Origin of the sequence: Promicromonospora sp. CA-289599, assembly GCF_050936155.1 — a bacterium.
In the GTDB taxonomy this organism is placed as follows: domain Bacteria; phylum Actinomycetota; class Actinomycetes; order Actinomycetales; family Cellulomonadaceae; genus Promicromonospora.
In genome coordinates, this window is the sequence record NZ_JBNJNI010000001.1 from 574,113 (window position 1) to 631,235 (window position 57,123).

48 protein-coding genes and 2 pseudogenes (2 of these 50 running past the window's edge) are annotated in these 57,123 nt (G+C 71.5%); 11 read left to right on the plus strand and 39 right to left on the minus strand.

Annotated features, from left to right (window positions below):
- The 4 genes from ACQEVI_RS02400 to ACQEVI_RS02415 form a co-directional block, all read right to left on the minus strand.
- On the minus strand, nt 1-1,440 hold the 5' portion of the coding sequence (locus ACQEVI_RS02400) for a sugar ABC transporter ATP-binding protein (RefSeq protein ID WP_432894275.1). Its footprint begins 108 nt before the window's first position; 1,440 of the gene's 1,548 nt are visible here — the first part of the coding sequence; it begins with the start codon at nt 1,438-1,440; the stop codon falls past the left edge of the window.
- A gap of 170 nt (nt 1,441-1,610) precedes the next feature.
- A complete protein-coding gene (locus ACQEVI_RS02405) occupies nt 1,611-2,600 on the minus strand; it encodes an aldo/keto reductase (protein WP_432894277.1) in 990 nt (329 codons plus the stop codon).
- Nucleotides 2,601-2,627: 27 nt separating this feature from the next.
- The gene (locus tag ACQEVI_RS02410; RefSeq protein ID WP_432894279.1) at nt 2,628-3,494 is read right to left on the minus strand and encodes an SDR family NAD(P)-dependent oxidoreductase; all 867 of its coding nucleotides are present in this window, start codon (nt 3,492-3,494) and stop codon (nt 2,628-2,630) included.
- A 106-nt stretch (nt 3,495-3,600) separates the two neighbouring features.
- A complete protein-coding gene (locus ACQEVI_RS02415; RefSeq protein ID WP_432894281.1) occupies nt 3,601-4,635 on the minus strand; it encodes a TerC/Alx family metal homeostasis membrane protein in 1,035 nt (344 codons plus the stop codon).
- 107 nt (nt 4,636-4,742) lie between these two features.
- On the opposite strand from ACQEVI_RS02415, the gene ilvD reads away from it, so the two are divergent.
- Complete coding sequence (gene ilvD, locus ACQEVI_RS02420) at nt 4,743-6,452, plus strand: dihydroxy-acid dehydratase (RefSeq protein ID WP_432894283.1); 1,710 nt, start codon at nt 4,743-4,745, stop codon at nt 6,450-6,452.
- Nucleotides 6,453-6,659: 207 nt separating this feature from the next.
- Complete coding sequence (gene putP, locus ACQEVI_RS02425; RefSeq protein WP_432894285.1) at nt 6,660-8,162, plus strand: sodium/proline symporter PutP; 1,503 nt, start codon at nt 6,660-6,662, stop codon at nt 8,160-8,162.
- A 116-nt stretch (nt 8,163-8,278) separates the two neighbouring features.
- Here the strand turns inward: putP and ACQEVI_RS02430 are convergent, their stop codons facing one another.
- Nucleotides 8,279-9,232, minus strand: a complete 954-nt coding sequence (locus ACQEVI_RS02430) for an MBL fold metallo-hydrolase (protein WP_432894287.1) — start codon at nt 9,230-9,232, stop codon at nt 8,279-8,281.
- A gap of 139 nt (nt 9,233-9,371) precedes the next feature.
- Between ACQEVI_RS02430 and ACQEVI_RS02435 the strand changes: the two genes are divergently transcribed.
- Entirely contained in the window at nt 9,372-10,244 is an 873-nt protein-coding gene (locus ACQEVI_RS02435) for a helix-turn-helix transcriptional regulator (protein ID WP_432894289.1), read from the plus strand.
- A gap of 57 nt (nt 10,245-10,301) precedes the next feature.
- On the opposite strand, the gene ACQEVI_RS02440 is transcribed toward ACQEVI_RS02435, so the two are convergent.
- A complete protein-coding gene (locus ACQEVI_RS02440; RefSeq protein ID WP_432894291.1) occupies nt 10,302-11,213 on the minus strand; it encodes an aminoglycoside phosphotransferase family protein in 912 nt (303 codons plus the stop codon).
- 315 nt (nt 11,214-11,528) lie between these two features.
- Between ACQEVI_RS02440 and ACQEVI_RS02445 the strand changes: the two genes are divergently transcribed.
- Both ACQEVI_RS02445 and bglS read left to right on the plus strand, forming a co-directional pair.
- Entirely contained in the window at nt 11,529-12,833 is a 1,305-nt protein-coding gene (locus ACQEVI_RS02445) for a glycoside hydrolase family 6 protein (RefSeq protein WP_432894293.1), read from the plus strand.
- Nucleotides 12,834-12,976: 143 nt separating this feature from the next.
- Nucleotides 12,977-13,708: a beta-glucanase gene (gene bglS / locus ACQEVI_RS02450; protein WP_432894295.1), complete on the plus strand. Its 732-nt coding sequence runs from the start codon at nt 12,977-12,979 to the stop codon at nt 13,706-13,708.
- Between the two features lie 97 nt (nt 13,709-13,805).
- On the opposite strand, the gene ACQEVI_RS02455 is transcribed toward bglS, so the two are convergent.
- The 4 genes from ACQEVI_RS02455 to ACQEVI_RS02470 are packed head-to-tail and all read right to left on the minus strand — an operon-like array spanning nt 13,806 to nt 17,547.
- Nucleotides 13,806-14,861: a LacI family DNA-binding transcriptional regulator gene (locus ACQEVI_RS02455; protein ID WP_432894297.1), complete on the minus strand. Its 1,056-nt coding sequence runs from the start codon at nt 14,859-14,861 to the stop codon at nt 13,806-13,808.
- Between the two features lie 24 nt (nt 14,862-14,885).
- Nucleotides 14,886-16,409 (minus strand): peptide MFS transporter, encoded by a 1,524-nt coding sequence (locus ACQEVI_RS02460; RefSeq protein ID WP_432894299.1) that lies wholly within the window; start codon nt 16,407-16,409, stop codon nt 14,886-14,888.
- Nucleotides 16,410-16,445: 36 nt separating this feature from the next.
- Entirely contained in the window at nt 16,446-17,087 is a 642-nt protein-coding gene (locus tag ACQEVI_RS02465; RefSeq protein ID WP_432894301.1) for a cytochrome b, read from the minus strand.
- 10 nt (nt 17,088-17,097) lie between these two features.
- Nucleotides 17,098-17,547 (minus strand): VOC family protein, encoded by a 450-nt coding sequence (locus ACQEVI_RS02470; RefSeq protein ID WP_432894303.1) that lies wholly within the window; start codon nt 17,545-17,547, stop codon nt 17,098-17,100.
- A 150-nt stretch (nt 17,548-17,697) separates the two neighbouring features.
- Here ACQEVI_RS02470 and ACQEVI_RS02475 point away from each other — a divergent pair.
- The 3 genes and pseudogenes from ACQEVI_RS02475 to ACQEVI_RS02485 all read left to right on the plus strand — a co-directional run bounded on the left by ACQEVI_RS02475 (nt 17,698) and on the right by ACQEVI_RS02485 (nt 21,550).
- Nucleotides 17,698-18,755: pseudogene (locus ACQEVI_RS02475) on the plus strand (helix-turn-helix transcriptional regulator).
- Nucleotides 18,756-18,881: 126 nt separating this feature from the next.
- A complete protein-coding gene (locus ACQEVI_RS02480) occupies nt 18,882-20,597 on the plus strand; it encodes an alpha-amylase family protein (RefSeq protein ID WP_432905766.1) in 1,716 nt (571 codons plus the stop codon).
- Nucleotides 20,594-21,550 (plus strand): TIGR03885 family FMN-dependent LLM class oxidoreductase, encoded by a 957-nt coding sequence (locus ACQEVI_RS02485; protein ID WP_432894305.1) that lies wholly within the window; start codon nt 20,594-20,596, stop codon nt 21,548-21,550. Before ACQEVI_RS02480 ends, ACQEVI_RS02485 begins: the two co-directional genes overlap by 4 nt.
- A gap of 9 nt (nt 21,551-21,559) precedes the next feature.
- On the opposite strand, the gene ACQEVI_RS02490 is transcribed toward ACQEVI_RS02485, so the two are convergent.
- The 3 genes from ACQEVI_RS02490 to ACQEVI_RS02500 all read right to left on the minus strand — a co-directional run bounded on the left by ACQEVI_RS02490 (nt 21,560) and on the right by ACQEVI_RS02500 (nt 26,532).
- Entirely contained in the window at nt 21,560-23,134 is a 1,575-nt protein-coding gene (locus ACQEVI_RS02490; RefSeq protein ID WP_432894307.1) for a multicopper oxidase family protein, read from the minus strand.
- A gap of 62 nt (nt 23,135-23,196) precedes the next feature.
- Nucleotides 23,197-26,073, minus strand: coding sequence for an AAA family ATPase (locus ACQEVI_RS02495; protein ID WP_432894309.1), 2,877 nt, complete (start codon nt 26,071-26,073; stop codon nt 23,197-23,199).
- A 72-nt stretch (nt 26,074-26,145) separates the two neighbouring features.
- Entirely contained in the window at nt 26,146-26,532 is a 387-nt protein-coding gene (locus ACQEVI_RS02500; RefSeq protein WP_432894311.1) for a winged helix-turn-helix transcriptional regulator, read from the minus strand.
- 93 nt (nt 26,533-26,625) lie between these two features.
- Between ACQEVI_RS02500 and ACQEVI_RS02505 the strand changes: the two genes are divergently transcribed.
- Entirely contained in the window at nt 26,626-27,369 is a 744-nt protein-coding gene (locus ACQEVI_RS02505; RefSeq protein ID WP_432894313.1) for an SDR family NAD(P)-dependent oxidoreductase, read from the plus strand.
- A gap of 99 nt (nt 27,370-27,468) precedes the next feature.
- On the opposite strand, the gene ACQEVI_RS02510 is transcribed toward ACQEVI_RS02505, so the two are convergent.
- The 20 genes from ACQEVI_RS02510 to ACQEVI_RS02605 form a co-directional block, all read right to left on the minus strand.
- Nucleotides 27,469-29,328 carry a DUF222 domain-containing protein gene (locus tag ACQEVI_RS02510; RefSeq protein WP_432894315.1) on the minus strand — a complete coding sequence of 620 codons (1,860 nt, stop codon included), beginning with the start codon at nt 29,326-29,328 and terminating at the stop codon, nt 27,469-27,471.
- 237 nt (nt 29,329-29,565) lie between these two features.
- A complete protein-coding gene (locus tag ACQEVI_RS02515; RefSeq protein WP_432894317.1) occupies nt 29,566-30,618 on the minus strand; it encodes a hypothetical protein in 1,053 nt (350 codons plus the stop codon).
- Nucleotides 30,619-30,692: 74 nt separating this feature from the next.
- Nucleotides 30,693-35,162: an FtsK/SpoIIIE domain-containing protein gene (locus tag ACQEVI_RS02520; RefSeq protein WP_432894319.1), complete on the minus strand. Its 4,470-nt coding sequence runs from the start codon at nt 35,160-35,162 to the stop codon at nt 30,693-30,695.
- A 1-nt stretch (nt 35,163) separates the two neighbouring features.
- On the minus strand, nt 35,164-37,002 hold the full coding sequence (locus ACQEVI_RS02525) for a discoidin domain-containing protein (protein WP_432894321.1): 1,839 nt from the start codon (nt 37,000-37,002) through the stop codon (nt 35,164-35,166).
- Nucleotides 37,003-37,012: 10 nt separating this feature from the next.
- Nucleotides 37,013-38,695 carry a LysM peptidoglycan-binding domain-containing protein gene (locus ACQEVI_RS02530; RefSeq protein WP_432894323.1) on the minus strand — a complete coding sequence of 561 codons (1,683 nt, stop codon included), beginning with the start codon at nt 38,693-38,695 and terminating at the stop codon, nt 37,013-37,015.
- 112 nt (nt 38,696-38,807) lie between these two features.
- The gene (locus ACQEVI_RS02535) at nt 38,808-39,509 is read right to left on the minus strand and encodes a hypothetical protein (RefSeq protein WP_432894325.1); all 702 of its coding nucleotides are present in this window, start codon (nt 39,507-39,509) and stop codon (nt 38,808-38,810) included.
- On the minus strand, nt 39,506-40,189 hold the full coding sequence (locus tag ACQEVI_RS02540; RefSeq protein ID WP_432894327.1) for a hypothetical protein: 684 nt from the start codon (nt 40,187-40,189) through the stop codon (nt 39,506-39,508). The genes ACQEVI_RS02535 and ACQEVI_RS02540 overlap by 4 nt, the downstream gene beginning before the upstream one ends.
- On the minus strand, nt 40,189-41,565 hold the full coding sequence (locus ACQEVI_RS02545) for a hypothetical protein (RefSeq protein WP_432894329.1): 1,377 nt from the start codon (nt 41,563-41,565) through the stop codon (nt 40,189-40,191). Before ACQEVI_RS02545 ends, ACQEVI_RS02540 begins: the two co-directional genes overlap by 1 nt.
- 49 nt (nt 41,566-41,614) lie before the next feature.
- Nucleotides 41,615-41,902: a hypothetical protein gene (locus ACQEVI_RS02550; protein WP_432894331.1), complete on the minus strand. Its 288-nt coding sequence runs from the start codon at nt 41,900-41,902 to the stop codon at nt 41,615-41,617.
- Nucleotides 41,903-41,906: 4 nt separating this feature from the next.
- Nucleotides 41,907-42,203: a WXG100 family type VII secretion target gene (locus tag ACQEVI_RS02555; protein WP_116676002.1), complete on the minus strand. Its 297-nt coding sequence runs from the start codon at nt 42,201-42,203 to the stop codon at nt 41,907-41,909.
- A 112-nt stretch (nt 42,204-42,315) separates the two neighbouring features.
- A complete protein-coding gene (locus tag ACQEVI_RS02560) occupies nt 42,316-42,870 on the minus strand; it encodes a hypothetical protein (protein ID WP_432894334.1) in 555 nt (184 codons plus the stop codon).
- Entirely contained in the window at nt 42,867-43,553 is a 687-nt protein-coding gene (locus tag ACQEVI_RS02565; RefSeq protein ID WP_432894336.1) for a hypothetical protein, read from the minus strand. Before ACQEVI_RS02565 ends, ACQEVI_RS02560 begins: the two co-directional genes overlap by 4 nt.
- Nucleotides 43,550-44,257 carry a hypothetical protein gene (locus ACQEVI_RS02570; RefSeq protein ID WP_432894338.1) on the minus strand — a complete coding sequence of 236 codons (708 nt, stop codon included), beginning with the start codon at nt 44,255-44,257 and terminating at the stop codon, nt 43,550-43,552. The genes ACQEVI_RS02565 and ACQEVI_RS02570 overlap by 4 nt, the downstream gene beginning before the upstream one ends.
- Complete coding sequence (locus ACQEVI_RS02575; RefSeq protein WP_432894340.1) at nt 44,257-45,672, minus strand: hypothetical protein; 1,416 nt, start codon at nt 45,670-45,672, stop codon at nt 44,257-44,259. Before ACQEVI_RS02575 ends, ACQEVI_RS02570 begins: the two co-directional genes overlap by 1 nt.
- A gap of 62 nt (nt 45,673-45,734) precedes the next feature.
- Nucleotides 45,735-46,016 (minus strand): hypothetical protein, encoded by a 282-nt coding sequence (locus ACQEVI_RS02580; RefSeq protein WP_432894342.1) that lies wholly within the window; start codon nt 46,014-46,016, stop codon nt 45,735-45,737.
- Nucleotides 46,017-46,021: 5 nt separating this feature from the next.
- Nucleotides 46,022-46,318: a WXG100 family type VII secretion target gene (locus tag ACQEVI_RS02585; protein ID WP_357507476.1), complete on the minus strand. Its 297-nt coding sequence runs from the start codon at nt 46,316-46,318 to the stop codon at nt 46,022-46,024.
- Nucleotides 46,319-46,525: 207 nt separating this feature from the next.
- Nucleotides 46,526-47,797 (minus strand): lipase family protein, encoded by a 1,272-nt coding sequence (locus ACQEVI_RS02590; RefSeq protein ID WP_432894345.1) that lies wholly within the window; start codon nt 47,795-47,797, stop codon nt 46,526-46,528.
- Between the two features lie 125 nt (nt 47,798-47,922).
- The gene (locus ACQEVI_RS02595) at nt 47,923-48,549 is read right to left on the minus strand and encodes a DUF6580 family putative transport protein (protein ID WP_432894347.1); all 627 of its coding nucleotides are present in this window, start codon (nt 48,547-48,549) and stop codon (nt 47,923-47,925) included.
- Nucleotides 48,528-48,938 (minus strand): DUF4430 domain-containing protein, encoded by a 411-nt coding sequence (locus tag ACQEVI_RS02600; protein ID WP_432905769.1) that lies wholly within the window; start codon nt 48,936-48,938, stop codon nt 48,528-48,530. Before ACQEVI_RS02600 ends, ACQEVI_RS02595 begins: the two co-directional genes overlap by 22 nt.
- Before the next feature lie 83 nt (nt 48,939-49,021).
- A complete protein-coding gene (locus ACQEVI_RS02605; RefSeq protein WP_432894349.1) occupies nt 49,022-51,145 on the minus strand; it encodes a DNA gyrase/topoisomerase IV subunit B in 2,124 nt (707 codons plus the stop codon).
- Nucleotides 51,146-51,367: 222 nt separating this feature from the next.
- Between ACQEVI_RS02605 and ACQEVI_RS02610 the strand changes: the two genes are divergently transcribed.
- Nucleotides 51,368-51,574: a DUF7455 domain-containing protein gene (locus tag ACQEVI_RS02610; protein ID WP_020014335.1), complete on the plus strand. Its 207-nt coding sequence runs from the start codon at nt 51,368-51,370 to the stop codon at nt 51,572-51,574.
- Between the two features lie 188 nt (nt 51,575-51,762).
- On the opposite strand, the gene ACQEVI_RS02615 is transcribed toward ACQEVI_RS02610, so the two are convergent.
- The 6 genes and pseudogenes from ACQEVI_RS02615 to ACQEVI_RS02640 form a co-directional block, all read right to left on the minus strand.
- Nucleotides 51,763-52,050 (minus strand): hypothetical protein, encoded by a 288-nt coding sequence (locus ACQEVI_RS02615; protein WP_432906156.1) that lies wholly within the window; start codon nt 52,048-52,050, stop codon nt 51,763-51,765.
- A gap of 29 nt (nt 52,051-52,079) precedes the next feature.
- Nucleotides 52,080-52,244, minus strand: a pseudogene (locus ACQEVI_RS02620) (SpoIID/LytB domain-containing protein); the annotation flags it as partial.
- Nucleotides 52,245-52,366: 122 nt separating this feature from the next.
- A complete protein-coding gene (locus ACQEVI_RS02625) occupies nt 52,367-52,579 on the minus strand; it encodes a hypothetical protein (RefSeq protein ID WP_432894352.1) in 213 nt (70 codons plus the stop codon).
- Between the two features lie 359 nt (nt 52,580-52,938).
- A complete protein-coding gene (locus ACQEVI_RS02630) occupies nt 52,939-54,621 on the minus strand; it encodes an RNA polymerase sigma factor (RefSeq protein ID WP_432894354.1) in 1,683 nt (560 codons plus the stop codon).
- Between the two features lie 369 nt (nt 54,622-54,990).
- On the minus strand, nt 54,991-55,356 hold the full coding sequence (locus ACQEVI_RS02635) for a universal stress protein (RefSeq protein WP_432894356.1): 366 nt from the start codon (nt 55,354-55,356) through the stop codon (nt 54,991-54,993).
- Nucleotides 55,357-55,409: 53 nt separating this feature from the next.
- Nucleotides 55,410-56,801, minus strand: a complete 1,392-nt coding sequence (locus tag ACQEVI_RS02640; RefSeq protein WP_432894358.1) for a DUF4192 domain-containing protein — start codon at nt 56,799-56,801, stop codon at nt 55,410-55,412.
- A 129-nt stretch (nt 56,802-56,930) separates the two neighbouring features.
- Between ACQEVI_RS02640 and ACQEVI_RS02645 the strand changes: the two genes are divergently transcribed.
- Nucleotides 56,931-57,123, plus strand: partial view of a hypothetical protein gene (locus ACQEVI_RS02645; RefSeq protein WP_432894360.1) — the 5' portion only. It continues 410 nt past the right edge of the window; 193 of the gene's 603 nt are visible here — the first part of the coding sequence; it begins with the start codon at nt 56,931-56,933; its stop codon lies off the right edge, out of view.

Here is a 57,123-nt window from a genome sequence, read left to right on the forward strand (position 1 = left end):
CCGGCCCTCGCACATGACGACTACCCGGTCGGCGAGCCGCAGCACCTCGGGCAGCTCGGACGAGATCACGATGATCGACTTGCCCTGCGCGGCCAGGCCCGTGAGCAGGCCGTAGATCTCGTCCTTGGCGCCGACGTCGATCCCGCGCGTCGGCTCGTCGACGATCAGCACGTCGCAGTCCCGCACGAGCCACTTGGCCAGGACCACCTTCTGCTGGTTGCCGCCCGAGAGGTTCCTGGCCGTCTGGAGGACCGACGGCGTCCGGATCGCCAGCCGGTCCACCATCTCGGTCGCCGCCCGGCGCCCGTCGGCGTCGCGCACGAAGCCCGCGCGGGTCATGCGGGGCAGCGAGGACAGCATCACGTTGCGCACCACGTCCTGGTCCAGGAGCAGGCCGTAGCGCTTGCGGTCCTCCGAGAGGTAGCCGATGCCGTGCCGGACCGCGTCCGCGGGGTTGCGCACCGTCACCGGCCTGCCCCGCACCTCGACGACGCCGGTCGACCGGTCCGCCCCGATGATCGCCCGCGCGACCTCGGTGCGGCCGGCGCCCATGAGGCCCGCGAAGCCGAGGATCTCGCCGCGGTGCAGCTCGAAGGACACGTCCTTCAGGAGCTTGCGGGTGCTCAGGCCCCGCACCGCGAGGACCACCTCGCGCTCGGTCGCCCCGGACACGCTGCCGGACGTCGCGGGGTCCGGCCGCACCCCGGTCTCGAGCTGCCGGCCCACCATCGCGGCGATGACCTCGCGGGTCTCGGTGGACGCGGTGGGCAGCGTGTCCACGTAGCGGCCGTCGCGCAGCACGGTGATGCGGTCGGAGATCTCCTTGATCTCGTCCATGCGGTGCGAGACGTAGATGACGCCGGTGCGCGGCGAGACGAAGTCACGGACGATCCGGAACAGCGTCGCCACCTCGGTCTCCGTGAGCGCCGCCGTCGGCTCGTCCATGATCAGCACCCGGGCGTCGAACGAGAGCGCCTTGGCGATCTCGACCATCTGCTGGCCGGCCACGCTCAGGTGCGACACCGGCTGCCGCGGGTCCAGCGGGATGCCGAGACGTTCGAAGAGTGCGACCGCCCGGCGCACGAGCTCGTCGTCCCGGATGACACCTGCCCGCCGGGGTTCCCGGCCGATGAAGATGTTCTGCGCGACCGTCAGGTCGGGCATGAGGTGGAACTCCTGGTGGATCACGCTGATGCCGAGCTCGTTCGCCTGGCGAGGGCCGGCGGGGCTCATCGGCGCTCCGTCGAGCTCCATGGTTCCGGCGTCCGGCCGGTAGATGCCGGAGAGCAGCTTCAGGAGGGTCGACTTGCCGGCGCCGTTCTCCCCGACGAGCGCCAGCACCTCACCGTGCCGCAGGTCGAGGTGGACGTCGTCGAGCGCGAGCACGCCGGGGAAGGACTTGCTGATCCCCGTGGCGCGGAGAAGTGCTGGGTCCGACACGCGATGCTCCTTTGCCTCCGTGTAGTCGCATTCATACCGCAGACATCCGATGCATCTCAAGATCCCCGGCCAGATCTCTCTCAAACGATGCCGCAGAATCGCCGACGGACCCTGATAGATCAGATGACCGACGAATGGTCGGCGAACGGAATGGTCGGCGAACGGAATGGTCAGCGAGCGGGGACCGCCACCTCCGGGAGCAGACCGACGTCGGCCAGCGCCCGCCACAGCTCTGCCGGAACCCGCACCGCGGCCCGCTCCTCGGCCTGCCGTGCCTGCTCGGGCGTCGCGAGCCCGACGACGGTGCTCACGACCGCCGGGTGCGTGCGCACGTAGGCGAGCGCCGCCTGCGGGAGTGTCACGCCGTGCTCGGCGCAGACGGCGGCGATCCGCCGGGCCCGGTCGAGCAGCCCTGCCGCCGCGGGCGCGTAGTCGAACGTGGCGTCCGCCGGCGGGGCGTCGTGCGCGAGGATGCCCGAGTTGTACGGAGCGGCGGCGACCACCGCAACACCCCGCTCGGCCGCCGCGGGCAGGAGGTCGGCCAGTGCGGCCTGCTCCAGGAGCGTGAACCGCCCGGCGCACATGACGACGTCGACGTCGGTCTCACGGACGAACCGCGTGAGCATCGCGGACTGGTTCATCCCGGCGCCGACCGCGCCGACCACACCCTGGTCACGGAGCTCGACGAGCGCGGGCAGTGCCTCGTGCGCCGCCTGCTCCCAGTGCCCGTCGGGGTCGTGCAGGTAGACGACGTCCACCCGGTCCAGGCCGGTGCGCTCCAGGCTGGCCTCGAGCGACCGCAGCACGCCGTCGCGCGAGAAGTCCCAGACGCGGCGGGTCGCGGCGGGCACCTCGAAGATGTCCGGGTCCTTGCGGTGCGCGGTCTCGGGTGACGGGACGAGCAGCCGGCCGACCTTGGTGGACACCACCAGTTCGGTCCGCGGCCGCGTGCGCAGGAAGGCCCCGAGCCGGCGCTCCGACAGGCCGAGCCCGTAGTGCGGCGCGGTGTCGAAGTACCGCATCCCGGCGGCCCAGGCGGCCTCGAAGGTCGCGTGCGCGTCCTCGTCGGTCATCGCCTGGTAGAGGTTGCCCGCCGGGGCGGCGCCGAGGCCGAGGCCGGTGAGCCGGATCCCGGTGTCACGCACCGTCGTCGTCTCCATGATGTCCCGTCGTCCGCTCAACTCAGGTCAGCCCTGCCCGGGCGCACGGGTGCGCAGCGCGTGCGATCCGCCGTCCACGGCGAGCAGCGCGCCCGTCGTCGACGCGGCGAGCGGGCTCGCGAGGTAGCAGACGGCGTGCGCCACCTCGTCGGCGCTGACGAGCCGGCCCGAGGGCTGACGGGCCTCCAGCGCCGCCCGCTCGGCGGCCGGGTCGGCGGCGACGTCGAGCAGCCGGCTCACCCACGGGGTGTCGGCGGTCCCAGGGTTGACGCAGTTGACCCGGATGCCCTCACTGACGTGGTCAGCGGCCATGGCGAGCGTGAGCGACTGGACCGCGCCCTTGGACGCCGAGTACAGCGCCCGGTTCGGCAGGCCGGTCCACGCGGCGATCGAGCAGGTGTTGACGACGGCGGCGTGCGGCGACTCGCGCAGGTACGGCAGCGCGGCGCGCGTCACCCGGACGATCCCGAGCACGTTCACGTCCAGGACCCGCAGCCACTCCGCGTCGTCGTTGTCCGCGACGGTGCCCTGCGCGCCGATCCCCGCGTTGTTCGCGACGACGTCGATGCCGCCCATCGCCTCGGCGGCGGCCACGACGGCGGCGCGTACCGCCGCGTCGTCGGTCACGTCGGCGATCTGCGCGCCGGCGCCCGCGGGGACGCCGTCGGCCACCCGGTCGATGGAGGTCACCGTCGCGCCGCGCGCGAGCATGGCGCGCACGATCGCCGCCCCGATACCCGACGCTCCCCCGGTGACGACGGCGCGGACGCCGGCGAGCTCGCCCGGCGCGACGCCGCCCTGCGCGACACTGCCCTGCGCGGCTCCTGCCGACGACTCTGCCGACGTACCTGCTGCTGCCCCTGCCGATGCCCCTGCTGCGCTCTCGAACGTCATGCGTGACCCTCCTCCGGCTCCGCTCCGGCGACCTCGCGCGGAAACATCAGATGTATAGCACGGCGGTGGTCGAGGCCAACAGCCCGGGTCAGGGGCGACACCCCGATCAGCGCGGCGGCTCCTGGTCGGCCCCAGGCTTCGGCCGGACCTCGAGCCGGATCTTGGTGGCCGTGAGCGAGCCCGCGTGGGCCTTCTCGTCCGGCATGCCGCGCGTCCGGATCAGGCTCGCGACGGTCACCACGGCGAGGACGCCGAGGACCACACCGAGGCTCAGCGGCGTCGGGATCTCCGGGATCGACTCGTCGATGTCGACGTGGCCCCAGTGCAGGATCAGCTTGACGCCGATGAACGCCAGGATGATCGCCAGGCCCGCCGAGAGGTAGACGAGCCGGTCGAGCAGCCCCTTGACGAGGAAGAACAGCGCCCGCAGGCCGAGCAGCGCGAAGGCGTTGGCGGTGAAGACGACGTACGCCTCCTCGGTGACACCGAAGACCGCCGGGATCGAGTCGAGCGCGAACAGCAGGTCGACGCTGCCGATGGCGATCAGCACGATGAACAGCGGGGTCACGACCCGGCGGCCGTCCACCTTGGCGACGAGCCTGCCGCCGATGTAGTCGTCGCTGACCGGCAGGAACCGGCGTGCGCCGCGCACCATCAGGTTGCTCTCGATGTCCGGGTCCTCGTTCCGGTGCCGGAACAGCTGTACCGCCGTGTAGATCAGCAGCAGCCCGAACAGCAGGAACGTGAACGAGAACAGGCTGATGAGCGACGCGCCGAGCGCGATGAAGAGGGCACGCATGATCAGCGCGAGCACTATGCCGAAGACGAGGATCTTGTGCTGGTGCTTGTCGGGCACCGCGAAGGTGCTCATGATGATGACGAAGACGAAGAGGTTGTCGACCGACAGGCTCTTCTCGATGATGTAGCCCGCGAAGTACTCGGTGCCCGCCGTGTTCCCGTACTGCAGGCCGAACCAGACGCCGAACCCGATGGCTACCGCGATGTAGAACACGGACCAGGCGGTAGCCTCCTTGAAGCCGACGTGGTGCGGGCGCGCCGCCGCCAGCACCAGGTCCACCGCCAGCAGCAGGACGATGAAGCCGATGGTCATGCCCCACGTGAGTGGACTGATCTCGAGCACAGGTCTCTCCGTCGGTTGGCGGCACTGACAGTATTGAGTTTCCCCGATACTGAATTTCCCCGATCGAGTATCCCCTTGTCGAGTGTCTTTGTGCCCGAGGAGAGTTCATGAGCAAGACCGAGAGCCCTGTCGACGTCAAGCCCCGTTCCCGCACGGTGACCGACGGCCTGGAGGCGACCGCTTCGCGCGGGATGCTCCGTGCCGTCGGCATGGGCGACGAGGACTGGGTCAAGCCCCAGGTCGGCGTCGCGAGCTCGTGGAACGAGATCACGCCGTGCAACCTCTCGCTCGACCGGCTCGCGAAGGCCACCAAGGAGGGTGTGCACGCCGCCGGTGGCTACCCGCTGGAGTTCGGCACCATCTCGGTCTCCGACGGCATCTCGATGGGCCACGAGGGCATGCACTTCTCGCTCGTGTCCCGTGACGTCATCGCCGACTCGGTGGAGACGGTCATGCAGGCCGAGCGGCTGGACGGCTCGGTGCTGCTGGCCGGCTGCGACAAGTCGCTGCCCGGCATGCTGATGGCCGCCGCGCGCCTCGACCTCTCCAGCGTGTTCCTCTACGCCGGCTCGATCATGCCCGGCTGGGTCAAGCTCGAGGACGGCACCGAGAAGCAGGTCACGATCATCGACGCCTTCGAGGCCGTCGGCGCGTGCTCGCGCGGGCTCATGAGCCAGGGCGACGTCGACCGGATCGAGCGGGCCATCTGCCCCGGCGAGGGCGCGTGCGGCGGCATGTACACCGCCAACACCATGGCGTCGGCGGCCGAGGCGCTCGGCATGTCGCTGCCCGGCTCGGCGGCGCCGCCGTCGGCCGACCGCCGTCGCGACACCTGGGCGCACCGCTCGGGCGAGGCGGTGGTGAACCTGCTGCGCAAGGGCATCACCGCGCGCGACATCATGACGAAGGAGGCGTTCGAGAACGCCATCGCCGTGGTCATGGCGTTCGGCGGGTCCACGAACGCGGTGCTGCACCTGCTCGCCATCGCCTACGAGGCGGAGGTCGAGCTGACCCTCGACGACTTCTCCCGCGTCGCCGACCGCGTGCCGCACCTGGGCGACCTCAAGCCCTTCGGGCAGTACGTGATGAACGACGTCGACCGCATCGGCGGCGTGCCCGTCGTGATGAAGGCACTGCTGGACGCCGGGCTGCTGCACGGCGACGTCATGACGGTCACCGGCCGGACCATGGCCGAGAACCTCGCCGAGATCGCCCCGCCGGACCCGGACGGCAAGATCCTGCGCGCCATGGACGACCCGATCCACAAGACCGGTGGCATCACCATCCTGAACGGCTCGCTCGCGCCGGAGGGTGCCGTCGTGAAGTCCGCCGGCTTCGACTCCGACGTCTTCGAGGGCACCGCGCGCGTGTTCGAGCGCGAGCGCAGCGCCCTTGACGCGCTGGAGGACGGGACCATCCAGGCGGGCGACGTCGTCGTCATCCGCTACGAGGGCCCCAAGGGCGGGCCCGGCATGCGCGAGATGCTCGCCATCACCGGCGCCATCAAGGGTGCGGGCCTGGGCAAGGACGTCCTGCTCATCACGGACGGCCGGTTCTCCGGCGGGACCACCGGCCTGTGCGTCGGCCACATCGCGCCCGAGGCGGTCGACGGCGGGCCCATCGCGTTCGTGCGCGACGGCGACCGCATCCGCCTGGACGTGGCGTCCAAGACGCTCGACCTCCTCGTGGAGCCGGCCGAGCTCGCGGCGCGCGAGGCCGCCGGCTGGGCGCCGCTCCCCCACAAGTACACGCGGGGCGTGCTCGCCAAGTACTCGAAGCTGGTCCAGTCGGCGTCGAAGGGCGCTGTGCTGGCGTAGCCAGGGCCGGCCGGTCACGCTTGTTGCAAACGAGACCTGCATACTGCATCGCACCGTCGGCGTGTCGCGTGCGGTGTGCAGGTCTCGTCGGTGTGCCAGACTGCCGGGCTGAAGATTCACCCGCCCGTTCCGCACCAAAGTTTCCGCACCAAGTTTCCGCAACGAGTTTCCGCAACGAGTTTCCGCAACGAGTACTGGAGCACCTCCATGACCCCCGAGGCCTGGAAGACGATAGCGATCGTCGCGTACCTGGCGCTGATGCTGGGTATCGGCTACGCCGCGTTCCGCCGCACCGACGACAACCTCGACGACTACATGCTCGGCGGCCGACGGCTCAGCCCGGGTGTCGCCGCGCTCAGCGCCGGCGCGTCGGACATGTCCGGCTGGCTCCTGATGGGTCTGCCCGGCGCCATCTACGTGAGCGGGCTCGTCGAGGCCTGGATCGCCATCGGCCTGACGATCGGCGCCTGGCTCAACTGGAAGTTCGTCGCTCCCCGTCTGCGGGCCTACACGGAGACGGCGAAGAACTCGATCACGATCCCGAGCTTCTTCGAGAACCGGCTGCACGACACGTCGCGCTCCCTGCGGGTCGCCTCCGGCGCCATCATCCTCGTGTTCTTCACCTTCTACGTCTCCTCCGGCATGGTGGCCGGCGGCACGTTCTTCGAGGGCTCGTTCGGGCTCGACTACACGACGGGCATCTGGGTGGTGGGCGGCGTGACGCTCGCCTACACGCTGTTCGGCGGCTTCCTGGGCGCGACCTGGACCGACGTCGCGCAGGGCATCCTGATGCTGCTCGCCCTGATCGCGGTGCCCGTCGTGGCCTTCATCGACCTCGGGGGCTGGGGCCCGATCCACGACGGCATCCTCGCCGCGGAGACCAGCGACGCGGCGAACCACCTCTCGCTCCTGGCCGGCGCGACCTTCACCGGCGTGATCTCGGCCGCCGCGTGGGGCCTCGGCTACTTCGGCCAGCCGCACATCATCGTGCGCTTCATGGCCATGCGCTCCCCGCAGGACGCAGTCGCCGGACGCCGCATCGGCATCACCTGGATGATCCTCACCGCCGCCGGCGCGATAGTCACCGGCCTGATCGGCGTCGCCTACGTCAACATCCGCGGCGAGACCCTGGAGAACCCGGAGACGGTGTTCCTGTTCCTGTCGCAGGTGCTGTTCCACCCGGTGATCGCCGGCCTGGTCCTGGCCGCGGTCCTCGCCGCGATCATGTCCACCATCTCGTCGCAGCTCATCGTCTCGTCGTCGGCCCTGGTCGAGGACCTGGTCAAGATCACGGGCCGCGCGATGACCCCGCGCACCGAGGTGATGCTGGGCCGTGCCGGCGTCCTGCTCGTCGCGGTCGTGGCCGGGATCATCGCGTTCGACCGCACCGACACGATCCTGGACCTCGTCGGGTTCGCGTGGGCCGGGTTCGGCGCCGCGTTCGGTCCGACGGTGCTCCTGAGCCTCTACTGGCGCCGCCTCACCAGCTGGGGCGCGCTGTCGGGCATGCTCGTCGGCGCCGTCGTCGCGTTCGTCTGGGGCCGGTCCCCGCTGGCCGACACGCTCTACGAGCTGGTCCCCGGCTTCGTGCTGGGCGGGCTCGTCGCGATAGTCGTGAGCCTGCTCACCCCCGCGCCGTCCGAGGCGGTCCGCGCGGAGTTCGCCGAGGCGACACGCCTCGCGTCGGCGAAGCGGGCCGTCACGTCCTGACCGGCCCCTGATCGACGCCCGACCCACGGCTGACCACGGCTGCCCCAGGTCTGGGCGGCCCACCCGGGCCGGCCGCACCCGTACGGCGAGTCCGCGCACGGGTGCGGCCGGCGGGCTCAGATCGCGGTGAGCCCCGCCCACTCGACGATCCTGAAGCCGTCCCCGGTCTTCTCGACCCGGAACCCGCCGTGTCCGGCGAAGTGAGCGGCGAACAGAAGCAGGCCCCGGGCCGCGGCCTCGGTGAACAGGCGGTCGCGGGTGCGGTCCGACTGCACGGGATCCTCGTCGAAGCAGCTGCTCGTGTGCGCGTCCACGACCTGCGCCGGGCTGTGCAGGGTGTCCCCCACGAAGAGCACCTCGTCGTCCCCCGACGCCAGCCGGAGGATCGAGGCGCCGGGCGTATGCCCCGGTGCGGCCTCCAGTGTCAGGGCGTCGTCGATCCGGTGGCTCCCGCTCCACGCGGTGGCCTGGCCCGCGGCGAGCACCGGCGCGATGCTGTCCGCCCACACGCCGTGCGCACCGGGGCCCATCACCGTCCGGTTGTCGTGCGCCGGGTCCCAGAACGCCAGGTCCTCGGCCGGCATCAGGTACTCGGCGTTCGGGAAGGTCGGGACCCAGGCGCCGTCGACGAGACGGGTGTTCCAGCCCACGTGGTCGGCGTGCAGGTGCGTGTTCACCACGACGTCGACACTCTCCGGGGCGACCCCCGCGGCGGCCAGGTGCTCCAGGTAGGCGGTCTGCAGACGGGACCAGCTCGGCACGTCGGGCCGGTCCTTGTCGTTGCCGACGCAAGCGTCCACCAGGATCGTCCGGCCGCCGCTCCGGAGTATCCAGGTCTGCATCGCCACGCGAGCCGTGCTCTCCATCGTCGTCGCACCGTCCTCCTCCAGGTGGAACGGGCGCAGCTCGCTCTCGTGCCCGTCCCACGCCGCCGGGTCCGTGCCGGGGAAGAACTGGTTCGGGACCATGCCGATGCTGCCGACGCTCTCGACGGCCCGGCTCACCGTGACCTCGCCGAAGGTGAGGTGCTCGCTCGTCGTCGTGGTCTCTGTCGTCGTGATCTCAGTCATCGTGCGCTCCGATCGGCTGCCGCCGACACCCTGCCGGCGTGCTCAACGATCGACGGCGGCTGCCCGCGTCGCCAGACCCGCGCATGCCTATCCCCAGGAGGGTCAGGTACGACATGACCGGGTGCGAGAGACTGACGACATGGCCGCTCCCGGACCCACCGACTCGCTCGGGGCCTTTCTGCGCGCCAGTCGTGCGCGAATCACCCCGGAGGACGCCGGCGTCCCGCGCTACGGGGAACGCCGTCGGGTCGCCGGGCTGCGCCGCGAGGAGCTGTCGCTGCTCGCGGGCGTCAGCTCGTCGTACTACACGCGACTCGAGCAGGGCCAGTCCCGCAACGCCTCACCGCAGGTGCTCGACGCCCTGGCCACAGCTCTCCAGCTCGACGACGCCGAGCGCGCTCACCTCCGGCGGCTCGCCGCCGGCAGAGCCGTACCGCGGACGGCGCCACGGAGCGCCCCGGAGAAGGCAGACCCGGCCCTTGTCGCGCTCCTGGACTCGCTCGGCGCCGTGCCGGCACTCGTGATGGGACGACGCAGCGACGTCCTGGCCTGGAACCCGCTCGGACACGCCCTGCTCGCGGGACACCTGAGCCCAGGCGCACCGTCCGCGCCCGCAACCCGGCCGAACATGGCCTCCCTGGTGTTCCTCGACCCTGATACCCGCGAGCTCTATGCCGACTGGCGCGCGAAGAGCAGAGCAGTGGTCGGCAACCTCCGCCTCACCGTCGGTCAGCATCCCGAGGACCCTGAGCTGGCCACACTGATCGGCACCCTCGCGATGTCCGGTACCGAGTTCGCCGGGTTGTGGGCCGATCATGAGGTCCGGGCCTGCGCGACCGCCGACTACACGCTGCGCCATCCCCTGCTCGGCACCCTCACCGTCACGCAGCAGACCCTGCGGTCGATCGACCAGCCCGACCAGACGCTCGTCACGCACACGACGGTGCCCGGCTCACCCTCGGCCGAGGCGATCACGCTGCTCGCCCAGCTCGTCGGCGACCGGCCGGGCTGACCGCTCGACGCCGTCGAGCCACCGGCCGAACGTGCGCCGCGACGGCCTCCCGCTCGGTCAGGAGGCAGTCGCGTCCGCTATCGCGGTCGCCACTTCCTCGAACCTGCGATCGTTGATCCGGCGGGCGTAGTCGGCGTCCCGGAGCGCCCGGTAGTGCGCGAACAGGTAGGCCCGCTCGGGATGCGCGCCGGTCGCGGCGATCAGGGACTCGAGGCGGTCCCGGATGCCCGGCAGCAGCTGCGGACCCGGCGGGAACTCGTCGAAGCGATTCCTGAGGAGCGGCAGGAGGTCCCACTCGCCCGGGCCGTGCGCCGGCTTGGGGTCGATCGCCTTCCAGGACGTTCCCGACCGGAGCACGTTCTCGTAGTGGAAGTCGCCGTGGAGCAGCACGTGGGGCGCGCTGCGGAAGGCTTGTTCGACGTCGGGCCGGAGCTCGCGGAGGCGCACGCGGTACGTCTCACCCGGCGCCGGGACGTACGACTCCAGCTCCAGCGCGTCGTCGAGGCCCGACCACTCCGAGCCCGACCATTGCGAGCCCGACCACTCCGAGACGTGCAGGAGGCTCAGGAGCTCGGCGGCGACCTCGATCGCGGTGTCCATCGGGGCGGAGGTCAGGCTCGTCCCCGCGTCGAGACGTTCGAGCAGCAGGGCGCCCGCCGCACCGGACGCCTCGATGAGCTTCGCCGCGCCCTGCCCGTCCCAGCGGCGCAGGGCCTCCGCCTCGTTCCTCGTCTCAGCGTCGCGCCGGCTCACCTTCAGCATGGCGCCGGTCCCGTCCGTGCGACGCACCTCCCACACCAGGCCGACGTTGCCGGCGACCGGCGGACCGGCGAGCGTCAGGCCCCATTCCCGCAGGAGCTGCTCGACCAGCTCCGGGAGCCGGTCGAGCCACTCGCGCCCGGCCCGCTGCTCGCGTTCGACGGTCTGGACGGCGAACGGTTCCGGAACGGTGAGGAAGTCCGATGTCACGCCAGCTCCTTGAGCACAGCGGGCCCTTTGCCCGCCCGGCAACCCTAAGCCCGCCACCTTGCCTTTCCGCCGAGAGGTGATGCTCACCACGGGTGCCGTTCGCGGGTGCACGACATGGCCGCAGGCCAGCGCCGCATCCGACGTCGACGGAACTGCGGCGCACGAAACCTTGACACAGCCGCCGGACGCACCTGACCATGGTCCGACTGGGAGCGCTTCCACAATCTTCCAGTCGCTTGTCCACCGCAGCGGAAGCTCACCCGTAGCGAACAGCAACGATGCGTTCGTTCGCAGAGACCCTGGGAGATCCCCCACATGACACGACCGACCTCGCGGCGCCGGCTACTGGCCGCCCTGACCGTATGCGCCCTCGGCGCGGCCCTCCTCGGCGCCGGCCCGGCCCAGGCGAGCAACGACGTCCTGTCCCCCGGGACGCAGATCTACAACGACCCCCACAGCTCCACCAGGGACGCGGCCCGCACCCTGCGCGGGCAGGCCAAGCGCGACGCGCTCCAGCTCAGCCGGGTGCCCAGCTCCACGTGGTTCACGGACGGCACGCCCGCCGAGGTGAAGGCCGAGGTCCGCAAGCTGGTCAAGCACACCGGCCGGAAGGTGCCAGTGCTGGTCGCGTACAACGTCCCGTTCCGCGACTGCGCGCTCTACTCGGCGGGTGGCGCCCTCGGCGTCGCCGAGTACAAGGCCTGGATCGACGGCTTCGCGGCCGGGATCGGACGCGAGGAGGTCGCCGTCATGCTGGAGCCCGACGGGCTCGGCGTCATCCCCTGGTACACCACGCTGGACGGGCAGCTCGAGCGGTGCCAGCCGCCGGAGTACGACCCCGAGACCACCGGCCGGGACGCCGCCGCCGAGCGTTTCGAGATGCTCAACTACGCGGTAGACCGCCTGAAGCAGCAGCCGAACGCCGTCGTGTACCTCGACGGGACGAACACGTCCTGGCTCAACGTTGGCGAGGCCTCCGACCGCCTCGTCAAGGCGGGTGTCCAGCGCGCGGACGGGTTCTTCCTGAACGTGTCCAACTACGAGTTCACCGAGAACAGCACCGCCTACGGCACCTGGATCTCCCAGTGCATCGCCTACGCCACGCAGATCACGCCCGGCGACTACGCCGGCTGCGGCAACCAGTACTGGAGCGGCGGCCCCGCGAACGACTGGACCGGCGTGACCCTGTCCAACCAGGGCATCTGGAGCCCGACGGCGGCCGATCCGGCGCTGAACACCGCGGGCATCGACTCGCGCTACGAGGCCGCGCTCGGCGACGTCGAACCCAGCACGCACTTCGTCATCGACACGTCCCGCAACGGCCGGGGCGCCTGGGCCGCACCTGCCGGCGTCTACCCCGACGCCGAGACGTGGTGCAACCCGCCGGACCGCGGCCTGGGCCTGCGTCCGACGACCGACACCGGCAACGAGCTCGTCGACGCCCTGCTGTGGATCAAGATTCCCGGCGAGTCCGACGGCCAGTGCTTCCGCGGCCTCGGCGGACCCGAGGACCCGGAGCGCGGCATGGTTGACCCGGCCGCGGGCCAGTGGTTCCCCGAGCAGGCACGCGAGCTGATCGAGCTCGCTCAGCCGCCGCTCGGCGGCGGGCCGAGGAGCTAGGCGCGCGTCACGACCGCGCACTACGACCACGCACCATCAACCAACCCATGGAGGCACTCGTGCGATCAATGACGACGCATCACCGCTCCGTACCATTCCGCTCCGGGCCACTCCGCTCCGCGCCAGGCCGCTGGATCGTGGCCATGACCTCGGCCCTGCTGCTCGGCCTCGCCATGTCCCCGGCGCTGGCGCCCCCCGCGCACGCCGTCGGCGGCAGCTTCACCGACAACTTCGACTCGCACAACGGCGGGCGCTGGAACAAGGCCGACGGGTGGAGCAACGGGGGCATGTTCAACGCTGGCTGGCGCGCCGACCACGTCTGGCACTCCGGCGGGGTCATGGGCCTGAACCTGAACAACACCCCGTGCCCGGGCGGCTGCTCGAACAAGCCCTACGCCTCCGGGGAGTACCGCACCAACGAGCTGTACTCCTACGGGCGCTTCGAGACCCGGATGAAGGCGGCCTCCGGCTCGGGGCTCGTCTCCTCGTTCTTCACCTACACCGGGCCGAGCGACGGCCAGCCGTGGGACGAGATCGACGTCGAGATCCTCGGCAAGAACACCTGGCAGATGCAGACGAACTACTTCACCAACGGGGTGGGCGGCCACGAGACGATCATCAACCTCGGCTTCGACGCCGCGGCCGGGTACCACAACTACGCCATCGAGTGGTGGCGCGGGGGCACGATCAACTGGTTCGTCGACGGCCGCCTCGTCCACCAGGAGAACGGCTCGCGCGGCCCGCTGCCCACGCGACCGCAGCGCATCATGATGAACCTGTGGCCGGGGACGGGGGTCGACGGCTGGCTCGGGCCGTTCAACTACACCGGGCAGAAGACCGCAAGCTACGACTGGGTCCGGTACACGCAGTACTGAGCTCGAGCAGGTACTGAGCTCGAGCGGGTACCGACCACGAGAACGCCCGGCGGGAGGGTGACGTCCCAACCCCTCCCGCCGGTGTCTCAGTCGTGACTCACTCCCTACCGGGCGCCCCACCGGGCGCCGAGCCACGCACCACCAGGCGCGTCGGCAGGATCACCGGGGTCGGCGACTCGCCGTCGATCAGGCGCACCAGCATCGTCGCCATCTCCTGGCCGAGACCACGGATCGGCTGGCTGACCGTGGTGAGCGCCGGCTCCGTGCGGCGCGCGATCTCCAGGTCGTCGAAACCGACGACCGCGACGTCCTCGGGGACGCGGCGTCCGGCCTCCTTGAGGGCGCGCAGGGCGCCTGCGGCCATGTTGTCCGACGCCGCGAAGACGCCGTCGAGGTCGGGGTGCGCGTCGAGGAGCCGCGCCATCGCCCTGGCGCCGTCCTCGAAGCTGAAGTCGGCGTGCTCCACCCGGTCGGCCGGCTGGCCTCCTACCGCCATGGCGTCCGCGAACCCCTGGTACCGGGCGACCGCCGCCTGCAGGTCCGTGGGACCGGCGATCGTGACGATGCGCCGGCATCCCGAGCCCAGCAGGTGCTCGGTGGCCGAGCGGGCCCCGCCACGGTTGTCGACGTCGACGTACCAGCGGGCCTCGCCGTGCAGCGGCCGGCCACCGATCACGACCGGCAGCTCGGTCGCCGCCGCGACCCGGTTCAGCGGGTCGTCGCCGCGCAGCGCCATGAGCATCACCCCGTCGGAACGACGGGACCGCAGCAGCCGCTCGAGCCGGGCCTGGCCACGCTCCGAGGACGCCAGCATGAGCGTGAGATCGAGCTCCGACCGGTCCAGCCCCGCGGCCACGCCGACGAGCACCTGCGAGAAGAACGGGTCCCCGAACAGCGCGGGGTCGTCGTTGGAGATCGCGAGGACCACCGACCCGCCGGTGCTCGTCGCCAGGGCACGCGCCGTCGCGTTGGGCACGTAGCCGAGCTCGCTCGCGGCACGGGCGACCGCCTCGCGCTTCGCCGGGCTCACGTTGCGGGCGTTGTTCATCGCACGGGACGCCACGGAACGCGAGACCCCTGCCCGCCGGGCGACCTCCTCGAGCGTGGGCACCTTGGGCGCTCGGCCCGGGCCGGTGGTCATGGGGTCTAGCATGCGTGCCAGCCTAGTGCCCGCCGCTCAGTCCCCCGCCGTGCGCACACCCTCCATCCGGTCGGCCAGGCGCACGTGCCGCGTGACCCACGGGCCGAGCAGCGCGAGCAGGCCGGCGAAGACGAGCGCGACCACACCGATGCCGCCGAAGTACACGGTGTCGGACGCCCCTGCCGTGGCCTGGACGAGCTGCGCGGTGATCGCCTGTCCGGCAGCGGGCGCGAGGAACCACAGGGCCATCGCCTGCCCCTGGTAGGCGCGTGGCGCGAGCAGCGTCGTCGCGGCCAGCCCCACGGGCGACAGGCACAGCTCGCCGAGCGTCTGGATCACGAACACGGACACGAGCACCCAGCCCGGCGTCAGGCCGTCCCCCGCGATCGCCGACGCCGCCGCGAGCACGAGGAACGACGTCGCCGCGAGCGCCAGGCCGATGGCGAACTTGTACGGCGTGGGCGGGCGGTCCTTGGTCCGGACCCAGAGCCAGGCGAACACGGGCGCGAGGATGATGATCGAGGCGGGGTTCACGGACTGGAAGAACTCGGGGCTGACGGTGAGGCCGAGCACCTCGCGCGACGTCCGGTCCGCGGCGAAGGTGGCGAGCGTGGTCGCCGCCTGCTCGAAGATCATGAAGAAGAGCATCGCGGCGACGAACAGCGGGATGTAGGCGAGCAGGCGGGGACGTTCGGCGTCGGTCACGCGGGGCGACCGGTACATGACGACGAAGAACGCGACGGGCGCGAGGAACGCGACGTAGCTGAGGGTGTCGATGAGGGCGTGCACGCCCCACTCCCCCGAGACGATCCGTGCCACGAGGTACACGAGGCCGACGGCGGCCAGGATGATGGCGAACATCCGCGCGACGGCGGGACGCTCCTCGGGCCGTACGGGGTTGGGTACGTCGTCGCCGGCTCCGTGCAGGTTCTTGCGGCCGAGCACGAAGAACACGAGCGCGAACGCCATGCCGAACGCGGCGACGGAGAATCCCGCGTGGTAGCCCCAGACGGCTCGGACGGCGCCGACGACGATCGGCGAGAAGAGCGAGCCGATGTTGATGCCCATGTAGAAGATCTGGAACGCGGCCTCGCGCTTGGGGTCGCCGCGGCGGTAGAGGGAGCCGACCATCGAGGACACGTTCGGCTTGAGCAGGCCGGTGCCGAGCGCGACCAGCACTATGCCGAGGTAGGAGAACCCGGCCGCGGGAATCGCCAGGAAGACGTGCCCCGCGGCGATGATGACGCCGCCGTAGAGCGTGGAGCGCCGCGCGCCGATCACGCGGTCCGCGAGCCAGCCCCCGACCACCGAGAGCAGGTAGACGCCTGTGCCGTAGATCGAGACCACCGCTTCGCCGAGCGTCCGGTCGAGCCCGAGACCGCCGTCGGCGATGGTGTCGGTCAGGTAGTAGACCAGGATCGCGCGCATGCCGTAGTAGCTGAACCGTTCCCACAGCTCGGTGGTGAACAGCGTCATCAGGCCGAGCGGGTGCCCGAAGAACCGGCGGTCGTCCGCGAGCGCGGTAGCGGGAGGTGGTTCGGTCGGGGATCCGGTGCTCATCCCCCGATCGTCATCGGGTTGCGGGCGGCGCGCACGTCAGAGCATGCGGCCGACGACCCGGCGCCGGACGACGACGCCGACGTGCATCGCCAGCGCGGCATAGAAGCACAGGTGCGCGGCGATGTGGAGCGGCACGAGGTCGCTGCTGCCGACCACCAGCGCGATGCCGGTGGCCGGGACCACGAAGAGCATCGCGAGCAGGGTCTGCTCTGCCCGGTGCAGCACCTTGCGGTCGGTCCGGGTGAGGCGTGGGTCCCAGGGCGGCAGCGACGTCGTGCGGCGCCAGACGACGCGCACGACGCCGATCGCGACGATCGCGAGGCCGAGCAGGACGTGCCAGCCGGGCAGCGTCAGGCCGCCGGCCGGGTCCCCGGCCCACAGGTCCCCGGTCCACAGGTCCGCCCAGGCAGTGCCGACGGCGTCCTCCGCACCCTCCTCGCGGACATCTTGTGCCTGCTCGCACCGGTCCTCGCGCTCGTCGAGGCGCTGCTCCTCGGCGTCGGAGGTGTCGCCGCCGCTGCGGTCCTCACCCGGCGGGTCGCAGTCGACGTCGGGCACGTCGGCCTTGTCGTCCATCACGTAACCGACGGCGAGCTGGGCCAGGAGCAGCGCGACGGTCGACCAGTGCAGGACCTTCGTGACGACCCCGTAGCCGTGCTCGCCGTTGCGCCACCTCATGGGCGTTACCTCACCCCAGATCGGCTCCGGCGTCCAGCCCCGCGCTCCAGGGCACCTCCACGTCGAGCACCCAGGTCACGCCGAACCGGTCCCTGACCATGCCGTACAGCGGAGCCCAGGCCGCCTCGGCGAGCGGGACGACGACGGTCGATCCCTCGACGAGCCGCTTCCAGTACCGGGAGATCTCCTCCGCGTCGGCGCTCCGGACCGAGACGAACAGCGGGATCACGCCCGGTTCGTACGCGATGTGGGCGGGGACGTCGTAGGCCATCACCCGGAAGCCCTCGTCGGACGCAACCTGGCCCCACATGATCTGGTCGGCCTCGGCGGGGTCCGTCACGTTGTGGCCGTCCGCGTACGTGACGACGGTCGTCGAACCACCGAAGACCGAGTGGTAGAACTCCAGCGCCGCCCGGGCGTCGCCACGGAAGTTGAGGTGCGGGGTGGTGTTGATGGACATGTCTGCTCCTTGCAGCTCGTACCTGACGCAGCTCGTACCTGACGCAGCTCGTACCTGACAGCTGTGCCTGCGCCGGGCTCTTCCCGGCACGTCTCACTCTGGCAACAGTCAAGGACAGCGAAGGTCCTCTACTCTCCGTAGCCTCGAACCATGACCCCGACGACCACCACCACCTCGCGGCTGCTCGCCCTGCTGTCCCTGCTGCAGACGCGCCGGGACTGGCCGGGTCAGCTCCTCGCCGACCGCCTGGGCATCAGCCACCGCACGGTCCGGCGCGACGTCGACCGGCTGCGGGAGCTGGGCTATCGGATCCAGGCGACGATGGGGCCCGACGGCGGCTACCGCCTCGACGCCGGTTCGGAGCTGCCCCGCTGCTGTTCGACGACGACCAGGCGATCGCCCTCGCCGTCGCGCTCCGGACGGCCGGTGTCGCGGGCGCGGGCATCGAGGAGGCAGCGGTGCGCGCCCTGACCACGGTGCGGCAGGTCATGCCGTCGCGCCTACGGCAGCGGGTCGACGCCGTCCGCTTCACCGCTATTCCCGGCAGCACACAGGACGCCACCGTGCGGATGTCGCCCGACGTGCTCCTGACGCTGTCCACGGCAACCCGGGCTCGCGAGGTCCTGCGATTCGACTACGCGAGCCCTCGGCGGCGCGACGGCGAGAACGACGGCGCCGGCGACACCGCCGCCGGACCACGGCCCCCGCGCCGTGTCGAACCGCACCATGTCGTCACGGCGCGCGGGCGCTGGTATCTCGTCGCCTGGGACCTGGACCGCGACGACTGGCGTATCTTCCGCGCCGATCGGATCAGCCCGCGCACCCCGAACGGCCCCCGCTTCACCCCGCGCGAGGTTCCGGGCGGCAGCGTGCGCGGCTTCGTGTCGGCCCGCTTCAAGGGTTCCGAGAACATCGGTTCAGAGAACATCGGCTCAGAGAACATGGGTTCCGCGAGCGTGGACGCCTGGCCCTGCACCGGAAAGGTGATCCTCGGTCTACCGGCCGCCGCCGTCCTCCCGTTCGCCGGGGACGGCACCGTCGAGGACCTGGGCCCGCAGCGGTGCGGGCTGGAGTCCGGCTCCTGGTCCTGGGTGGCGCTGGCCGCCTCGCTCGGCCGGTTCGACGCCGACATCGAGGTCGTCGGCCCGCCACAGCTCAAGGAGGCATTCGGAAGGCTTGCCGCCCGGTACGCGGCGACCAGCACCTGACAGAGAGCCGTGCCACCAGCCACGATGCGAGCAAACCGGACATGTGGCACGGTGCGAGAGGTCAGCGGTCCAGCACCGGCCGCCATGCGCTCACGAGACCCGTGACCCAACGAGCCCGAGGTGACCATGCGCTCCTCCTGGTACTCCGACGCGATCATCTACCAGCTCGATCCCCGCCTCTATGCCGACTCGAACGACGACGGCTGGGGCGACCTGCGCGGCATCACCGAACGCCTGCACTACCTGCGCGGGCTCGGCGCCACGTGCGTGTGGCTGCTGCCGTTCTACGCCTCGCCCTTCCGGGACGGCGGCTACGACGTCTGCGACCACCTCGCGATCGACCCACGGCTGGGCGACCTGGCCGACATGGCCCACCTGCTCGAGGCCGCCGAGGACCTCGGCCTGCACGTCCTCGTCGAGCTGATCGCCCAGCACACCTCCGACCAGCACCGCTGGTTCCAGGAGGCACGGCGGGACCGGAAGTCCCCGTACCGCGACTACTACATCTGGGCCGACGAGCCGAACGACGACATCAAACCGATGTTCCCCGACGTCGAGCCCAAGACATGGACCTGGGACGACGAAGCGCAGCAGTTTTACCGGCACGCCTTCTACGCGCACGAGCCGGACCTCGCGCTCGACAACCCGCGCGTCCGGGACGAGCTGTACCGCATCGTCGCGTTCTGGCTGCGCCTGGGCGTCTCGGGTTTCCGGGTGGACGCCATGCCGATGATGCTCGAACGGGCCCGCGCCGCCCGCCCGGACACCGACGGCCAGTGGCTCGTCCGCGACATGCGGGCCGCCGTGTCCGGGCAGCGCACGGGGGCCGTTCTGCTCGGCGAGGTGGACGAGGCACCGGCCGAGGCCGCCCAGTACTTCGGGTCCGACGGTCAGGGCATGACGATGCTGCTCGACTTCTGGACGAACAACCACCTCTTCCTCGCCCTGGCCCGCGGCCAGGCCGAGCCGCTGGAGCGGGCACTGCGTAACCAGCCCGCACCCCCGGACGGCGCCACGTACGCGCACTGGCTGCGCAACAACGACGAGCTGAACCTGGTCCGGCTCGCGGAGGACGAGCGCACGGAGGTGCTCGACACGTTCGCCCCCGAGGACTCGATGCGGGTCTACGGCCGCGGCATCCGGCGGCGCCTGGCCCCCATGCTCGACGGCGACCCACGCCGCATCGCCATGGCGCACGCCGTCACGCTCTCCCTGCCCGGGCCACCGGTGCTGCGGTACGGCGACGAGATCGGGATGGGCGACGACCTCGACCGGCCGGAACGCGAGGCCGTCCGTACGCCGATGCAGTGGTCGTCGACGCCGTCGGCCGGCTTCTCGAACGCCGCACCGGAGAAGTTCCAGGCGCCCGTTGTCACCGGCCCCTACGGCCCCGAGCACGTGAACGTGGACGAGCAGAATGTGCGCGACGGCTCCCTGCTGCACCGGGTCGGCGGGCTGGTGCGCGCCCGGCTGGGGCTGAGCGAGCTCGGCCAGGTCCGGCCCGAACCGTGGGACGTCGGCGTCTCGTCCGTACTGGCGCTGCGCTACCTGGTCGAGGAGTCCAGCGTGCTCCTGCTCGCCAACCTCGCGGACGAGGACGTGGTGGCCGAGCTGCCGGCTGACGAGGTCTCGGCCCTCGAAGCCGGCCTCGCGCGCTACGTCGACGTGCACGTGGACCAGGACTACCCGCCCATCGAGACCGACGGACGTATCCCCGTCGCCGGGTACGGCTACCGGTGGCTGCGGCGCACGGTCGACGGCGACGCGGTGGACGACCCGGCAGTCGAGCCGGCCGGCGGGGACCCGGAGCGCGTCGCTTCCAAGGGTGAGGAGAAGCGATGACCGTCATCGGCTTCCACGTCTCCCACGAGCAGCTCCACCCCGCCGAGGGGCTCCGTGTGGCCCGGCTCGCGCAGGACGCCGGCTTCGACGCCGGGATGTGCTCCGACCACGTGGCGCCATGGAGCGAGCGGCAGGGTGAGTCCGGGCTCTCGTGGTCCTGGCTCGGCGCCGCGCTCGCCAGCACCGAGCTGTCCTTCGGCACCGTGTGCGCGCCGGGCCAGCGCTACCACCCGGTGATCGTCGCGCAGGCGATCGCGACCCTCGGGGCGATGTACCCGGGGCGGCTCTGGGTGGCCCTCGGATCGGGCGAGTACCTCAACGAGCACGTGACCGGCGAGCCGTGGCCGCCCAAGGCCGAGCGCGACGCCCGGCTGGCGGAGTGCGTGCAGGTGATCCGGGCGCTCCTGCGCGGCGAGGAGGTGGACCACAAGGGTCTGGTCGTCGCGCGTCAGGCACGGCTCTGGACGCTTCCCGAGATCATGCCGCTCCTGATCCTCCCTGCCCTGACCGTCGCCACCGCGCGCCGGCACGCCCCGTGGGCGGACGGACTGGTCACCGTGAACAAGCCGGTAGCGGAGCTGCGGCAGATGATCGAGACGTACCGGGAGGCCGGGGGCCAGGGCGAGGTCGCCGTCCAGGTGCACCTCTCGTGGGCGCCCACCGAGGCGGAGGCCGAGGCGACGGCGCTGAACCAGTGGCACACGCTCACCGGCCCGCCCGAGGTCGCCGCGGACACCGCCACGACCGCCGAGTTCGACGCCCTGGCCGCGGACGTCGGCATCGCGGACGTCCGGCGCGCGGTGCTGGTCTCGTCCGACCTCGGCGCGCTGACCGCCCACCTGGTCGCCCTGCGCGACGCCGGAGCCGACCGCCTCTACCTGCACCACGTGGGCAAGCACCAGGACACGTTCATCGGGGCGTTCGGCGAGCACGTGCTGCCGGCGCTGGGCTGAGCGGGCGAGTCAGGGGTGGGCGTGGGCGGCCGAGATCGTGCCCACCGACTCGTCCTCGGCGAGGACCACGAACTGGCCCATCATGCCGTCGTCCTCGTGCTGCAGCAGGTGACAGTGGTACATGTACGGCACGTTCGGGTCGGTGTGGTCGGTGAAGCGCATCGCCAGCCGGTAGCGCCTGCCCTGGACCAGCAGGACCGTGTCCTTCCAGCCACGCAGGTGCGGCTCCGGCTCCGCGCCGTCGACCGTGAGCACCTGGAACTGGACGTCGTGGACGTGGAAGTTGTGTAGGAACCCGTTGTCGTTGGTCACCTCCCACACCTCGACGGTGCCCTCGCGGACGCCGAAGTCGATGCGGTCCATGGCCATGGACCGGCCGTTGATCTGGTCCGACGCGAGCACGAAGGTGCGTTCGGCGGCGACCGTGGCGCCGGCCAGGTCGGGTGCGTCGGCGAGCCTCGCGGGGATCTCGGTGGGGAGCCCCGCGTCGTCGGACAGGGTGTCCGCGGCGCGGAACCGGCAGACGTCGAGGCGATCCTCGAAGCCATCGAGCCGGCCCGAGGCACCGCCGAGGCCCGGGGACGGGTAGGAGCGCAGGTCCACGGTCTCGCCGGGCTCGAAGGCCACGACGATCTCGGCGCGCTCACCCGGCGAGAGGTGCAGCCGGTCGGTCTCCCAGGGTTCGGCGAGCAGGCCGCCGTCGGTGGCGATCAGCGCGAACCGCCGGTCGTCGGAGAACCCGAAGTTGTACAGGCGGGCGTTGGAGGCGTTGAGCAGGCGCAGCCGCACGAGCCCCGTGGTGACGTCGAAGTACGGGCCGAGCGTGCCGTTGACGAGGATCTCGTCGCCGATCACCCCGAGCGAGCCCGCCAGCGGGATGCGGTCGACGAACTGGTTGTCCCGGTCGAATGCCCGGTCCTGGACGATCATCGGGACGTCGTCGACGCCGTACGTGGACGGCAGGTTCGGCTGGCCTGCTGAGTTGGCGGCTGAGTTGGCTGCTGAGGCGTCGGCTGAGCCGTCCTCGGCGTCGTCCTCGGCGTCGTCGATGATGAACAGGCCGGTCAGGCCCCGGTAGGTGTGGTCGGCGGTCGCCCCGTGCACGTGCGGGTGGTACCAGAGCGTCGCGGCCCGCTGGTCGACGGTCCACGCCGGCTCCCAGGTCGCGCCGGGCGCGACGGGCTGGTGCGGGCCGCCGTCCATCGCTGCGGGCAGGTGCATGCCGTGCCAGTGGAGCGAGGTCTCCTGGTCGAGGCCGTTGTGCACCGCGAGCTGAACGCTCTCGCCGCGGCGGGCGCGGATCGTCGGGCCGAGGTAGCTGCCGTTCACACCCCACGTGCGGGTCGCCGGCCCGTCCTTGAAGGCCGTCTCCCCTGCCTGGAGCCCGAGCGTGAACACCCGGGCCCCGGACGCAGCCACCGTGGACTCGGCGAGCGGCGGGATCACCAGCGGGGAGTCGAAGTCGATGGCGCCGACGGTGTCCCGCCTGGCGGTGGCGTAGTAGGTGCCGAGGCCGCCGGCCCCGAGGACCACCGCTCCCCCGATACCGATGCCGAAGATCTTCAAGACTGTGCGACGTTCCATGGCACGACGGTCCCCCGGACGGGGCTCGCGTCGCGTCGGCGAGAACTACGTAGACCCGTGAGCTAAGCAGACCTGAGGTCCGGCTGGTCCTTGAGCTGCCTGCGGGACGTGATGCCGAGCTTGCGGAAGATGTTGCGCAGGTGCGCGTCGACCGTGCGCGGGCTGATGAACAGCCGGGCGGCCACCTCGTTCGACGTCGCACCCGTGGCCACCAGGCGGGCGATGTGCAGCTCCTGCATGGTGAGCTGGTCCCGCGTGTGCCCCGACCGTGCGCGGGCGGTCTCGCCCGTGGCGCGCAGCTCGGCTGCGGCCCGCTGGGCGAACGCCTCCAGCCCGGCCCCGGACAGCAGCTCATGGGCGGTGCGCAGGTGGGGGCGGCAGTCCCGCCGTCGGCCCTCGCGGCGCAGCCACTCCCCGTACAGGAGGTGGGCCCGGGCCCGGTACGGCAGCAGCGGGCTCTGGGCGAGGTGGTCGAGCGCCTCCCGGTAGTCGTCCTCGCTCCCGGTCACCAGCGCACGGGCGCAGGCGGCGATACCCAGGCCCGACGCCGTCCCGCTCGCCTCGGTCCGTTCGGTAAGGGACTCCAGCGCGGCCCGGGCGGCGTCGAGCTCACCGCAGCGCACGGCGGCCTCGACCAGCTCGGGCAGGGCGATCGCGGCGATGTAGAGGTCGCCGTCGGCGGTGGCCCGCCGGGCGGCGTCGAGCGCCGCGGGATGGTCGGCGAGGCCGTTGTTCAGCACCGCCCGCGCCCAGTGCACGTTCGCGACGAACTGGCCGGCGCTGCGCGCGGAGGCCGTGGCGGTCTCGAACAGCGCGAGCGCCTCCTCGCGGCGTCCGCGCATCGCGGCCAGGTGCAGCCGGTGGTACATGACGGACGGGACGCCCGTCGCGTCGGTGATCGCCTCCTCCTCGGCGACGGCGGCCATCGCCCGGTCGAGGTCACCGGTCATCGCGGCGTGGGTGGCCGTCTGGGCGAGGCCCAGGCACAGGACGAGCGGCGAACCCGACTCGCGGCCGTGCTTCATGAGCCACTCGATGATCGTCGCGTGGGCCTGCGGGTCCCACAGCTCGGCCGCGAGCGTGATGGCGAGTGCCGGATGCCGGGTCCACATCGCGCCATCGACGCCGTCCAGGGCGGCCCGGAGCAGCGGCACCCCGGCCCGGTGCCCTTCCGTGGCCAGGACGGACAGCGCGTCCAGGATGTCGGGGGCGCGCCGGACAGGCTCCGCAGCAGACTGAGCCTCCGCCAGGACCCTGTCCATCACGCCGGTCCCCCGGCCGACGAGCAGGCTCATCTCGAGCGCCTCGAGGTAGATCTCGCGGGACCGCTCCGGAGCAGGCCCCGCGAGGCGGCCGGCCGCGCGCAGCATGAACGTCGGACCGCCGTCGTCCCCCTCCCGCACGAAGGCGATCTGGCCGCGCAGCAGGTCTGCCTCGGCAAGCTGTAGCTCGTCCAGACCCGAGCCCCGGCCCGAACCGTCGACGCCTGAACCGTCGAGGCCTGAACCGTCGACGGTGGTGAGCAGCTCGGCCGCGCGGTCGGCGGCGCCTGCCTCGAGCTGAGCACGCGCCGCCGTCAGCGTCCGTTCCACCCGTCTGCCGGCGTCCAGCGACAGCTCCGCGGCACGTTCCAGGAACGCCGCCGCGGCCACCACCCCGCCCCGCGCCCGGGCACGGGACGCCGAACGCTCCAGCTCGACCGCTACCTCGTCGTCCGGTCCGGCGCCGGCCTGCGCGCGGTGCCACGCACGCCGGTCCGGGTCCGCGACCGGGTCGGTCACCGCGCCGAGCGCCCGGTGCGCCCGCCTGCGCTCCTCCGTGCCCGCCGCCTGGTAGGCGGCCGCGCGGGCCAGCGGATGGAAGAAGCGGACGCGCGTGCCGAGCTCGACGAGCCCCGTAGCGGTGGCCGCCGCCCCTGCCCGCCCCACGTCGATGCCGAGCCGCTGCGCCGCGGGCCACAGCAGCCCGGGGTCCCCGGTCGGGTCGGCGCTGGCGATCGTCAGCAGCAGACGCGCGTCCGCGGGTAGACCGGCGAGCGTCGCCCGGAAGCCCTGCTCGACCCGGGTCGGCACCGGGGACGCGTCCGGTGGGGCGAACCCGCCGGCCCTGGGCAGGGCGAGCAGGGCCAGCGGGTTGCCGCGCGCCTCGGCGACTATGCGGTCGCGCACCTGCTCGTCGAGGGCCTCGTGGCTCTGCGCGGTGAGCAGGGCGCGGGCCTCCGCGTCGCTCAGCCCGCCGACGGTCAGGCTCGGCAGGCCGTCCAGCCCGTCCGGCTCACCCAGCCTGTCCAGGTCGTCCGACTTGTCCCGGTCGTCCGGCCTGTTCAGGTCGTCCGGCCTGTTCAGGTCGTCCGGCCTGTTCAGGTCGTCCAGCCCGCCCGGCTCGCCGGCCGGAGAAGGCAGCCGGACGGCGAACACCATGGCGACCGGCTCGGCGGCGATCCGCCGGGCGAGGAAGGTCAGCGCCTTCGACGAGGCGGCGTCCAGCCACTGGGCGTCGTCGACCAGGCACAGGAGCGGGCGTTCCCGGCCCGCGGCGGCGAGCAGGCCGAGGGCGGCGAGGCCCACGTGAAAGACGTCAGGTGTGCCCGTGGCCAGCCCGAACGCGACCAGGAGGGCGTCTCGGTGCTGCGGGGGCAGCTCGTCACGATGCTTCAGCACCGGTAGGCAGAGCTGGTGCAGGGCAGCGAACGGCAGCTCCGCCTCGTACTGGGATCCGGTGGCCCGGATGACCTGGAACGCGGGATCGCTCTGCTGGGCACTCTGCTGGGAGCCCTGCCGCGCACTCTCCAGCAGCGCGCTCTTGCCGATACCGGCCTCGCCGCGCAGGACGATGGCGCCGCCCCGGCCGATACGTGCGGCGTCGGTCAGCTCGCTGATGCGCCGGGCCTCGTTCCGTCTCCCGACGAGCGGCCCGCGCGGCCCGGCTGACGTTCGCATACGCGTACGTTAGCGAGAGCACCGACCGCGGCGAGAGCGTCGACCGCCCCGCGCCCGCCCGTTCGAGGCGGTCTACGCCGCGCTGTCGCGCACCACCCAGTCGGCCAGGGCTGACAGCGGGACCAGCAGCTCACGACCCCGCGTGGTGAGGCCGTACTCGACGCCCGGCGGGATCGTCGGGAACACGGTCCGGAAGACGAGCCCGTCGTCCTCCAGCGTCCGGAGGGTGCGCGTCAGCATCCGCTGGCTGATCCCGTCCACACGCCGGTGGAGCTCGTTGAACCGATGCGCACGCTCGGCGAGCAGCATGAGGACGAGCAGCGTCCACTTGTCGCCCAGCATCCGGACCGCGTGCGTGACCGGGCACGCTTCGTAGTCCGCCACCGGGACCTTTCCTGGCAGCCCGGCAGCGACGGCGGCGGCGACCATGTGGGGCACACCGGTGTTCCCATCTGACATGAAAGTGCCTTCTTCCGAGACGTCCGCGCGACGGTGAGGATCGATCCCGTCACCGTATCCAACGGGCGGCAAGTTGACGACGAGGAGACAAGAGTGAGCACCTCCCCCACGCTGCTGGTCCTGGGCGCCGGTCCCGGGCTCGGCATGTCGGTAGCCCGTCGCTTCGGCGCGGAGGGATACGACGTCGGTCTCGTCTCCCGCAGCGCCAATCGACACCAGGGCTACCTGGACGACCTGCGCTCGGCCGGCGCCCGCGCGGTCGCCGTCGCCGCGGACGTACGAGCTCCCGGCGAGCTGCGCCGCGCGATCGACGAGGTCCAGAGCAGGCTCGGGCAGATCGACGTCGTCTATCACGGGCCAGGCGCGGACAACCCCGCGGCTCCGCCCGTCGACATCCTGGAGACGGGTCCCGACGAGGTGCGCACTGCCGCCGCCCAGGTGGTGGAGCCCGCCGTCGAGCTGGCGGGGCTGGTCCTGCCCGGGATGCGCGAACGCGGCAGCGGCGCGATCGTCTACGTCGCGGGACTCAGCGCGCTGGTCCCACTGCCGTTCCTCGGGCCCTTCGCGCCGGCTTCGGCCGCCCTGCGCACCTACGCCCTGACTCTCGCCGAGGCCGCAGCGCCCGACGGCGTCCACGTCGGATCCCTGGTGGTCGGCGGACTCATCGAACGCGGCGACATCCACCGCATGCTGACCTCCCTGCCCGCGAACGCCGATGGCGCGCCCGGCCTGGACCTGCCCACGACGACCCTCGACCCAGACGACCTCGCCGACGCCGTCTGGCGCATCGCCGCGGGCTCCGAGCGCGAGATCGTGGCGGACGCCATCACGGTGTAGTCCGGGTTCGTCCCTCGGCTGCGGGGCATGTTCGCTGGAACCGGGCCGCCGAAGATCGGGCTGCTGCGGCCGCGGGTCCTGAGTGCGGAATCCGCTCGTCTAAGGCTCCGGTCCGGTCGGGTCCGGTCCGGTCCGGTTCAGCCGTGTGGCCAAGTTCGATCGGCTCGGTGGGCTCGGTGGGCTCGGTGGGCTCGGTGGGCTTGGCAGCGGGATCGGGCGGGTCGGGTCACGCCAGGTTCGGCCGGCCGGTCGGTCGGTTTCGATGGGTGGCGTCGGCTCGGTGGTCGGGTTGGTGTCGCGTGGTGGTGGGGCTTGGATGGGTTCGGGTAGGCGGATGCGGTGCCCGTAGGCGTCGGTGAAGGCCCATCCGGTCTCCAGCAGGGCACCGGTGGTCGCGTCGTTGTCGGTGGTGGTGGTCTTGCCGGTCCAGTGCATGGTGATGTTCTTGGTGTCGACGAGCTGGTGGTGGTACCAGCACAGCAGGGCACTGTTCGTCACCGACGTGTCTCCGCCATCAGCCCAGTGGGTGATCGCGTGGTGGACCTCGCAGCGTGAGGGTGGTTGGTCGCATCCTGGCCAGACGCAGTGCTGGTCCCTCGCGATGACGGCGCGTCGCATCTGTCCGGTCACGGTGCGTTGGGCGCGTCCGACGTCCAGGACGGCGCCGTCGGCTCCGAACACGATCCGGGTCACCGCACTGTGACACGCCAGGCGACGCACCAGGGCGCGTGGGGCACGCTCGCTGGTCTCGGTGAACACGGGACCACCAGACGTCAGCAATCCGGCCACTGCCGTCGGACTGGCTGTGTCGGTGCCTGCGGTACCCGCTGTGCCTGCGGCACCCGTTGCACTCGTTGCGTCTGGTCGGGTCGTGGAGCCGGGTCGGGTCTGTCCGCAGGTCAGGCACAGGCCGTCGCGGGTGCGGGTGACCTGGGTGACGAACTCGTTCCACGACACGGTCACGTTCAGGTGCGGTGCGATCGCTGCCCCTGGGGAGGCCTGGTTCGTGTCCAGCACCACCCGCGCGACGTCCGCGAGGCCTTGTGCGCGGCGCTGCGTCGTGGTCCGGGCGTCGTCCGCGGACGGGGCGCCCAGGACCGCGTTGATCGCGGTGCTGACCAGGAGGCCGTGCTCGTCGGTGAGGAACCCGGCCACGTGGTACCCGCCGAACGTCTTGGCCAGGTCGAAGAACTCACCGTGGGCTGCCTTGTCGTCATCGAGGTCGTCGGTGTCCGGGTCGGTCACGGTCGCGAACCGGCGCGCGACCGTGCGGAACTGGTCCGCGTTCAACACACCCGCTTCACGTAGGACGATGCCCTCACCCGTGACCAGGGTTCCCTCGGTGACCGCGGTCTCCAGGACCTGGGTGACCAGCTCCCGGGTACGGGTCCCGTCCGGGTCCTCGGCCGGGTCGGGGAAGTCGACCGGGACGCTCTGCACGAACTGTTCCGGGGTGGTGGTGTGCCCGGTACGGGTATCGATCAACCACGCCAACGCATCCGTACGCGTCTCGCTCGTGGGTGCGACCTCCGTCATCACGCGGGCGTGGTCGACACCCAGGGTTCCGGCGACCAGGCGCTCCCGGGTGGCGGGCAGCGCGGTCGCCAGACGCCGCGCGATCGTCATGTCCTTACCCGCCGTGCGCGCGGAGACCCCTTCACGCAGGCGCAACCAGGTCGTGAACGTACGCGTCATGCCACCCGAGCGCCAGGAACCCTCGTCCTCGATCCGGGGCAGCAGGGTGTAGCGGACACCGTCCAGGCGGCCGGTCAGCCGACGGATCCGGGTGTGGGCCTCGACCAGGCGGCCGATGCTCGGGGCGTCCCAGCCGGTCAGGGTCTCCGGGCTGGTCTGGGCGGTCAGCTCATCGACCGTCTTCTCGAGCAGGGCCAGCACGTCCTCGATCGAAGCCGCAGCGGGCAGGCCGCCGGTGGGCCCACTGTTCGTCGTCTGCTCCATCATGCCCACCCCCCGCTCGCCTCTAGTTTTCACTCCTTCGGTGCATCTATTATCTCGAACACTCGTGCGATCTGCTCGCCAGATTTCAAATCTGTGGATAACTTCTGACCGTCTCGACGCGGCCTCGGGTGCCACCGGATTCCTCGCACGCCACATGTCAGTGACGACTCGCACCCTCACCGTTCACCGCCCGAGCCCGACCAGCGGCTCACCCGCCAGCCGCCCAGCCCGCAGGACCTACCGCCCGCGGGCATCCCGGCGTCGGTGACGGGCTTCGGCGGCGCGCTCCACGGCGTCGTCCAGCTCGTCCTCGAGGGCCGCCAGGTCGGTGCGCGCCTCGTCCGCGGTCTCTTGAGCCTCGTCGACCGCCTCACTCACCGTGTTCCGCTCGGCGGAGAGCCGCTCCAGCTCCCGGTCGAGACGCTCGACCTCGCCTTCCCCGCGTTCGATCACCGCGTCCGCGGTGCGCAGCCGCTCGCGAATCTCGTCGCGGCGCGCCTCCAGCTCATCGACCCGCGCGGAAGTCTCCTCGACTGCCTGCTCCGCGGCGACCAGGCCCGCCTCCGCGGAATCGGTCTTGTCGGCGGCCGGTGTCTTCTTCGGCTTGGACTGGCCAGTCCCTTTCGACGCCCCAGCCGCTTTCGGCCGTCCAGTCCCATTCGACCGCCCCGCCGCCCTCGGCCGTCCCTCGCCCTCCGGCCCTCGGGCACCCTCCGGCCCCTGAGAATCCTCCGACCCTCCGGCCTCCGCCGTCGCCGGACGCAGCTCGACGAGCTCGGCCTCCTCGCCCTCCTCGTCCACGATCCCGAAGCCGACGTGCTGCAGCGCCCGGGAGAGGCGCCCCGCACGGACCACCGCCGCGGCGTCCGGATCCATCACGGCGGCGGTCAGTGTCTCGGTCATCCGGTCGAGCACGGCGGAAGACAGGGACCGTCCGCCCACCTCACCCGCCTCGCGGACGGAGCGGACCAGGGCGTCGGTGCGCTCACGCCGCAGGTGGTCCAGCGCCCGGATGCGGGCGCGGTCCCGGTCCTGCGTCGCGGCTCGCAGCTCGTCGCCGAGCGCCGCGAGCGCCCCGGTCTCGTCGGGGTGCTTCCGCGCGACCTGGTTGATCGCCCAGGCGGCGACCGACGGTTTCCGCAGTCGCTTGACCCGCGCGGCGCCCAGGCGGTCGCCGCTGTCCGTCGCCTGGCGGACGGCGGCGTCGCGCGCGGCGATGAACTCGTCGAGAGGCCGCGCGTAGAGCGCGTCGACGGCGGTGTCGAGATCGAACTGGTCGTCCGCTGGCACGCACCTACCGTGGCACGACGACGGGGACGCGCGCGACCGCCACGCCCGTCCCCGCGCCCACCCCACGCGAACCCCTACAGCGTCGGCACCAGCACCGTCATCAGCTCTCCCGACCCGAGGTGCACGAGCGCCTTGCCCGGCGTGACCTGGGTCGACACCGCGGAACGCGGCAGGCTCGCGCCCACCAGGTCTCCGTCGAACCGGTCCTGGGGGCTGAGCAGCGCGCCGCGACGGCTCTTCTTGACGTCGACCTGCCAGCCGGAGAACCCGCCTGCCACCTCGGAGGCGTCGCCGCCGAGGATCAGGCCGCGGCGGTTGTCGGCGGCCGTCCGCAGGTAGGCCCGGAGCCACGTCTTCGCCGGGGCGTCGGCCACGAGCTCGCCGTCGTCCACGACCAGCACCACCGGGGAACCGTCCGGGTCGAGGTGTGGCGCCAGATCCTCCTCCGTGACCTCCGCGCCGGTCAGCACGGCGCGCACGCCGTCCCGGCCCTCGAAGTCGCGCAGGACGCTCGGCCGGGGTGCGAGGATCACGACCTGCGTGCCGCCGCGCAGCAGCGACTCCGTCATGACCGCGAGCATCGTGGACCGTCCCGACTTGGACGGGCCGCCCACCAGGAACGCGGGCGCGTCCCCGGCGAGGTCCATGCCGAACGCCGTCAGGTCGTCGCCGCCGACGCCGAGCAGCGCCCACATCGGCCGGGCCGCCTCCGGGCCGACGTACTGGTACGCCGCGTCCACGGTGATCGTGGAGGGCAGGTCGTCCACGCGGAACGGACCCGTTCCGGGCGCCACCTGCGAGCGCTCCCGGATCTCGGCCGCCATCCGGCGGGCGGCGCCCGTCTGGGCACGGCCCGACGGGTCGTCGCCGAGGATCGCGACCTGCACCTCGAGCCCGCTGCCCGACCGGAAGGCCCGCCCGGGCAGGATCTCCTCGGGCAGCTTCTTGTGGTTGATGCCGACCATCCCGTAGTCGAACCGGTCGGTCAGCCGCAGCACGAGGGAGTCGTCGGTCAGCACGCTCATCCGGCTGGAGAGCAGGCTGCGGTCGCCGGCGACCAGGAGGTGGATGCCTGCGCTCGCGCCGTCGCGCAGCAGCTCCTGGACGATCTCGACGAGCTTGCCGCTGTCGATCTCGCCGTAGGTGCTCATGAAGCTCTCCCAGCGGTCGATCAGCACGAGCACGCGCGGCAGCCCGGTTCCCGGGTCGGCGAGCTCGCGCTGTTCCGTGACGCTGGCGAAGTTGCCGGCCGCGAGCACCTGCTGACGCCGCCCGAGCTCCGCCTGCAGGCGCGTGAGCAGCCGCTTGGCCCGCTCGGCCTGTCCGCGCTGCACGACGGCGCCCGTGTGCGGCAGCTCGTTCAGCACCGTCAGGGCGCCGTTGCCGCAGTCGAGCGCGTACAGGTGCAGGTCGGCCACGGACATGGTGCGTGCGGCGGAGAACGCCACGGTGCGCAGCGTCGTCGAACGGCCGCTGCCCGGGGCGCCGATCACGTACCGGTGCCCGAAGTCGTCGAGGTCGATCAGGGCGGGCCCCTGGCGCTGGTCGGCGGGTGAGTCCTCCAGCGCCCAGACGAACTGCGACCCGGCGGTCGGCTGCGCAGGGCCGGTCGGCTGCGCCAGGCCGTCGAGGGACAGCAGGTCCGGGAGCGCCGGCAGCCACGGCCGGCGCGGTGCGGGCCAGCCGCCCAGCCTGGCGGTCTCGCGCAGGGTCTCGACCAGCGCGGCGAGGTCGGTCTCGACGTTCTCCTGCCGCTTCACGCGGGGCCGGCTCGGCGGCGGGGCACCGAGGTCGGCCACCGACACGCGCGCGACGAACGGCGGGTCGACCTGGCCGAGATCGGTCAGCGAGAGCCGCCGTCCGCCCACGCGGGCGGACTGGAACGGGATCAGCGACGTGCTCCCGAGCCGGGCGTAGGCCCGGCCGGGCTGCGACTTGGTGATGTCCGCCGCCTCGTTCGCGTCGATGACGTCCTTGGACTCGCTCTTGTCCGTCATCCGCAGGGCGACGCGCAGGTTCGTGTTGGCGCGGATCTCCGGGGAGATGACGCCGGACGGGCGCTGGGTGGCGAGGATCAGGTGGATGCCGAGCGAGCGGCCCCGCTGGGCGATGTTGACCAGCCCGGCGACGAAGTCGGGCAGCTCGCGGGCCATCGAGGCGAACTCGTCGATGACGATCATCAGGCGCGGCAGCGTCGGTCCCACGTACCCCCGCCCCTGGGCGTCGAGGTAGTCCTCCAGGTCCTTGGCCCCGGCGGCGGCGAGGATGTGCTCACGGAAGGTGAGCTCGGCGCGGAGCGAGTCGAGTGCCCGTTCCACGAGGTGGGAGTCGAGGTCGGTGACCATGCCGACGGTGTGCGGCAGCTGCTCGCACTGGCTGAAGGCCGCGCCGCCCTTGTAGTCGACGAGCACGAAGTTCATGGTCTCGGGCGTGTTCACCACCGCGAGCGACGCGACGACGGTCTGCAGGAACTCCGACTTGCCCGAACCGGTGGTGCCGCCCACCAGGGCGTGCGGCCCGTCGCGCACCATGTCGAGCGTGAACGGCCCGTCCAGCGACACGCCCACGACGGCGCCGGTGCTCCCCTTGCCGCCGTTCGAGATCATGCGCCACCGGGCCACCATCTGCTCGGCGTCGACCTCCTCGATGCCGAGCACCTCGACGAGCCGCGCCGAGTCGGGGATGAGCCCCTCGCCCTCGGCGGCGGTCACGTCGTGCACCGCGGCGACGGCGCGGGCGACGGGCTCGTACCAGTCGTCCTGCACCTCGTCGACGAGCACGGACCGCAGGTCGTCGGCGTCCTGCCGGCGCAGCGTCATGCCGCCGTCCACGCGCGCGAGCGCCACGACGGTGCACTCCTCGGGCAGCAGCTGCTCGTCACCGTCCAGGCAGACGACGCTCACACCGACGCCGGGGCCGTCGCGCAGGATGGAGACGACACCGGGGAGCGCGCGCAGCCGGCGGGCGCCGTCGAGCACCACCACCACCTGCGGGCCGGACAGGACCTTGTTGCTCGACCCCTCCATGGCGGCGCGGCGTTGCGTGATCAGCGAGTTCACCTCGGCGACGCGGGCCGACAGGGTGTCCGTGGTGGTCCCGATCAGGGCCACGGCCTCCTGGCCGAACGACGGGCGCACGTGCGGCAGCCAGGCCGCCCACGCCCAGGACTGCACGTGCTCGGAGCTGGTCAGCACGTAGACCTGGACGTCGCGCGGGCTCTGCAGCACACCGAGCTGGCCCACCATCCAGCGTGCCCGACGGCGCGGCCAGTCCCCCGGGCCGGCCAGGCCGACCACGCCGGCCTCCTTGAGCGGCACCGTGACCGGCACGGACCGCACGGTCGCGCGGGTCTTGCGGCGGTGCTCGGGTTCGGCACTGTCCTCGACCTCGACCCGGCTGGTCGCGTCCGCGAGCCCGAGCCGCACCGTGAGGTGGTCGCCGTCGGTGCTGCGGCGCTCCCAGAGCCTGCGCGTCGGCGTGGTCGCGATGAGCCGCAGCTCGGCGGCTCCCGGGCTGGAGACCCTGCGCCGGTGCTGCTCGCGGCGCACGGCGTCCAGCACCTCCTCCTCCAGGGCTGCCCGCTCCTCGGCGTGCTGCTTGAGGCGCTCCTTGTGCGTGGTCACGCCGTTGCGCTTCTGCATCCACCAGTTGCCCCAGCCCATCAGCGGCGAGGCCAGCGCGAACATCAGGTAGAACGGCGACTGGAACACGATCGCCATCACGATGCCCAGCACCGCGGGCATGGCCATGCCGAGCCACGGCAGCGGGTTTCGCGCGGGCGGGGTCGGCTCAGCGGGCAGGCGGAAGTGCGTGGCGGGCATGGGCGGCAGCAGCCGCGGCGGCCGGTTGTAGTCCAGGTGGCCCGGCTCCTTGGCGGGGCGCAGGTCGGCGTCGGGCCGCGTGGCCGGCTGGACCGTCAGCACGCTCGGATCGATCCGCAGCTGCGTACCGACCGCCCACGGCGCCTCGTCCTCGCCCAGCGGGTCGTCCAGCCGGTCCAGGTGGAGCGCGTGGCCCGCGGAGCGCGGGTCCGGCAGGCGGCGCACCCGCACCCCGCCGTCCAGCGCGACGACGACCACGACCGCGGGCCGCCCGCCCTCGCGCGGCTCGTCCACCCGGACGCGGCCGTCGGGGCCCACCTGCAGCACCGACTCCCCGACGCCCAGCCGGACCACCGAGCCGGCGCCCGTACCACCCGTGACGCACAGGTCGACCGGACCACCCAGGACGCCGCTGTGCAGGTCCGGCTCGCCGAACGTGACGACGGCGCCGTCCCGGATGCCCGACGCCGCGACGAGCATGCCGGGCGCCGCGCGGCCGCCGTCCCGCGCCGAGAGATCTGACGCCGGACGATCTGACACCGGGCGGTCCTGCACACCGCCGTCCCACACGGGCCGGCCGTCGACGTACATCGTGCTGCCCCTCGGCGCACCGACCTCGGCGGCCAGGCGCTCGGCCAGGTCCGCCGTGCTGGTGCGTTCGTCCAGGTCGAGGGACAGGAGCGCCTCGCGCGCCCCGTGCCGCGTGGTGATCAGTGCATGCATGTCATTCGCCTCCCCGCCGCACGGCGGTCTGCTCGTCGAAGCGCACGTCGGGCAGGAACCCGCTACGCAGCCAGCCGTCGTCGCCGGCGGTGAACCGCCACCTCGCCGACGGGGACTGGCCCAGCACGATCACCACCCAGGTGAACTCCGGGCTCGCGAACCGGGCCGCGAGCATGTCCTGCTGCGCGGCGGACGGCGCCTGCGACAGCACCAGCACGCCGCCGTCACCGACCTCCAGCTCGGGCACCACCTGCTCGATCCCGGCCAGGTGCTCCACCTGCTCGGGCTGCGGCAGGCCGTTGCCGACCATCACGACGCGCGGTTCGTTCGACCACGGGTTGCCGGTCAGCTCGCCGAGCCACCGCCGCAGCACCTCGTGCCGCACCCTCGTGGGGCCGTCCAGGCTGATCACACCCCTGGCGACCGAGAAGTTCACGAGCACCCGGCCCGTCTCCCCCATCCCCAGGTTCACCAGCCGGGCGAACTGGGCGGTCGAGCCCTCCGACGCCGCGCCCGACTGCAGCTTCGCCAGCGGCGCGGACCAGCTCTGCCCGTCCTCGCTCACGGTCCACGGCTCAGGGGCGGGCGACGCCGGGTTGGTCAGCCGGAGCCGCAGCGAGCTGCCCTCGATGAACACGCCGGTCGTGCCGGGCACCTCCAGCCCGTCGCGCTCGCACGACGCCATCAGCACCCGCAGCGCCCGGTCGACGGTCCACGCCGCCGACGTGTCGGTGCGCAGCAGGCTGTCGTCGAACGGTTCGTGCCGCTTTCGCCGCCGGACGAGCCAGATCGCGAGGCCGACCAGCAGGCCGAGCACCAGCACCGCCGCCCCGGCCCCGCCGATCGTGGGCCACGGGACGGAGCTGCTCGCCGCCTCGGCGTCCGACACGTCGACGGGGCTCGGTGACGCCGACGGCGTGGCCGACGGCGACGGCGACGGCGGCTCGTAGCCGGGGAGCGGACCGAACCGCAGCCCCTTGCCCGTGGCGTCCTTGGGCATCTTGAGCACCCAGCCCGGCCTCGGCTTCCTCGGGTCGGTCATGTACTCGCCGTCGGGCTGCCGGTGGCCCTCGGTCAGCTCGGCGATCTCCGGCCACCGGTTGCGGTCACCGAGGAACCTCTCCGAGATGTCGTTGAGCTTCTCGACGGTTCCGTCCGGCTCCGTGCCGATGACGTAGTACAGGACCGAACCTGGCGGCCCGCTGCGGCTCGGCACGGGTGACGCCTCCGGCGACGGGCTCGGCGACGCCTCCGGCGTGGCGCTCGGCTCCGCACTCGCCTCGGCGCTCTGCTCCGGCTTCGGGCTCGCCGGCCGGGTCGGGGTCGCCGCCTTCTTCTCGGGCTCGCCGTAGACGCGCATCTCCCAGATCGAGTTGCCCGCCGTGCCGCTGCGCGCCCCCGAGTACATCCGCACGTACCGGCCGGTGCCCCGGATGTTGTGCACGTCGTTGCCGCCGTCGCCCGTCCCGAACCAGTGCGTCTCCCACGTCTCGCCGTCGAGCGACAGCTCGATGCGGTGGTCGGTCGCGTACGAGACCTCCCAGTCGATCTCGACCCGGTGCACGACGGTGGTCCGCCCCAGGTCGATACGCAGCCACTGCGGATCGCTGAACGCGCTGGACCACCGGGTCTGCGAGTCGCCGTCCACCGCGTTGCGCGCCGGGAACTCCGGCTTCTCCAGGGACGAGGCCACGGTAGGCCTGCCCTGCGAGAGCAGGACCACCTCCTCGGCCGCCTGGGCCGACTGAACCGGCAGGACGGACGGCACCGGCAGAGTCGCGAGGACGGACCCCGCGAGCGCCGTCAGGACGACGGCGGCCACGGCACGCACAGCTCTCATCGCTCGACGGTCACTCACCGGCCCGCCTCACAGCGGTCTGCTCGGTGTAGCGGACGTCAGGGAGGAACCCGCTGCGCAGCCAGCCGTCGTCGCCGGCCCGGATGCGCCACTTGGCCGAGCTCGACTCGCCGAGCACGATCACCACCCAGGTGAAACGCGGGTCGGCGAACCGGGCCGCCAGGAGGTCCTGCTGTGTCACGGACGGCGCCTGGGACAGCACCAGCACGCCGCCGTCGCCGACGCCGAGCTCGGGGATCACCTGCTCGATCGCCGACAGGTACTCCGCCTGCTCCGCCTGCGGCAGGCCGTTGCCGACCATCACCACGCGGGGATCGTTCGACCAGGGGTTGCCCGTCAGCTCGCCGAGCCAGCGGCGCAGCACCTCGTGCCGCGCCCGCGTGGGACCGTCCAGGCTGATCACGCCCCTGGCCCGGACGAAGTCGACGAGGACCCGGCCGGTCTCCGCCATGCCGAGGGTGACCAGCCGCGCGAACTGCGCCGTCGAGGCCTCGCTGGCGGGCGCCGACTGCAGCCTGGCGAGGGGTGCGGACCAGCTCTGACCGTCCTCGTTCGCCACCCACGGGTCCGGCGCCGGGGAGGCCGGGCTCGCCAGCCGCAGCCGCATCGCACCGCCCTCGATGAACACGCCGGTCACGCCGGGCACCTCGATGCCCTCGCGCTCGCACGAGGCGAGCAGCACGCGCAGCGCCCGGTCCACCATCCACGACGCCGACGTGTCGGTGCGCAGCAGGCTGTCGTCGAACGGTTCCTCGCGACCGCGCAGCCGCCGGGCCACGAGCACCACGGCGAACCCGACGACGCCCACCAGGGCCAGGACGCCGAGGCCCATCAGGACGAGCACCACCCACGGCGGGCTCACGACAGCGCCCTGCTCCCCCGCGGCCTCGCCCGACGCCGGAGCGCTCGGCTCGGTGGTCGGGCCCGGCAGCGGGCCGTGCCTCAGCCCCTTGCCCTTCGCGTCCTCGGGAAGCTGGAGCACCGAGCCCACCTTGATGTCCGCCTTGTCGATGAGCTTGCCGCCGTCCGGCTGCACGCGCCCCTTGTTCAGCTGGAAGATCTCCCAGGCCCGCTCGCCGTCGCCCAGGAACCGCTCGGCGATCAGGTACAGGTACTCGGTCTCGCCCTCCTTCGTCTTGCCGACCACGTAGTACGGCACCGACGGTCCGGCAGAGGCCGAGCCGTCCGGCGACGGGTCGGCTGACGAACCGCCACCCGCCGGTCCGGTCGGCAGCACGCCGACCTCGATGCCCTCGCCCTCGGCGTCCTCGGGCAGCTGCATCACCCAGCCCGGCAGCACGGCGGCCGGGTCGGTCAGGGTGCCGCCGTCGGGCTGGACGCGCCCCTTGTTCAGGTCGAAGATCTCCGTGTACCGCTGGCCGTCACCCAGGTATCGCTCGGCGATCTGGAAGAGGAACTCCGGCTCCCCGTCCGGGCTGGACTTCATCACGTAGTACTTGACCTTCTCCGCGTCCTTGTTCTCGTCCTTGTCGGCAGGCAGGACGGCGGGCAGGACAGCCGGCCCGGTGCGCGCGGAGGCGGCCGCCGCAAGGGCCGTACCTACCGGGACCGGGCCCGCTGCGGCCGGGGCGGCAGCGGCGAGAGGAACCGCGACGGCGGTCGTGAACAGGGCCGCTGCGGCGAGTGCCGCAACGGCGCGATGGGCGTGGTGCACGGTTGCTCCGTCTTCAGGTGTGTCGCGTCGATCGGGGGCGGTGGTGCGGCGCGCGGTGGTGCGGCAGTCGGTCGTGCGGCATTCGGTCGTGCGGCAGAGCCGGTGCCCGCGTTCAGGCCGATCCGGGAACGCTTCGCTCCGGCAGGTTCAAGATGCTGGTGCCGGGCCCGGCCCAGCGGAAGGTCGTCATCACGGCGTCGAAGAAGAAGACGAGCGCCTCCGCGAGCCGTTCGGTGTTGTGGTCGTTCCACACCGTGCTGAAGGACACGACCAGCCACTCGCCGTCGGTCTCGTCGCGGGACACGGCGTAGAGCACCTGCCTGGTAGACAGCTCCGGCCAGTCCTCGTCACGCTTCATCCGGTGCTCGGTGTGCATCACCCGGACGCCGGGCCGGCCGTCGAGCTCGACCAGCTCGCTGTCCTCGTACCCGTCGCCCAGGATGCTGGTCACGATCAGCATCGGGTCGGTACCCGCGTCGCTGACGACCTCGATCTCCGCGATGGAGGCCGGGATGTGCACGCCCTCCATCGGCTCGGTCGGCAGGTAGACGGCGCCGGTCCCGGCGTCGCGGGCGGCGCTGAGGTTCTTGTGCAGCTCGTCGCGCAGCATGTGCCGGTAGGGTTCGGCCCGGTCGCGGGGCAGGGAGTCCGGCAGCGCCCGGGCCACCACCTCCTCGACGGCGCGGTCCAGCTCCCGCTGCTGCCCCTCCCCCGTCGGGAACCGGGCCCAGCCGGGCGGGAGCAGCATCATCCACGCGTCGGTCGGTTTGCCGTCGCGCGCCGGCCGGGCGGCCGCGGGGTCCTGCTGGTTCATTGTCCGCTCCGGGTGATCCGCACGGCGGACAGCAGGGCGTCGAGCGCCGTGCCCACCGCCTCGGCGATGATGATGTCCTGGGTGCGCCACAGCAGCACGGTGTCCACCACGGCGTCCGCGTGCTCGGTGCGCCGGCCGAGGCCGATCGTCAGCCAGACCTCGCTGCTGTCCGGGTCGAGCTCCATCCGGGTGACGCGGATGCCGTCGCCGTCGGGCAGGTCGAGGTACTCGACGTTCGGCGGGTTGACCGGGTTGCCGCCCACGGCACCCAGCACCCGCATGAGCATGTCGTCCGGGGCGCCCGGCTCGCTCAGCGCGACGCTGATCACCACCGGGACGGGCCCCCGGTCCTGGAGGCCGACCAGCGCGGCGACCCGGGCGTCCGGCGCCACCTGGTCGGCGAACCGAACGAGGTTCGCCACCGACTCGGCGAGGTTCCGATGCAGCAGCTCGCGGTCGGCGTCGGACACGGGCAGGCCCAGCTCGACCGCCTGGTCCAGCGCCGGTCCGACCGAGGCGAGGAGCGCCTCGACCACCTCGCTCTCCCACGCACCGACCACACCGGCCGGGTCACGGCTGGTCGGCACCGCCGTCCAGCCGTCGACCGGGTCGATGGTCCACGACCAGGGCTGCCCGTCGGCGGCGGCCGTCACTGTGCCCTGCGGGCTGCTCGCACCCACTAGATCGGCTCCCCGGCTCCGGGCGTGAGGTGGTTGTACTCCCAGTCGGTGGTCCCCACCCAGTTCTCCCGGGCGTCGTCACCGAACGAGGACGCCGGCACGCCGGTGCTCCACGCACCCGAGACGAAGCCGACGAACCAGGAGCTCGAGCCCAGGACGTACACCCACGGCTTGACGAACCCTCCCGTGAGCCCGGTGATCTTGAGGCCGTCGAGGGCAAGGTTGAGCGCCTGCAGCTGCTTGATCCCGCCGATACCGATCGCGCCCGTGAACGAGGGGATCCGCCACGCCGCCGGGTTGATCCTCAGCAGCGACTGCAGCCTGGACAGGCTCGTCAGGTTCTCCGTGATCCTGAGCCCGCCGGACAGCACGCGGTTGAAGGCGAACGCGCCGAAGGGGCCGTCGATGTTGTTGCGGAAGACGGCCATCCGTTCGGCGAGCCGACCCAGGTCGTTCATCCGGATGGTCACGGCCGACTGGGACGCGGCCCTGGACGCCTTGACGGCGGCACCGATGACCTTGGCGACGGCGAGGCCGAAGACGGCCGTGACCACGCCGACGACTCCCCAGACCACGCCCATCCAGCTCTCCTCGCCGGTGGCGGCCAGCACTATGGAGCCGAGCAGCCCGACCACCGCTACACCGAGCGCGACCCAGGCAAGCGCTCCCAGACCCGGGATGATCATCGCCAGCACCGCGAGCGCCATGCCTATCCAGCCCAGGACCTCCACGAGCCCCTTGAGGAACTTCATGAAGTTGTGCCTGAGCTTCTCCTGCCAGGAGTGGTTGAGCCCGTCCTCGCCCCAGTTCTCCTTGATCTTGGTGGCGGCGGCCGCCGCGGCCGCGTCGAGGGCCGCCATGGCGTTACGAGCCGTGGTCTTCGCCTCCTCGAGCGCGCCCGCGGCCGCCCCGATCTTGTCGGACCGGTTCTGGGACTCGTTCCTCTGCTCGGTCGTCAGCGCCGGGGCGTCCTCCGGCCGGTCCTCGTTCACCGGGTCCGGCATGTTTTCCGCACCCTTCCGGGCGGCGTCCGCGTCCTCGGCCTGCGCCAGGGCCTTGCCCGTCTCCGAGCGCGCGGTCTCGAGCTCCGGGCGGTACGTCACGAGTGCGGCGTGCACGTCCTCGTAGCGGCCGGCCGCCGAGCCCAGTGCCTCGTGGCTCTCCCGCGCGCGCTTGCGCATCGCGTCGGCCGCTTCGCCCTTGAGCAGGGTCTCGTCGCCGTCGCCGATCTTCTTGAGGAGCGCCGCCTGCGTGGTCATCATCTCGGCGATCTCTTTGTAGTGCTTGATCACCGCGTCCAGACCGGACGCCTCGGCAGGCACGGGGTCGTCGTCGTAGTCCAGCAGATGCCACTCACCCACGCGGGCGGCGCTCATCCAGTCTCCTCAAGGTCGCGCTGACTCATTGCTGTCGGACGTCGCTGGGTCAGCCCTCCTTGGGCGTCAGCGACTTCTCCAGCTCGATCTCGGTGTCGTTCCAGGTCTCCGCGGCCGTCTCCATCTTGCCCTGGAGATCCTTGAGGTTGTCCTGGAGCTTCTCCCGCTTGACCCACCAGCTCTCGACGAAGTCGCCCATGGCGTCCTTCACCGTGCGGTGGCCCCAGATGTCGCCGCCGTCCCACAGCTCCTTCATGTTCTCGAGCTCGTCGAGGACAGACTTGAGCTGGGTGGCCGCGTCGTCGACCGCGATCGAGGTGACTACCAGGTCAGGCACGGGACTACTTGTTCAGCGCGTTGGCGAGCTCTTCATCGGTCTTGCGGAGCGCCTCGGCGGCCTGCTTCAGGTACTCGCCGATGCCCGTGAGGCCCTCCATGACCTGCTTGCCACCCTTGTCGAGCTCCTTGTAGGACTCGTCGAACCGCTTGGAGGACTTGTCCGTCACGTAACCGTCCTGCACCAGGTTGTCCACGAGCGACCGCAGCTGGTCGAGCTTGTGCTGCATGTCGTCCGACTCCTGCTTGATGCGCTGCGCCGCATCTTCCATCTGCTGGAAGGTCACATTGATGTTGGCCATGATCGGTCCTCTCGATTGCCTCGGGGGAAAACAGCGCGATCGTACACGAACCGGACATACTAGAACGTGAACACTGACAGCCGAGTCAGTAAACCGGGCCGACACCGCTCGTTCATGCCGAGCCCGGGATCGTCCGCTCCGGCAGGTCGGCCGGGTCGGCGCCCGGACCGGTCCACCGGAAGGTGGCCATCACCGCGTCGAAGAAGTCGACGAGGGTGTCGGCGAGCTGTTCGGAAGGCCCGCTGTCCGGGCCGGTGGCGAACGTGCTGCTGAAGGACAGCACCAGCCAGTCGCCCTCTACCTCGTCCCGCGAGACGACGTACGTGACCTGACGGGTTCCGGCCGCCGCCCGATCTGCCCCACCGGGCGTCTCCATCAGCGTGCTCGCCAGCCGCGCACCCGGACGTCCGTCGACGTCGACCACAGTGCTCTTCTGGACCTCGCTCTCCTGGACCTCGCCCAGGATGCCCGCCGCGACCTCGGTCGCGCTCGGGCCCACGACGCCGAAGAGCTCCGTCTCGATGATGGACGCCGGAACCGCGATCCCCGCCATCGGCTCGGTGGGGACGTACACCACGCCGGTGCCGGGGGTCGGGAACCGTGCCCAGCCCGGCGGGAGCAGGAAGGCCCACCTGTCGGTCGGCCTCCCGTTCGTCGCGCATGTCACGAGGCGCTCCCCTCCGGCACGTGCAGCGGGTTCGCACCGGGGCCGGCCCACCGGAAGGTGGTCATGACGGCGTCGAAGAAGAAGACGAGCGCCTCGGCGAGCCGCTCGCCCTCCTCGCTGTTCCAGACCGTGCTGAACGAGAGGAGCAGCCACTCGCCGTCGGCCTCGTCGCGGGACACGACGTACACGACCTGCCGGGTCGAGGCCTCGGGGAGATCTCCGTCCGGGTGCGCGTCGAGGGTGGTCTCGACGACGCGTACGCCGGGCCGGCCGTCGATCTCGACGAGCTCGCTCTCCTCGTAGCCGTCGACCAGCACCTCCGCGACCACCTCCAGCGGGTTGCTGCCGGGATCGCTGACCAGCTCCAGTTCGGTGAGCGAACCGGGGATCATCACGCCGTTCATCGGCTCCGTGGGCAGATACACCGCCTGGGCCCCGGCGGCGCGCGCGTCGGCGAACGAGGAGCGCAGGCCGTCGGCGAGCATGCGCCGGTGCGGCTCCACCGAGTCGCGCGGCAGGTCGGCGGGCAGGGCCTTCGTGACCACCTCCTCGATCGCCTCGTCCAGCTCGCGAAGGTGCTCCTCATCGGTCGGGAACCGGACCCAGCCGGCCGGGAGCAGGAGGGCCCAGGCGTCGGTCGGCCTGCCGTCGATGGGCTGCGTGGTTGCGGTCCGGTCGGTCACTGTGCACTCCTGAGGATGCTGACGGCCGGCAGCAGCTCGTCGAGCAGCTCGGTCATGGCGGGGCCCTGCAGCAGGTCCTGGGACCGCCACTGCAGCACGGTGTCGACGACGGCGTCCGCGTGCTCGGTGCGCCGGCCGAGGCACACGCTCACCCACGCGCCGCCGTTCTGCGGGTCCAGGTCGAGGCGCGTCACACGCATCCCGTCCCCGTCGGGCAGGTCCACGTGCTCGATCCTGGGCGGGGCGACGGGACTGCCGCCGGTGGCGCCCAGCGCGGTCATGAGGTCGTCGCCGGGGTCGCCGAGGGGCTCGATCCCGACCGTGGCGAGCACCGGCACGGGCGCCGAGTCCGGCACCCGGAAGGTGGCGACGACGAGGGCACCGCCGTCGATCACGCCGTCGGCGAAGGCGCGCAGGTTCGCCACCGACTCCGCGGCGATGCCGTCACGCACCGCGTCCAGGACGCCGTCCGGGTCCTCGTCGGCCGGATTCCTGTCGGCCGGATTCCTGTCGGCCGGATCCCTGTCGGCCGGATCCCCGTCGGACTCGCGCTCCGGTCCGTCGTCGAACAACGACGACCGGACCAGGCCGGCGACCTCCTGCTCCCAGGCGGCGAGCAGGTCGGGGGGCAGGGTCGCGGCCGTGGGGACGAGCAGCCAGCCCTCGGGCGGAGCGACCTGCCAGGTCCATCCTTCGCCCGCCATCAGACGGGGTTCTCGCTGGTCGGGCCGGAATAGACCGCGTCGTGCCAACCGCTGTTGGTGTTCCGCTGGTCGAACGGGTTCAGGAACGAGGGGTTCAGCATGCTGAACGGACGACCGAACCAGCCGATCCCGTAGGAGATGGGCCCGACGTACATCCACGGCTTGATCTGGAAGATCGGACCGAACAGGCCGATGTTGCCCGCGATCTTGCCCACGTCCCTGATGTCGCTCACGCCGATGAGCCGGTCCCACCGGTAGTCGCCCTTGGGCCACATCTTCGTGAGGCGGCTCCAGTCCTCCTTGAGGACCCACTTCGGGTTCGTGAAGGTGTGCCACCAGCCGGGGCTCACCTTGGTCTTGTCGAGGAAGGTCGCGATGTTCTTGATCTCGAGGCTCACCTTCGAGAGCCGCTCGCTGAAGATCGCGCTGGCGTCCAGCCGCATGTTCTTGTTGCTGATGTTCAGGAGGCGCAGGTTCTTCGCGAAGTCGATCTGCAGCCGGTCCAGCTTGGCGGGCCCGCCCTTCGCCAGGCCGAGCCCCTGGATGCCCTTGAGGTTGTTCGCCATCTTCGCCGCGATGCCGATCCCCACGAGGCTCAGCACACCGAAGATGACGCCGAGCCAGCTGCCCTCGCCCTGGGCGGCGAGGATGACGCTCGCCACCACCGACACGACGGCGACGCCGATGCCGATGAGCGCGATGACGTTCAGCCCGGGTATGAGGATCGCCAGCACCGCGAGCGCCATCCCGATGTACGTCAGGATCTCGACCAGCGCCTTGAGGAACTTGTTGAGCCGGTGCACGAAGGCGTCCCAGCCCGAGGTGTGCAGGCCGTCGACCTTCCAGTTCTCCCGGATCTTCGCGGAGGCGGCCTCGGCGGCGACCCTGAGCGCCTCGAGGGCACCGGTCACCTTCTGCTTGGCACCGGCGATGCCGGAGCTGGCGGTGCTGATCGCCGACTCGCGCTCCGACGACTGGGTCTTCTCCGCTTCGGTCAGCGGCTTGGCGTCGTCCGGCCTGGTCGCGCCCGCCGGGTCCGGCATGCCTTCCGCGCTCTGGAGCTCACGCGCGGCTTTCTCCGCCTCGAGCAGGCCGTTCCACGTGTCGGTCCGAGCCGTTGTCAGCGACGGCTCGTAGGCGTCGAGCGCCGAGTACACGTCGGAGTACCGGGCGGCCGCCTTGTCGAGGGCCCCGGCACTCTCCCGGGCACGCTTGCGCAGGGCGTCCGCGGACTGCCCCTTGAGGAGACGGACGTCGCCGTCACCGATCCTCTTGAGCAGGGCTGCCTGCTCCGTCATCGCCTCGGACATCGTCTTGTAGTGGGCGATGACCTTGTCCAACTCCGAGGGATCGGCCGGGACCGGGTCCGAGTCGTGACCGACCAGTGGCCAGTCCCCCGTGCGGGCGGCGCTCATCCGTCTCCTCTTCTGCTGCTGTCACATGTGCGGTGGCTGCTGTCCGGGCAGCGGGCGGCGGCCTACTTCGGGTCGAAGGTCGAGGCCAGCTGGTCCTCGGTGTCGGTCCAGGTCTTCGCGGCCTCGTCCATCTTCTTCGTGAGGTTGTCGAGCTGGACCTGGAGCTTCTCCCGCTTGACCCACCAGTCGTCGATGAAGTCGTCCATGGCGCTCTTCACGACGTCGTGGCCCCAGATGGTGCCGTTGTCCCACCGCTTGGACATGTTCTTGAACTCGTCGCTGATCGCCTTGAGATCCTTGGCGGAGTCCTCGAGGACCGCCTTGGTGACGACAAGATCTGCCATCGGGACTACTTGTTCAGGGCGTTGGCGAGCTCTTCATCGGTCTTGCGGAGCGCCTCGGCGGCCTGCTTCAGGTACTCACCGATGCCGGTCAGCCCCTCCATGACCTGCTTGCCACCCTTGTCGAGCTCCTTGTAGGACTCGTCGAACCGCTTGGAGGACTTGTCCGTCACATAGCCGTCCTGCACCAGGTTGTCGACCAGCGACCGCAGCTGGTCGAGCTTGGCCTGCATGTCGTCCGACTCCTGCTTGATGCGCTGCGCCGCATCTTCCATCTGCTGGAAGGTCACATTGATGTTGGCCATGACAGAACCTCTCGCTCACGGGTTGCGGACGGTCTCGTACGTGCGCCCCAATCGTCATCAATCGGACTAACCGGACGGCGACGCGTGTGTGAACGGATGACGAACGGCGCGCGACACGACGACGACGGGCCCGGAACAGTTCCCGGACCCGTCGGCGTTTCGCTCAAAAAGTGCCTCTCACCTGGTATTTCACCCTGGACCGGCGCCTCAGCAGTGGCCCAGGAACGGGCGTTCCCGGAAGCGCCGGTCGAGGAACGCGATCACGCCGGGAGCACCGGTCACGAACGTGGAGACGTGCTCCCCGAGGTGCCACTCCCACTGCACGTCCGCACCGGCCGCGCAGTACTCGTTCCGGAGCGCTCGCGCCTGGCCCGGGGCGACGATCTCGTCGAGCGACCCGTGGAAGAGCCGGATCGGCACGTCAGGAGGGTTGGCCCCTAGCCGGTTCTCGTCGAGGCGTGCCTGCCACTGAGGGGAGTGCAGCGGGTTCGTCGTCGTGAACATCCCGATGTTCTGGAACGCGTGCGTGAGCGTGGTGTCCACGCAGTCGTCCTGCTCCCGCTCGTAGATCTCCCGGCCGCGCTCGTTGAGGTACGTCTCGAGGTCGAGCTCGGGATAGGCGGCGTCCATCCCGTAGGCCGCCAGCAGCAGGAAGCCGAACCCGACCTTCCCGTCGAGACCCTCGGCCACCTCAGTGAGGTCCGCGGGTACGCCGCCTGCCGCGATGCCCACCAGGTCGAGCTCGGGTGCGTACTCCGGCTGCAGCTCACCCGCCCACATCGCTCCCCCGCCGCCCTGTGAGTAGCCGGAGAACGCGACCTTGCCGCCGGCCTCCAGGCCCGTGGCAGACAGGTTGGTCGCGGCGCGCACCATGTCGATGACGGCCCGCCCCTCCGACTGCCCGACGACGTAGGTGTGCATGCCCGGCGTGCCGAGCCCCTCGTAGTCGGTGACCACCACCGCCCAGCCCGCCAGCAGCATCGGCTCGATGAGGGGCCGCTCGTAGTCGAGCCAGCGCGACGGCGCGCACGTGTCGCCGACACCACGCGTACCGCTCGCGACCGAGACGATCGGCCGCGCTCCTTCGCCCCGCCACGGCGTGCTCGGTACGAGGACCCGGCCGGTCACCGGCATGTCCTGTCCCGTCGCGTTCGTCGAGTGGTACATGAGCAGGTAGCTGCGGGCGCTGAGCTGCCGCGGCTCCTCACGCCAGCGGACGATCTCGCCGTTCGCTCCGTCGGGCAGCGGGGTCGGCGGGGTGTAGAAGTCGTCGTCAGCGCGAGCCTGCAGGGGTACCTCGGGGAGGTTCTGCAGGTCAGGGGCGTCAGATGCGCTGGTGGCGGGCGCGGTGGATACGGGTAGGGCTGCGGCAGGCAGGGCTGCGGCAGGCAGGGCTGCCGCGGGTAGAGCTGCCGCGGGTAGAGCCAGCACGACCAGGGTCGCGACGATGAAGGCATGCGGGCGCGTGACGTTCGGCATCGGATCTCCTCGTTGAGGTCCTCGGACGCTCGGCACTGAGCGCCCGGGCCCACGAGCGGGCCGCTACTGACTCTAACCCCAATAGCGCCCGGGTGAAAGAGGCCCGGCCTGCTCCCGCGCCCGGCTCAGCCCCGCACCGCGCGCAGGCTGCCCGCGGCCTCTGCCCGGGCCTCCGCCCGCTCCACCATCGAGGCGATGACGGCGGCGAGCGGTACCAGGACGAGGTTGCCCAGCAGCATGGTGCGCAGGAACGGCAGGCCCGCGACGTAGCTCGCCAGGAGCCCGTCCAGGGTCGCCGGGTACATCCCGTCCATCAGCCAGACGCCGAAGTTGGTCCACGCGAAGAACCACAGCGAACCGCCCACACCCACGCCGAGCGCGGCGGCGTACCGGCCCGGGCCGCGCAGGTGTCGCGCGAGGATCGCGCCGAGCCCGATCACCGCCCATGCCGACCAGGTGAACCACATGATCTGCGTGTTGCCGAGCACCGCGTCGCTGACGGCCACCACGGCGAACGGCACGACCGCCGCCCAGCGGTTGCGCAGCAGCAGCACGGCGAGGAACGTCGCGGCGGTGGCGATCTCCAGGTTCGGCGGCGCGCCGAGCCCGGGCGCGACCAGGCGCCACACCACTGCGGCGGCCAGGACGAGCACCACCGTCGCTGGGCGCCACCAGCGGTGCGCCAGCTCGGCGACCGTCAGGTCGCGCCCCCGGCCGTCGGACTGGGGCGTCAGTACGTCTCGATCGTCCACGTGATCTCCTGACCGTCCTCGGTCTCCAGTGTGCCTGCCCCGACCTGCGCGGGCTCGCCGTCCACGGACAGCGACCAGAACTCCTTCTTCGAGTCGTCCGCGACGCGGCCGCCGATGCCGGTCACGAACGCGTTCTCGCCCTCACCGGTGACCTCGGCGGACGGGTCCGCCGCGAGCAGCAGCTCGAGCGCGGTGGCTCCGGTGCGGCCCGCGTAGCTGAGGGTCTCCGCGTCGGCCGACGGCGAGGCGGCGTCCGACTGCGCGCTCAGCGTCGCCGGGACCACCGGATCGCGCCCGGCCGCGTCGCCGCCGCAGGCCGCCAGCAGACCGGTCAGGAGAAGTGCGGCGGCCGCCGCACCGAGCGCCCGGAGCGGGCGGACAGAAGTCATGTTCACGCCCGCGATTCTAGGACGGCGCCCGCCGCCGGGCGCAGCCGTCCCAGCCCTCGGCGCCCCGGGGCGCGCGCCCCAGGTCAGATGTCGATGCGGGAGCGGTCCAGCTCGGCGGCACCGGCGATGAGGAACTCCTTGCGGGGCGCCACGTCGGTGCCCATGAGGAGCTCGAACGCCCGCTCGGCCGCCTCCGCGTGCTCGGCCGTGACGCGGCGCAGCGTGCGGTGGCGCGGGTCCATGGTGGTCTCCGCGAGCTGGTCGGCGTCCATCTCGCCCAGGCCCTTGTACCGCTGGATGTCGGGCTTGTAGCGGCGGCCGGCCCGGTCGAGCTTCTTGATCGTGGCGCCGAGCTCGGCCTCGGAGTACGTGTAGACGTACTCGTTCTTGCGCCGGCCGTTGCCGATCACCTCGACACGGTGCAGCGGCGGGACCGCCGCGAACACGCGGCCGGCCTCCACCATCGGCTTCATGTACCGGTAGAAGAGCGTCAGCAGGAGCGTGCGGATGTGGGCGCCGTCGACGTCGGCGTCGGTCATCATGATGATCTTGCCGTAGCGCGCCGCCTCCAGGTCGAACGACCGGCCGGAGCCCGCGCCGAGCACCTGGATGATCGCCGCGCACTCCGCGTTGCGGAGCATGTCGCTGATCGACGCCTTCTGGACGTTCAGGATCTTGCCGCGGATCGGCAGCAGCGCCTGGAAGTCGCTGGAGCGCGCGAGCTTCGCGGTGCCGAGCGCGCTGTCGCCCTCGACGATGAACAGCTCGGAGCGGTCCACGTCGTTCGAGCGGCAGTCGGCCAGCTTGGCGGGCAGCGAGGAGGTCTCCAGCGCGTTCTTGCGGCGCGAGATCTCCTTCTGCTTGCGGGCCGTGATGCGCGCGCGCATCTCGGCGACGACCTTGTCGAGCAGCAGGGAGGCCTGCGTCTTCTCGTCGCGCTTGGTGGAGTTCAGGCGGGCGTGGATCTCCTGCTCGACCACGCGGGAGACGATCTGGCGCACCGGGCCGGTGCCCAGCACCTCCTTGGTCTGCCCTTCGAACTGCGGCTCCGAGAGGCGCACGGTGACCACGGCGGTGAGGCCCGCGAGCACGTCGTCCTTCTCGATACGCTCCGCGCCGTCCTTGGCCGAGACCTTGAGCTTGCGCGCGTTGGTCTCCACACCCTTGCGGAGCACCTTGAGGAGACCCTGCTCGAAGCCCGTCAGGTGCGTGCCGCCCTTGGGCGTCGAGATGATGTTGACGAAGGAGCGCACCTCGGTGTCATAGCCGGTGCCCCAGCGCAGCGCGATGTCGACCTCGCAGTCGCGCAGCACCTCGCGCGGCGTCATGTGGCCGCGCTCGTCCAGCACCGGGACGGTCTCCTTGAAGGTGCCGGCGCCCTGGAGCACCCAGGTCGCGGTGACCGGCGAGTCGGGGGCCAGGAACTCGACGAAGTCGGCAGCGCCGCCGTCGTGCTTGAAGACCTCCTCGTGCGGCCCGTCCTCGCCCGGCGTGCCGGGCAGCCCGCGCTCGTCGCGCACCCGGATCTCGAGGCCCGGCACGAGGAACGTGGTCTGCCGCACGCGGGTGACCAGCTCGTCGTAGCTGAACACCGCGGACTTGGGGAAGATCTGCCGGTCGGCCCAGTAGCGCACGCGGCAGCCGGTGCGGCCGCGCGGCACCTTGCCCGCCACGACGAGCTCGGAGTGGTCGACGAACGGCTGGAACGCCGCGTCCGGGTCCGGCCCGGAGGCCGGGTCGGAGAACAGCCCGGGCTCGCCGCGCTGGAAGGTCATGCGGTGCGTCTTGCCGCCGCGGTCCACCTCGACGTCGAGGCGCGCGGACAGCGCGTTGACCACGGAGGCGCCGACGCCGTGCAGACCGCCGGACGCCTGGTAGGAACCGCCGCCGAACTTGCCGCCGGCGTGCAGCTTGGTGAAGACCACCTCGACGCCGCTCAGGCCGGTCTTGGGCTCGATGTCGACCGGGATGCCACGGCCGTCGTCGGACACCGTCACCGACGTGTCGGCGTGCAGCACTATGCCGATCTTCGTGGCGTACCCGCCCAGGGCCTCGTCGACGGAGTTGTCGATGATCTCCCAGAGGCAGTGCATCAGGCCCCGGGAGTCGGTGGTCCCGATGTACATACCGGGACGCTTGCGAACCGCCTCGAGACCCTCGAGGACGGACAGGTGGCGAGCGGTGTACGACTCGGACGTTGCGGTCACGGCGACAGCGTAGACGAGGAGTCCGACATCGCCGGTGATGAGGGCCGGTGAGGCGCCTCACGAGCGGTCGCCCACGAAGAAATTCACCCCATGACGGAAATTACCCTTTCAGCGCAATTGGGGGCGGATGGGGCCCAAGACTGTGAGCCACGCCGCTATGCTCGCAGCGAACCGGCCACCCGGGCTGGCATGAACCGCGCGAGCGAATGGTTGGATGGAGATGTGACGACCTTGACGACCGAACCGCTCACCGCCCTCGACCGCTGCGACCGCTGCGGCGCGCAGGCTTATGTGCGCGTCGTTCTGCCCGTGGGCGAGCTGCTCTTCTGCGGCCACCACGCCCGCGCACACGCGTCCGCCTATGCGGACGTCGCCACCCATGTCCAGGACGAGACCGACCGGCTCCACGCGGAGCACGGTCAGGCCTGAGATCCAGGCCGGACACCCACCGGACCCCTAGATCGAAGACGGCGGTGAGTCACCCAGCGAGGTGACTCACCGCCGTCGCCATGCCCGTTGCCCCCTGTGGCGCCAGAACAGCTATCTCGTCGCGGTCACCGTGTCCACCCAGGCACCCCGGAAGCCGAGCGCGGTCCGCCAGCCCTCGGCGGTGTCGGTCAGCGTCCGGGTGGCGCCGTTGGGCGCCACCGCCCGCATGTCCTGACCTGACCGCTCGAGTAGCGCTCGGTGACCTCTACCGACCTGACCCAGCCGAGCCCGAAGATGCTCTTCGCGGCCGCCTGCGTGAGCGTGCCCGTCCACGACGTGTTCGGGTTGCCCGGTGCCTGCGCCGAGTAGGGGTCCGGCACGTGCGCGAGGTGGGACTGCGGGGCGGTGCCGAACACGTCCTGGTTGCCGGCGGTCCCGGAGAAGGCTGGCGGGTGGCGTCGACCGCGGCGCGCCACGCCTCGCCCGCCTCACCGCCCTCACGCTTCCAGCCGGTGTAGTTCTGGCTGGTCGTGTCGTCATAGAGATGACAGTCGCACGCGGCCTTCAGCCCCTCGACCTTGTCCAGGATCGCGTAGTTGCGGGCGACGACCGCCTGCGCCTCGAGCGCGGCGGCGCCGCCGTAGGCGCTGGTCCCCCACAGAGCCGGCATCTCTTCGATCCCGTAGAGGTACTCGTCGTTGATGACCACCTGGTTGACCACGTTGGGCCGGGCGTTGAGGTCGGTGACACGCAGCCTGCCGTGGCGGTAGCTCCCCTGGGCCCCGGACACCGTCACCGTGCCGGTGGCCCCGGCCCAGTAGTCGGTGCCCGTCCACTCCAGGTAGAGGTCGTGGTCGGGTCGCTGGTCCTGCCGAGCACCTGGACGTCGATGGACGTCCACGGGTTGTTCGCGGTGCTCACCGTCGCGCCCGGGTAGTAGTAGCGCAGGATGTCCGACGCCGTGCTGCCGGTGCGCGCCATCTCGTAGGCGCCGTACTGCGACATGCCGACGCCGTCGCCTTGCCGGTCGAGCTACCGGTCGACCTCGTGGTCACGGTCCTGTCCCGGACCCACGTGCCGTTGCTGTACCTCTGCAGCGACACGGCGGCGTTCGCAACGGGAGCACCGTCCTGCTGGTAGAGCACCTTGACGCGAAGGGGCCCATCGCAAGGAACAGCGCAAGGAACAGCGCGAACACGGGCGCCACTGCCCAGGTCGGCTGTGCTCGGGACGTCGGATGGGCTCGGGCCGCGAGACTGGTCAATAGGGACACATCGGGCACATTTCCACACGACGACGCCGGGCGGGAAACCTTCCGAGGAAAGTTCACCCGCCCGGCGTGGAGGTCTTGCCAGTCGTTCTACCTAGTCGAGGTAGTCGCGCAGCACCTGGGACCGCGAGGGGTGGCGCAGCTTCGACATCGTCTTGGACTCGATCTGGCGGATACGCTCACGCGTCACGCCGTAGACCTTGCCGATCTCGTCGAGCGTCTTGGGCTGGCCGTCCTGCAGGCCGAACCGCATGGAGACCACGCCGGCCTCGCGCTCGGAGAGCGTGTCGAGCACCTGGTGGAGCTGCTCCTGGAGGAGCGTGAACGACACCGCGTCGGCCGGGACGACTGCCTCGGAGTCCTCGATGAGGTCACCGAACTCGCTGTCACCGTCCTCACCGAGCGGGGTGCTCAGCGAGATGGGCTCGCGGCCGTACTTCTGGACCTCGACCACCTTCTCGGGGGTCATGTCCAGCTCCTTGGCCAGCTCCTCCGGCGTGGGCTCGCGGCCCAGGTCCTGGAGCATCTGACGCTGCACACGGGCCAGCTTGTTGATGACCTCGACCATGTGCACCGGGATACGGATGGTGCGGGCCTGGTCGGCCATGGCACGCGTGATCGCCTGCCGGATCCACCAGGTGGCGTAGGTCGAGAACTTGTAGCCCTTGGTGTAGTCGAACTTCTCGACCGCACGGATCAGACCGAGGTTGCCCTCCTGGATCAGGTCCAGGAACAGCATGCCGCGGCCCGTGTAGCGCTTGGCCAGCGAGACCACGAGTCGGAGGTTGGCCTCCAGCAGGTGGTTCTTGGCGCGCTTGCCGTCGTGCGCGATCCACTTGAGGTCGCGCTCGAAGCGGCGCTGGTCCTTGTCGTCCCGGTTGAACTCCGTGGTGGCAAGGCGCTCCTCCGCGAACAGGCCGGCCTCGATGCGCTTCGCGAGCTCGACCTCCTGCTCCGCGTTCAGCAGCGCGACCTTACCGATCTGCTTCAGGTAGTCCTTGACCGGGTCGGCCGTGGCGCCGGCGGTGACGACCTGCTGCGCGGGCTGGTCGTCGTCGTCCTTGTCGGAGACGACGAAGCCTGCGCTCTCGTCGCCCTCCTTCGCCGCCTTGCCGCCGCGACCGCGGGTCGCCTTGGTGACGATCTCGGGACCGGCGTCGGACTCTTCCTCGGGGTCCTCGACGGCGACGCCGTCGGGCTCGATGTTGTCGTACTTCGACTTGCCCCGAGCAGCAGGCTTCTTGGCGGCGGTCTTCGCCGCCGGCTTCTTGCGCGCGGTCGTGGCGGTCTCGTCGTCGAGGTCGGCGTCGTCGATCAGCTCGATGTCGTCGACCTCGTCGACCTCGTCGGCATCCTTCGGCTTGGCGGTGGAGCGCGCCGGAGCCTTCTTGGCGGGGGCCTTGGCGGCCGTCGCACGGGTGCGTCGAGCGGGCTTCGCCTCGGCGTCACCGTCGGCGGGCGCCTTGGCGGCGACCGCGGTGGAGCGGGTAGCCGCGGCAGCGGCGACCTTGGTCACGGTAGGCAGTCCAACCTGCACGCCGGCGTTGGCCAGTGCGCGCAGCACCGCCTTGAGCCGCCTGGCGTCACCGACCTCCGCGGTCTCGCATGCGCGCCGGAAGCTCTCGGCGTCGACCGAGCCGTCGGCGGCACCTCGAGCAAGGAGCTCCTGCAGGGCAGGATGCTCGAACTCTCGGGGCAGGTTGTCGCGTGCAGGGACAGGAGCGGTATCCTGGGGGGCTTTCAGCGGAGTGGGCGCCACAAACCGACCTTTCGGCATTCGAGGGGGCGGTGTACCGCCGGCGGGGCCTTCACTGGACCTTCTTCTTCCGCCGGCGAACATATATATTGTACCGTCGGCCTCCATGTACGCCGCGACGAACGCGGTGATATGGGCAAAGTCAGTGCGAAGTCACGTCTGGCGGGGCAGCCCCGCGGGTGTATCTCATTTCGCGTGCCAAGAGTCAACGAACCAGTCGGCCCGACCATTCCCGTTTCCGGGTAACTGCTCGGGGCCAGGCTCCTGACCAGGGCAGGGACTCACCAGGACCCCGACCAGCGTCGGGCCCAGCGACCGGTCGGGACAGGGTCAGTCAGACCGTCCCGGCACAGACCTGCAGGCTCAGACCTTCACCGCGACCTGCACGGCTCAGACCTTCACGGCCAGGACCGGGCACGGCGCCTCGACGAGAATCCGCTGGGCACCCGCGCCCAGGATGAGCTTGCCGACGGGGCTCCGCTTGCGCAGGCCGATCACTATGAGAACGGCGCCGGTGCTCGTAGCGGTGCGGATCAGGTCCTCGGCGAGGTCGCCGGTCCCGTGCTCCACCCGCACGTCGACGTCGCCGGCGAGGCTGCTGACGAGCTCGTCGGCCTCGGCCCTGCACTCGTCCTCCGGGCGCTTGCCGTTGGTCACGACGACCAGCGGGACGTTGCGCCCCCTGGCCTCGGTGACAGCGGAGCTGAGAGCCTCTTGGCCCTCTGGCGTGGCGAGGTGGCCGACGACGATCGTCATGCTCCCGACGCTACCGCACGCCACGACCCTCGCAGTGCCTCACCCGCTGTGCGTCACACAGCCGCCACCTCCTCCGGTTCCGGCTCCCCACCGAGCGGTCCCCGCTGCGGCCCCTGCCGCGAACCCTGCTCGCGCCGCACCCAGCCCGGCGGCACTCCGCCGGCGATGGCCCCACGGAGCAGCAGCGCGAGCCGGTAGGCGGGGTCCACGCCGAGCGCGTCGGAGACCCGCTCGGCAGCCAGGCCGCCGTCACCTCGCCACCATGCGACGAGCGCCAGCAGCACGTAGGCGGGGGCACGTCGGTTCCGTGGGACGTGGGTGACCACGGCCTCCAGCACGTGGCGTGCCGCACGAGTGGTCGCCTCGTCCGGCGGGACACCCTGCTCCGGGTCGACGATCCGCGCCATCACCGCCCCCGTCGCCGTGTCCGTGTCGCCGTCCGTCTGCCGGCGCGCGGTCCGCAGCGCCGCCTCCTCGGTGCCCGACGCCAGGCTCAGCAGCACCGCGTCCCGCACGGGAATGTCCGCGAGCGCCGCGCCTATCTTCCCGAGGTCGACCGGAGACAGCGTCAGGGGTTGTCCGGGCCGCACGTCGACCGCGGCGCGCATCGCGGAGCGCCACAGGTCGAGGCTGTCGGCGCCCCAGTCGCCCAGCTCCTGCTCGGCACGCAGGGCGTGCGCCTCGACCGCCCGCGGGCCGAAGGCAGCCCCCTGCCGTTGCTCGGTGCGACGGACCGGGGTCGTGCGGTCGATCGGTCCGCCGCCGTCCGGGAACCTGGTCGCGTTCAGGAGCCGCCGGTGGGTGTCGGTCCAGCGGGCCGCCGCGCGCCGGGCCTGGGTCCTTGCCTGCTCGGGTGCGGCGCGCAGGGCGTACCGCTCCTCGCGGGTGCCGGCCACGGTGCGGCCCTCGAGCACCATGTGGGCGGCGACCCGGCTGCCCTTCAGCTCGGACAGCGGTCGGCCCTCCGCCGGGCAGCACATCGGGTCGGCGCAGTCGAGCGCCCGGAAGCCCGTCGGGGCGACGAGCCAGGCCTCGGTGCCGGGGAGCGTGCGTTCGAGCCGTGCTCGCAGCAGCTCGACGGCGCGGCGCGCGGCCCCCGAAGGCGTGGTCGGGTCGGTGGCCGTGTACAGCACCACCACTGCACGGTCCGCGCCGTCGGCCACGACGTGGTCGGTGAGCCAGCGGGCGGTGGCCGCGCCGTCGGGCCCGTTCGGTTCGTCCGGCCGCCGCAGGCGGAGGTCGGCGAGGTCGACCCGGGCCACCAGCCCTACCCGCCGGCGCGGCCCGGTGAGGCTCACCGCGACCACCGACTCAGCAGGCTCGAAGCCGAGGCGGTACGGGATGTAGGCGAGCAGGTCCTCCGGTCCGGCGACACGGACCACCGTGGCGTTCGGCGCCGCCGATCGCCGGCCGAGGTTCTTCGAGGTGATGTCCTTGGGGTTCATGCCTCGATCCCAGCCGCCCGCCGGGCCCGCGGCGCGCCCAGGAGGGCCGTGTGGACAACGGATCTCCTGTGGTCGAGCTCGGAGCCGCACACTGTCCTCGTGCGGGTCTCTCCCGCTACCGTGTGCAACGTGCCCCACCTCGCCCCCGCCCGCCGCACGGCAGCGCTCGCCGCCGCCCTCGGGCTGGCGCTCGCGACCGCGGGGTGCGGTAGCGGGAGCGCCGGGACGGAGCCGCGAGTGTCGGGCGCCACCGCGGAGAGCACGCCGGAGGCCCGGGCGGCGGCGTCGGGCGGACCTGCCGAGCTGCCGACCTTCGACCCCT

Excerpts from the sequence above, each read along its gene's own strand:
- ACQEVI_RS02405 (WP_432894277.1), bottom strand. The coding sequence starts at position 2,600 with ATGGAGACGACGACGGTGCGTGACACCGGGATCCGGCTCACCGGCCTC.
- ACQEVI_RS02410 (WP_432894279.1), bottom strand. The coding sequence starts at position 3,494 with ATGACGTTCGAGAGCGCAGCAGGGGCATCGGCAGGGGCAGCAGCAGGT.
- ilvD (WP_432894283.1), top strand. The coding sequence starts at position 4,743 with ATGAGCAAGACCGAGAGCCCTGTCGACGTCAAGCCCCGTTCCCGCACG.
- putP (WP_432894285.1), top strand. The coding sequence starts at position 6,660 with ATGACCCCCGAGGCCTGGAAGACGATAGCGATCGTCGCGTACCTGGCG.
- ACQEVI_RS02430 (WP_432894287.1), bottom strand. The coding sequence starts at position 9,232 with ATGACTGAGATCACGACGACAGAGACCACGACGACGAGCGAGCACCTC.
- ACQEVI_RS02435 (WP_432894289.1), top strand. The coding sequence starts at position 9,372 with ATGGCCGCTCCCGGACCCACCGACTCGCTCGGGGCCTTTCTGCGCGCC.
- ACQEVI_RS02445 (WP_432894293.1), top strand. The coding sequence starts at position 11,529 with ATGACACGACCGACCTCGCGGCGCCGGCTACTGGCCGCCCTGACCGTA.
- bglS (WP_432894295.1), top strand. The coding sequence starts at position 12,977 with ATGACCTCGGCCCTGCTGCTCGGCCTCGCCATGTCCCCGGCGCTGGCG.
- ACQEVI_RS02455 (WP_432894297.1), bottom strand. The coding sequence starts at position 14,861 with ATGCTAGACCCCATGACCACCGGCCCGGGCCGAGCGCCCAAGGTGCCC.
- ACQEVI_RS02460 (WP_432894299.1), bottom strand. The coding sequence starts at position 16,409 with ATGAGCACCGGATCCCCGACCGAACCACCTCCCGCTACCGCGCTCGCG.
- ACQEVI_RS02465 (WP_432894301.1), bottom strand. The coding sequence starts at position 17,087 with ATGAGGTGGCGCAACGGCGAGCACGGCTACGGGGTCGTCACGAAGGTC.
- ACQEVI_RS02470 (WP_432894303.1), bottom strand. The coding sequence starts at position 17,547 with ATGTCCATCAACACCACCCCGCACCTCAACTTCCGTGGCGACGCCCGG.
- ACQEVI_RS02480 (WP_432905766.1), top strand. The coding sequence starts at position 18,882 with ATGCGCTCCTCCTGGTACTCCGACGCGATCATCTACCAGCTCGATCCC.
- ACQEVI_RS02485 (WP_432894305.1), top strand. The coding sequence starts at position 20,594 with ATGACCGTCATCGGCTTCCACGTCTCCCACGAGCAGCTCCACCCCGCC.
- ACQEVI_RS02490 (WP_432894307.1), bottom strand. The coding sequence starts at position 23,134 with ATGGAACGTCGCACAGTCTTGAAGATCTTCGGCATCGGTATCGGGGGA.
- ACQEVI_RS02495 (WP_432894309.1), bottom strand. The coding sequence starts at position 26,073 with ATGCGAACGTCAGCCGGGCCGCGCGGGCCGCTCGTCGGGAGACGGAAC.
- ACQEVI_RS02500 (WP_432894311.1), bottom strand. The coding sequence starts at position 26,532 with ATGTCAGATGGGAACACCGGTGTGCCCCACATGGTCGCCGCCGCCGTC.
- ACQEVI_RS02510 (WP_432894315.1), bottom strand. The coding sequence starts at position 29,328 with ATGGAGCAGACGACGAACAGTGGGCCCACCGGCGGCCTGCCCGCTGCG.
- ACQEVI_RS02520 (WP_432894319.1), bottom strand. The coding sequence starts at position 35,162 with ATGCATGCACTGATCACCACGCGGCACGGGGCGCGCGAGGCGCTCCTG.
- ACQEVI_RS02525 (WP_432894321.1), bottom strand. The coding sequence starts at position 37,002 with ATGAGAGCTGTGCGTGCCGTGGCCGCCGTCGTCCTGACGGCGCTCGCG.
- ACQEVI_RS02535 (WP_432894325.1), bottom strand. The coding sequence starts at position 39,509 with ATGAACCAGCAGGACCCCGCGGCCGCCCGGCCGGCGCGCGACGGCAAA.
- ACQEVI_RS02545 (WP_432894329.1), bottom strand. The coding sequence starts at position 41,565 with ATGAGCGCCGCCCGCGTGGGTGAGTGGCATCTGCTGGACTACGACGAC.
- ACQEVI_RS02555 (WP_116676002.1), bottom strand. The coding sequence starts at position 42,203 with ATGGCCAACATCAATGTGACCTTCCAGCAGATGGAAGATGCGGCGCAG.
- ACQEVI_RS02570 (WP_432894338.1), bottom strand. The coding sequence starts at position 44,257 with ATGGCGGGCGAAGGATGGACCTGGCAGGTCGCTCCGCCCGAGGGCTGG.
- ACQEVI_RS02575 (WP_432894340.1), bottom strand. The coding sequence starts at position 45,672 with ATGAGCGCCGCCCGCACGGGGGACTGGCCACTGGTCGGTCACGACTCG.
- ACQEVI_RS02580 (WP_432894342.1), bottom strand. The coding sequence starts at position 46,016 with ATGGCAGATCTTGTCGTCACCAAGGCGGTCCTCGAGGACTCCGCCAAG.
- ACQEVI_RS02585 (WP_357507476.1), bottom strand. The coding sequence starts at position 46,318 with ATGGCCAACATCAATGTGACCTTCCAGCAGATGGAAGATGCGGCGCAG.
- ACQEVI_RS02590 (WP_432894345.1), bottom strand. The coding sequence starts at position 47,797 with ATGCCGAACGTCACGCGCCCGCATGCCTTCATCGTCGCGACCCTGGTC.
- ACQEVI_RS02600 (WP_432905769.1), bottom strand. The coding sequence starts at position 48,938 with ATGACTTCTGTCCGCCCGCTCCGGGCGCTCGGTGCGGCGGCCGCCGCA.
- ACQEVI_RS02625 (WP_432894352.1), bottom strand. The coding sequence starts at position 52,579 with ATGTCGCAGTACGGCGCCTACGAGATGGCGCGCACCGGCAGCACGGCG.
- ACQEVI_RS02630 (WP_432894354.1), bottom strand. The coding sequence starts at position 54,621 with ATGCCGAAAGGTCGGTTTGTGGCGCCCACTCCGCTGAAAGCCCCCCAG.
- ACQEVI_RS02635 (WP_432894356.1), bottom strand. The coding sequence starts at position 55,356 with ATGACGATCGTCGTCGGCCACCTCGCCACGCCAGAGGGCCAAGAGGCT.
- ACQEVI_RS02640 (WP_432894358.1), bottom strand. The coding sequence starts at position 56,801 with ATGAACCCCAAGGACATCACCTCGAAGAACCTCGGCCGGCGATCGGCG.